43 protein-coding genes and 1 pseudogene are annotated in these 50608 nt (G+C 65.7%); 19 read left to right on the top strand and 25 right to left on the bottom strand.

Going from position 1 to position 50608, the window contains the following annotated elements; translation table 11 throughout:
- From OXF11_18325 to OXF11_18310, 4 genes are all read right to left on the bottom strand, one after another.
- A partial coding sequence (locus tag OXF11_18325; protein MCY4489055.1) for an aryl sulfotransferase occupies nucleotides 1-586 on the bottom strand: 586 nt, incomplete at its 3' end.
- A 34-nt stretch (nucleotides 587-620) separates the two neighbouring features.
- Nucleotides 621-2057, bottom strand: coding sequence for an amidase (locus tag OXF11_18320; protein MCY4489054.1), 1437 nt, complete (start codon nucleotides 2055-2057; stop codon nucleotides 621-623).
- Complete coding sequence (locus tag OXF11_18315) at nucleotides 2057-3013, bottom strand: hypothetical protein (protein MCY4489053.1); 957 nt, start codon at nucleotides 3011-3013, stop codon at nucleotides 2057-2059. The genes OXF11_18320 and OXF11_18315 overlap by 1 nt, the downstream gene beginning before the upstream one ends.
- Nucleotides 3014-3116: 103 nt before the next feature.
- A complete protein-coding gene (locus OXF11_18310; GenBank protein ID MCY4489052.1) occupies nucleotides 3117-5261 on the bottom strand; it encodes an acetate--CoA ligase family protein in 2145 nt (714 codons plus the stop codon).
- A gap of 400 nt (nucleotides 5262-5661) precedes the next feature.
- Here OXF11_18310 and OXF11_18305 point away from each other — a divergent pair, with 400 nt between their 5' ends.
- Nucleotides 5662-6645 (top strand): capsular biosynthesis protein, encoded by a 984-nt coding sequence (locus OXF11_18305; protein ID MCY4489051.1) that lies wholly within the window; start codon nucleotides 5662-5664, stop codon nucleotides 6643-6645.
- 93 nt (nucleotides 6646-6738) lie between these two features.
- Here the strand turns inward: OXF11_18305 and OXF11_18300 are convergent, their stop codons facing one another.
- From OXF11_18300 to OXF11_18280, 5 genes are all read right to left on the bottom strand, one after another.
- Complete coding sequence (locus OXF11_18300; GenBank protein ID MCY4489050.1) at nucleotides 6739-7638, bottom strand: glycosyltransferase family A protein; 900 nt, start codon at nucleotides 7636-7638, stop codon at nucleotides 6739-6741.
- Nucleotides 7638-8915, bottom strand: a complete 1278-nt coding sequence (locus tag OXF11_18295) for a glycosyltransferase (GenBank protein MCY4489049.1) — start codon at nucleotides 8913-8915, stop codon at nucleotides 7638-7640. The genes OXF11_18300 and OXF11_18295 overlap by 1 nt, the downstream gene beginning before the upstream one ends.
- Nucleotides 8916-9046: 131 nt before the next feature.
- A complete protein-coding gene (locus tag OXF11_18290) occupies nucleotides 9047-9331 on the bottom strand; it encodes a hypothetical protein (GenBank protein ID MCY4489048.1) in 285 nt (94 codons plus the stop codon).
- 396 nt (nucleotides 9332-9727) lie between these two features.
- The gene (frc, locus tag OXF11_18285; protein ID MCY4489047.1) at nucleotides 9728-10984 is read right to left on the bottom strand and encodes a formyl-CoA transferase; all 1257 of its coding nucleotides are present in this window, start codon (nucleotides 10982-10984) and stop codon (nucleotides 9728-9730) included.
- A 27-nt stretch (nucleotides 10985-11011) separates the two neighbouring features.
- The gene (locus tag OXF11_18280; GenBank protein ID MCY4489046.1) at nucleotides 11012-12763 is read right to left on the bottom strand and encodes a thiamine pyrophosphate-binding protein; all 1752 of its coding nucleotides are present in this window, start codon (nucleotides 12761-12763) and stop codon (nucleotides 11012-11014) included.
- Nucleotides 12764-13014: 251 nt separating this feature from the next.
- Here OXF11_18280 and OXF11_18275 point away from each other — a divergent pair, with 251 nt between their 5' ends.
- Both OXF11_18275 and OXF11_18270 read left to right on the top strand, forming a co-directional pair.
- Nucleotides 13015-13809, top strand: coding sequence for a PhzF family phenazine biosynthesis protein (locus OXF11_18275; GenBank protein ID MCY4489045.1), 795 nt, complete (start codon nucleotides 13015-13017; stop codon nucleotides 13807-13809).
- 282 nt (nucleotides 13810-14091) lie between these two features.
- Nucleotides 14092-15339, top strand: coding sequence for a hypothetical protein (locus OXF11_18270; GenBank protein MCY4489044.1), 1248 nt, complete (start codon nucleotides 14092-14094; stop codon nucleotides 15337-15339).
- Between the two features lie 156 nt (nucleotides 15340-15495).
- On the opposite strand, the gene OXF11_18265 is transcribed toward OXF11_18270, so the two are convergent.
- The 13 genes from OXF11_18265 to ndhC form a co-directional block, all read right to left on the bottom strand.
- The gene (locus OXF11_18265; protein MCY4489043.1) at nucleotides 15496-16938 is read right to left on the bottom strand and encodes an NADH-quinone oxidoreductase subunit N; all 1443 of its coding nucleotides are present in this window, start codon (nucleotides 16936-16938) and stop codon (nucleotides 15496-15498) included.
- A complete protein-coding gene (locus OXF11_18260) occupies nucleotides 16935-18503 on the bottom strand; it encodes an NADH-quinone oxidoreductase subunit M (protein ID MCY4489042.1) in 1569 nt (522 codons plus the stop codon). Before OXF11_18260 ends, OXF11_18265 begins: the two co-directional genes overlap by 4 nt.
- Nucleotides 18500-20407 carry an NADH-quinone oxidoreductase subunit L gene (gene nuoL, locus OXF11_18255; GenBank protein ID MCY4489041.1) on the bottom strand — a complete coding sequence of 636 codons (1908 nt, stop codon included), beginning with the start codon at nucleotides 20405-20407 and terminating at the stop codon, nucleotides 18500-18502. The genes OXF11_18260 and nuoL overlap by 4 nt, the downstream gene beginning before the upstream one ends.
- 1 nt (nucleotide 20408) lies before the next feature.
- Nucleotides 20409-20717, bottom strand: coding sequence for an NADH-quinone oxidoreductase subunit NuoK (nuoK, locus tag OXF11_18250; GenBank protein MCY4489040.1), 309 nt, complete (start codon nucleotides 20715-20717; stop codon nucleotides 20409-20411).
- On the bottom strand, nucleotides 20717-21232 hold the full coding sequence (gene nuoJ, locus OXF11_18245; protein ID MCY4489039.1) for an NADH-quinone oxidoreductase subunit J: 516 nt from the start codon (nucleotides 21230-21232) through the stop codon (nucleotides 20717-20719). The genes nuoK and nuoJ overlap by 1 nt, the downstream gene beginning before the upstream one ends.
- A gap of 46 nt (nucleotides 21233-21278) precedes the next feature.
- The gene (gene nuoI / locus OXF11_18240; GenBank protein MCY4489038.1) at nucleotides 21279-21794 is read right to left on the bottom strand and encodes an NADH-quinone oxidoreductase subunit NuoI; all 516 of its coding nucleotides are present in this window, start codon (nucleotides 21792-21794) and stop codon (nucleotides 21279-21281) included.
- 45 nt (nucleotides 21795-21839) lie between these two features.
- Nucleotides 21840-22796, bottom strand: a complete 957-nt coding sequence (gene nuoH, locus OXF11_18235) for an NADH-quinone oxidoreductase subunit NuoH (protein ID MCY4489037.1) — start codon at nucleotides 22794-22796, stop codon at nucleotides 21840-21842.
- A 1-nt stretch (nucleotide 22797) separates the two neighbouring features.
- Complete coding sequence (nuoG, locus tag OXF11_18230; protein MCY4489036.1) at nucleotides 22798-25497, bottom strand: NADH-quinone oxidoreductase subunit NuoG; 2700 nt, start codon at nucleotides 25495-25497, stop codon at nucleotides 22798-22800.
- A gap of 5 nt (nucleotides 25498-25502) precedes the next feature.
- Nucleotides 25503-26771, bottom strand: a complete 1269-nt coding sequence (gene nuoF / locus OXF11_18225; GenBank protein ID MCY4489035.1) for an NADH-quinone oxidoreductase subunit NuoF — start codon at nucleotides 26769-26771, stop codon at nucleotides 25503-25505.
- A 32-nt stretch (nucleotides 26772-26803) separates the two neighbouring features.
- Entirely contained in the window at nucleotides 26804-27283 is a 480-nt protein-coding gene (gene nuoE / locus OXF11_18220) for an NADH-quinone oxidoreductase subunit NuoE (GenBank protein ID MCY4489034.1), read from the bottom strand.
- 40 nt (nucleotides 27284-27323) lie between these two features.
- On the bottom strand, nucleotides 27324-29072 hold the full coding sequence (gene nuoC, locus OXF11_18215; protein MCY4489033.1) for an NADH-quinone oxidoreductase subunit C/D: 1749 nt from the start codon (nucleotides 29070-29072) through the stop codon (nucleotides 27324-27326).
- Nucleotides 29073-29183: 111 nt separating this feature from the next.
- Nucleotides 29184-29813 carry an NADH-quinone oxidoreductase subunit B gene (locus OXF11_18210; GenBank protein ID MCY4489032.1) on the bottom strand — a complete coding sequence of 210 codons (630 nt, stop codon included), beginning with the start codon at nucleotides 29811-29813 and terminating at the stop codon, nucleotides 29184-29186.
- Complete coding sequence (gene ndhC / locus OXF11_18205) at nucleotides 29813-30220, bottom strand: NADH-quinone oxidoreductase subunit A (GenBank protein ID MCY4489031.1); 408 nt, start codon at nucleotides 30218-30220, stop codon at nucleotides 29813-29815. Before ndhC ends, OXF11_18210 begins: the two co-directional genes overlap by 1 nt.
- 233 nt (nucleotides 30221-30453) lie before the next feature.
- Between ndhC and OXF11_18200 the strand changes: the two genes are divergently transcribed.
- The 9 genes and pseudogenes from OXF11_18200 (at nucleotide 30454) to OXF11_18160 (ending at nucleotide 38559) form a co-directional block, all read left to right on the top strand.
- The gene (locus tag OXF11_18200; GenBank protein MCY4489030.1) at nucleotides 30454-31842 is read left to right on the top strand and encodes an ATP-binding protein; all 1389 of its coding nucleotides are present in this window, start codon (nucleotides 30454-30456) and stop codon (nucleotides 31840-31842) included.
- A gap of 120 nt (nucleotides 31843-31962) precedes the next feature.
- The gene (locus tag OXF11_18195) at nucleotides 31963-32211 is read left to right on the top strand and encodes a CDGSH iron-sulfur domain-containing protein (GenBank protein MCY4489029.1); all 249 of its coding nucleotides are present in this window, start codon (nucleotides 31963-31965) and stop codon (nucleotides 32209-32211) included.
- 30 nt (nucleotides 32212-32241) lie between these two features.
- A complete protein-coding gene (locus tag OXF11_18190) occupies nucleotides 32242-32628 on the top strand; it encodes a cupin domain-containing protein (protein MCY4489028.1) in 387 nt (128 codons plus the stop codon).
- A 124-nt stretch (nucleotides 32629-32752) separates the two neighbouring features.
- Nucleotides 32753-32923: pseudogene (locus OXF11_18185) on the top strand (glutathione S-transferase N-terminal domain-containing protein).
- 21 nt (nucleotides 32924-32944) lie between these two features.
- On the top strand, nucleotides 32945-33271 hold the full coding sequence (locus OXF11_18180) for a glutathione S-transferase family protein (protein MCY4489027.1): 327 nt from the start codon (nucleotides 32945-32947) through the stop codon (nucleotides 33269-33271).
- Between the two features lie 19 nt (nucleotides 33272-33290).
- A complete protein-coding gene (larE, locus tag OXF11_18175) occupies nucleotides 33291-34205 on the top strand; it encodes an ATP-dependent sacrificial sulfur transferase LarE (GenBank protein ID MCY4489026.1) in 915 nt (304 codons plus the stop codon).
- Between the two features lie 662 nt (nucleotides 34206-34867).
- Nucleotides 34868-36241, top strand: a complete 1374-nt coding sequence (locus OXF11_18170; GenBank protein ID MCY4489025.1) for an ImmA/IrrE family metallo-endopeptidase — start codon at nucleotides 34868-34870, stop codon at nucleotides 36239-36241.
- Between the two features lie 192 nt (nucleotides 36242-36433).
- Nucleotides 36434-37471 carry a hypothetical protein gene (locus tag OXF11_18165; protein MCY4489024.1) on the top strand — a complete coding sequence of 346 codons (1038 nt, stop codon included), beginning with the start codon at nucleotides 36434-36436 and terminating at the stop codon, nucleotides 37469-37471.
- A 50-nt stretch (nucleotides 37472-37521) separates the two neighbouring features.
- Entirely contained in the window at nucleotides 37522-38559 is a 1038-nt protein-coding gene (locus OXF11_18160) for a tripartite tricarboxylate transporter substrate-binding protein (GenBank protein ID MCY4489023.1), read from the top strand.
- Nucleotides 38560-38580: 21 nt separating this feature from the next.
- On the opposite strand, the gene OXF11_18155 is transcribed toward OXF11_18160, so the two are convergent.
- Nucleotides 38581-39036 carry a VOC family protein gene (locus tag OXF11_18155; GenBank protein MCY4489022.1) on the bottom strand — a complete coding sequence of 152 codons (456 nt, stop codon included), beginning with the start codon at nucleotides 39034-39036 and terminating at the stop codon, nucleotides 38581-38583.
- Between the two features lie 101 nt (nucleotides 39037-39137).
- Complete coding sequence (locus OXF11_18150) at nucleotides 39138-40193, bottom strand: cupin domain-containing protein (protein MCY4489021.1); 1056 nt, start codon at nucleotides 40191-40193, stop codon at nucleotides 39138-39140.
- A gap of 121 nt (nucleotides 40194-40314) precedes the next feature.
- Between OXF11_18150 and OXF11_18145 the strand changes: the two genes are divergently transcribed.
- Nucleotides 40315-42369: a S9 family peptidase gene (locus OXF11_18145; GenBank protein ID MCY4489020.1), complete on the top strand. Its 2055-nt coding sequence runs from the start codon at nucleotides 40315-40317 to the stop codon at nucleotides 42367-42369.
- A gap of 64 nt (nucleotides 42370-42433) precedes the next feature.
- On the opposite strand, the gene OXF11_18140 is transcribed toward OXF11_18145, so the two are convergent.
- Entirely contained in the window at nucleotides 42434-43381 is a 948-nt protein-coding gene (locus tag OXF11_18140; GenBank protein ID MCY4489019.1) for a cupin domain-containing protein, read from the bottom strand.
- Between the two features lie 180 nt (nucleotides 43382-43561).
- Between OXF11_18140 and OXF11_18135 the strand changes: the two genes are divergently transcribed.
- From OXF11_18135 to OXF11_18110, 6 genes are all read left to right on the top strand, one after another.
- On the top strand, nucleotides 43562-44509 hold the full coding sequence (locus OXF11_18135) for a LytTR family DNA-binding domain-containing protein (protein ID MCY4489018.1): 948 nt from the start codon (nucleotides 43562-43564) through the stop codon (nucleotides 44507-44509).
- 315 nt (nucleotides 44510-44824) lie between these two features.
- Nucleotides 44825-45814: an LLM class flavin-dependent oxidoreductase gene (locus OXF11_18130; GenBank protein ID MCY4489017.1), complete on the top strand. Its 990-nt coding sequence runs from the start codon at nucleotides 44825-44827 to the stop codon at nucleotides 45812-45814.
- A gap of 33 nt (nucleotides 45815-45847) precedes the next feature.
- Nucleotides 45848-46762: an alpha/beta hydrolase gene (locus tag OXF11_18125; protein MCY4489016.1), complete on the top strand. Its 915-nt coding sequence runs from the start codon at nucleotides 45848-45850 to the stop codon at nucleotides 46760-46762.
- A gap of 140 nt (nucleotides 46763-46902) precedes the next feature.
- Nucleotides 46903-47925, top strand: a complete 1023-nt coding sequence (locus OXF11_18120; protein MCY4489015.1) for a TIGR03619 family F420-dependent LLM class oxidoreductase — start codon at nucleotides 46903-46905, stop codon at nucleotides 47923-47925.
- Complete coding sequence (locus OXF11_18115; GenBank protein MCY4489014.1) at nucleotides 47918-48418, top strand: (2Fe-2S)-binding protein; 501 nt, start codon at nucleotides 47918-47920, stop codon at nucleotides 48416-48418. The genes OXF11_18120 and OXF11_18115 overlap by 8 nt, the downstream gene beginning before the upstream one ends.
- Nucleotides 48415-50608 (top strand): xanthine dehydrogenase family protein molybdopterin-binding subunit (locus OXF11_18110; GenBank protein ID MCY4489013.1); only part of this gene is annotated, 2194 nt, incomplete at its 3' end. The genes OXF11_18115 and OXF11_18110, both read left to right, overlap by 4 nt.

Here is a 50608-nt window from a genome sequence, read left to right as displayed (position 1 = left end):
TCACGCCGCCGTCGTCCAGCGGGAAGCAGGCGTTGGCGTGGGCGAACTCGTCCCTGCCGCAGGAGTGGCACATCTCCCACCGGTCCAGGTCCAGGTCACGCCAGGCGTGCCACTCCCACACCGTGTCGCCCGCGGGAGAGACCTCCCTGACATAGTCGCCGTAGGTGAGGCCTTCGTGCTCGCTGCCGGGCCGGCCGCCCTTGATGCGGGGCTGCACGTCGGCCGGCACCGGCTCCCAGCCGATGTAGATGGTGTTGCCGTTCGGGAGACGCCGGAAGTCGTGGTGCTGGCCCGGGTCATTGTACTCCCACACCACTTCTCCGTCCCAGGTGTACTCCCGCAGGAGGCCGCCCTTGCCGCGCCGAAGCGGCGGCCCGTCCTCCGTGCGGCCGGCCCAGAGCAGGTTGCCGTTGGGCAGAAGATACGCGTAGTTGCCCGGGCACAGAGGAAACGACCACTCGTGGAGCACCTCACCGCGCATGCCGATGATGTACGCCTTGGTTGACGATTGCGGCACGATGAGCGTGTAGCCCGGCGTCGCTTTCACATTGTCGTAGACCAGCACTCCCAAGTCACGGTGTCTCATTGGACCTCCTGTCCTTTATGAACCGAATCGCAACTCAAGAAATCTGCGGCGGCCTTCGGGTGTGCCATCCCGCCGCCTGCTCATAGGCGTGCGCCACCCGCAACAGCGCCGGCTCTTCGAAATGGGGTGCGGCGATCTGCAGACCGATGGGGAGACCCTGGGCGGAGAAGCCGCCGGGCACGCTGACGGCCGGCGCGCCGGTGACATTGAAAGGGATCGTGCAAAGGGTCCCCCGGGTGCCGCGGGCGTCCGACAACGGGATCCGCCCGCGCGCCGTTTCAACGTACCCTTGCTCGCACTCCTCGATGGTCTCGGCCGGCATGCTCACCGCCGGGCTCACGATGACGTCCACCTGCTCGAAGGCCCGGTCGAAGGCCTCGCCGATGAGCCGCCGGACACGTTGTGCGGTGACGTACGCGTGGGCGGGGAGCGTCAGCGCGAGGACCTGCCGGCGCATCAGCCCCGGACTGTAGTCCTGCGGGCGGGTGCGCAGAAAAGGCTCGGCCGGCGACAGGTTCTCCACCCGGGCGGTGACGAGCTGCACCATGGGGATGTGCTCCACGTACGGAATCGACAACTCCTGCACCGTCATGCCCAGGGACTCCAGCAGTTTCACTGCCTCCGCCGTGGCCTCCTTGACCTCGTCCACCGCCAGGTCGTCGAAGTAGTCGCGGACGATCCCGACTCTCAGACCCGCCACCCCCTCGCCGAGGAGCGCGTCGAAGTCCGGCACCTGGACGTCGCTCGAAAGCGGATCCCTGGGGTCGGCGCCGGCAATGGCCTGCAGCATCAGCGCGCTGTCCCGCACCGTGCGGGTGAGCACGCCGAAGTGGTCCGTGGAATAGCCGCCGGTGCCGGCCACGCCGCCGACCCGGCTCACGCGGCCGTAGGTGGCCTTGAGCCCCACCACGCCGCACAGGGACGCCGGGTTGCGCACGGAGCCGGCGTTGTCGGTGCCGATGGAGGCCAGCGCCAGCCCCGCGGCCACGGACGCGGCCGAGCCGCCGCTGGAACCGCCGGAGACACGGTTCCGGTCCCACGGATTGCGGGTGGTGCCGTAGTAGGGATTGATGGTGGTGCAGCCGGCTGCCCACTCGTGCAGGTTGGTCTTGCCCAGGATCACCGCGCCGGCCTGCTTGAGGCGCGCCACCACCGTGGCGTCCTCGTCGGGGACCCAGTCGGAAAGATGTTTGGAGCCCGCGGTGGTGCGGACCCCAGCGGTGGCGAGGCTGTCCTTGATGGAGACCGGAATGCCGTGCAACGGACCGCGGTAGCGGCCGGCTGCCAAGTCCGCTTCGGCCTGGGCGGCATCCGCCAGCGCCCGCTCCCGCATCACGGTGACGAAGGTGTTCAGCTCGGGGTCCAGGCGGTCGATGCGTTCCAGGTACGCCCGGGTCAGCTCCACCGGCGAGACCTCCCGCGCCTCCATGCGGCGCGCGGCTTCGGCGAGGGTGAGTTCCTCCAGGTCCATCACAGGTAGCCGTGCTCCTTGCAGAACTGCTCCGCTCCGGGGTGGAGCGGCACGTCCAGGGGCGTGGCCTCGGTGTCCTTCCACAACTGGTCGATGCCGGTCAGCGTCTCCCAGTAGATCTCGTTCTGCCGCTCCTTCAGCGCCGCGCACACCTTGTAGACGTCCTCGTCCGGCAGCGAGGCGCGGGTGTAGAGGGGCCAGCCGCCGTAGTCGATGCAGGTGTGGTCCGCCTTGAGATGGGGGTAGCATCCCGCCGGCATGGTCACGGTGCGCCAGCCCAGCGCGTTGAGCTGTTCCATGGCGAAGTCGTCTGGCGTCACCGGCTCCATGCCGCGCGACAATGCGTCGTCGAACCACAGGACCAGGCCTTCGTCGAAGACCGCGTCGATGGTCTCGTCCTTGAGCGCGGCCATGCGCCGCTCGTCTCCGGGCCCGCCGTTGAGTTGAAGGCTGCCGCCCCAGGATTCCAGGTCCGCGAGCGTGAAACCGTAGATCTCCAGGGTCTGGTCCAGCAGCACCCGGGTGGAGTGGGTGGCGTCCTCGCGGATGGAGAGACGCAACGGATACTTCTGCTCCTTGATCTGCGACAGCGAGGTCAACCCGGTGCGGGGGTGGATCATGAACACGAACCGGTCCCAGGACGGGTAGCAGGCCACGACCCTGAGGGGCAGCGGCTCCGTGAAGAGCCCGACGCCCCGGTAGGCCTGGGTCAGGAAGGCCGAGGGATTGACCATGGACATCTCCAGGTCCCCCCGGGCCACCCCGTGGGCGATGATGGGCGAGCCCGTGGACATGCGCAGCCACGGACGGAAGTTGTCCGCCGACCCGCTCCCCACCGAGATGCACATGTCCCGGTTGCCGTAATACGGCGTGTTCGGGTCACCCGCCACATGCAGCCCGATTTGCCACAGCATCAGGGTACGCTGAAAATTCGCCCCGCGAGGCAGTCGTTCCATGGTCGATCACTCCTTGTTCGGTTCGGCCGGTGCCGTCTTGTACGCCTGCGCAAACGCAACCCGACCAAAGTTGTGGTTGATGCCCGAGCGCCACGGCCCCGGCCTATCCCAGCAGCCCGGCCCCCCTTGCCCACCGATACTTGGCGCCCAGGACGGCCACCGGGAGCTCGGTGGTGTAGGGACAGGCCACGATGCCGCGTTCGTAGAGGTACTCCGAGGCCTCCTCCACCTGCACGTCGCCCACCAGCGACACCACCACCGGCTTGTCGATGCCCTTGTCGCGGCCTTCCTGCACCACCCGGGCGCACAACTCGGCGAAGACCATGGGCGGGGTGATGATGGTGTGCCAGTAGCCCAGGATGAGGGCGTGGATGCGGTCGTCCTCCAGGCCGTAGCGGATGGTGCGCTCGTAGGTCGTGGGGGGCTCGCCGCCGGTGATGTCCACGGGGTTGCCCGAGGCGCCGAAAGGCGGGATGAACTGCTTGAAGCCCTCGTCCAGGTCCTGCGGAAACCGCATGAGCGAGAGTCCGTTGGCCACCACCGCGTCGGACAGGAGCACACCGGAGCCGCCGGCGCCGGTGATGATGACGATTTCCTCACCCTTGGGGGTGGGCAGCACCGACAGGCCCCGGGCGAACTGGAGCATGTCGTTCAGGGAGTAGGCGCGCACCACGCCGCAGGCCTTCAACAGATCGTCGTAAACCTTGTCGTCGCCGGCCAGGGCGCCCGTGTGGGAGGCCGCGGCCCTGGCGCCAAGCTGCGTGCGGCCCGCCTTGAGCATCACCACGGGTTTTTTCTTCGACACACGGCTGGCGACCTCGTAGAAGCTGCGGCCGTCCTTCAGGTCCTCGGCGTGCATGGCCACCACCTGGGTGTTGTCGTCCTGCTCGAAGTACGTGAGCAGGTCGTCCTCGTCCAGGTCCGACTTGTTGCCCAGGCCGACGATGGCCGAGACTCCCAGCCGGGTGGAGCGGCTGAAGCCGATGATGGACATGCCCACGCCGCCGCTCTGGGACGACAGCGCCACGGGTCCCTTGACGTCGTAGGGGGTGCAGAACGTAGCGCAGAGGTTGGCCGGGGTATAGTAGAACCCGTAGATGTTGGGGCCCATGACGCGCACGTTGTACTTGCGCGCCTCCGCCAAAAGCTCCTCCTGCAACTCCTTCTCGCCCACCTCGGCGAAGCCCGACGGGATCATCACCGCCCCCGGGATACCCTTCTCCCCCACCTCCGTCATGGCCGCCGCGCAGAACTTGGCGGGCACCGCGAAAATCGCCACGTCCACGTCCTCGGGGATGTCCTTGACGCTCTTGTAGCACTGCTTGCCGAGGATCTCGTCGGCCCGGGGATTGATGGGGTAGAGGGCGCCGGCGTAGCCGCCGTTGATGATGTTCTTCATCACCGAGTTGCCGATCTTCCCCTCCCCGTCCGAGGCACCGATGACCGCCACCGCCTTCGGATTCATGATACGTCGCATGGCCGACACGATCTCGTCCCGGGAGGGCCGGTAGGGCTCGGGCCGCGGCGCAAAATCCACGGTCATGACGCTGTCCACCGCAGTGGCGCCGTCGGCGTCCGCCAACACCGGATTGAGGTCCACTTCGCGGATCTCCGGAAAGTCGTTCACCAGCTCCGAGACGCCGACGATGACGTCCGCCAGCGCTTCCCGGTGTACCGCCGCACCGCCCCGGACGCCCCGAAGGACCTCCGCCGCGGCCACGCCGTCGAGCATGGCGAGGGCGTCGTCACGGCTCGCCGGCGCCAACCGGAAGGTCACGTCCCGCAGCACCTCCACCAGCACGCCACCCAGCCCGAAGGCCACCACCTTGCCGAAGCTCGGGTCGGTGACCGCGCCGACGATGACCTCCACGCCCCCGGCCGACACCTGCTGCTGGATCTGCACCCCGCCCAGCACCGCGTCGGCCTTGTAGGCCCGGGCGTTCTTGATGAGCGTCCTGTACGCCTGCTCCGCCTGTTCCCGGTCCGTCACCCCCACGCGCACGCCGCCGGCCTCGGTCTTGTGCAGGATGTCCTCCGAGACGATCTTCATCACCACCGGGAAGCCGATGTCCTCGGCCAGGTCCACGGCCTCCGCCGCCGACTGGGCCACGCCTTCGCGCGGCAGCGGCACCCCGTAGGCGCGCAGGACCGCGCTGCATTCCAGAGGCGAAAGCGCGGTCCGGCCCTCGGACTTCACGCGCTCCATGACGGCGCGCACTTCCTCTTGCCGGTTCGATCCTGCCTGCATGGCCTGAGGCCTCCTTGTCTCGGTTGGGATCCTACCGCGTTGACGCCCCACGGTCCCGCGTCGGCCGACCGGAGCACAGGCCGAGACGGCGTCCCGTCCGGCGTGAATCCTGCCTATCCGTTCCATCGGCCGAGGTCAAGTTCGCATGGGGCACCCGTGACGTGACGGATGGCGGGCTCGACAAGGCCCGCGAACGGTTGACACGGCGAGTTCTCCCCCGCATAAGTTGCCACGAGGAGGGTCGCCGTTGCGTCGAGTTCTGCTCCTCTACAATTCACCGCGTGTCAAGAAGTACTTCTCCCTCCTGAGTTCGAGTATCGTGTCTCCAGAGGTTATCTGTCGCGGGGTTTCCTTTCGTTTGTCGGCTTCCCCGCCGCCGGCCCGGAGCGTCGAGGAGATCATGGACTACGGCATGCGCCGCAAGGAGGCGCGCGCGCACTACGGATCCGCGCGACTGGCGCTTTTCCGCGGTGCGTACCGCGCGGCGGCCGTACTCCACTACAACCACGCAATGCAGGCCATCGAACGGCTGCGCCCTGACGCGGTCGGGGTCTGGGGGGGCAACGCCGTGGACGCGAGAGCGGGGGCGGTCGCCGCGCGCAACGCCAGGCTCCCGTGTTTTCGATTCGAGAACGGATTTCTCCCCAACACGACGCAAATGGATGCGCGCGGGGTGAACGCCGAGTCCTCGGTACCGCGTGATGAGGAGTTTTACCAAAAACGGGCAGCGGCCGCGGACCCCGAAGTCCCCTATGCGCCGTCCGTGAGGACGCCTCTGCGAGCCAAGCGGGGCCTGGCGCCGGCGCCCCTTCCGGAGCGTTACCTGTTCGTCCCGTTCCAGGTGCGCCTCGATAGCCAGGTCATCCTTCACTCCCCCTGGATCCGGGACATGCACCAGTTGTTCGACACCATGGTCCGGTGCGCTCGACGCGTACCAGGCACTCCGGCACTGGTGTTCAAGGAGCATCCGAGCTGCCCGTTGCGCTATCCCGAATTGCATGAGAAAGCGTTACGACTCGACAGCGTCCGCTTCGCCAACGGGAATCCCACCGAGGAGCTGATCCGCAACGCGGCGGGCGTCGTCACCATCAACTCGACCGTGGGGGCCGAAAGCCTGCTGCTGGCGAAGCCGGTGCTAGCCCTCGGCAATGCGGTCTACGAGGTGCCGGAGGTCGCGTCCTCGGCGCGTTCCGAGGACGACGTGGTGCGATGGATCGAGGACATATGGGCCGGGCGCCCTCCGGCGGCTCCGCTCCGAAACAGCTACCTCCGATTTCTGAACGACGAATACCTGGTCCCCGACCGGCACCAGGACGCCGGGCCGCGGCACATCGACGCCGTAAGGGAGCGCTTGACCGCGCCCGAGCGGTTTACATGGGGATAGCTGTTGTTTTGGGTGATCCCTAAAATCGGACAACTTGCTACGGTGTATTCCACCGAGCATGCTGAAGAAGTAGGGACCGTTCACCGAACCGGGTCAGCGACGAGATGCTGAACGCTCCCAGCATCTCCGCAAGAGCGTTCGAAGCCTTCCCGTGACCGAGCCCTGCCGGTACCGGCCCTTTACGGCATGGCGAATCTGACAGACGCCCGAAATATCAAGGGGCGTGCCGTCGGTGCCCAGGAGCCACCGGAACGCCCGGTCCTCGTAGGCCTTACGCCAACGCGGCGCAGGCTGTTGATAGAAACCGATTGAGGCACAGTAACCAAGAGCCCGTGCTACGTCTCCATGTGTAATCTGGAAGGACCCCTTCGCCTTGTTATGGATCCCATTGTGCGGGTGAAAAGCGCTGACCGGGACTTCTCTCACGGCGGGGGATGCGCGCCCTTGCACCAGTATCTCGTGGTCCTCGGGCAGCAAAGACGTACCCAGGATTGTCCTGGGATGCACCAAGGGGTCATCTCTTCCCTGCAACACCTCCGCTAGCGTGCTGAGACAGTCTTCATAGAAGAGAATGTCGGCGTCGGTGAACCAGATCCAATCGGCCTTTGTCGCCCGGGCGGCAAGGTTTCGGCCGATGCTGCGGCGGAAGAGCTCCTGTGGGGGCAGCGGCCGCCAGGACCATGAGACGCCGGGGACGTCGATACCGTCGAAATAGCGCAGCACCCGCAAGACTGATTCATCCTGGGGGGCGTGATACACGGTCATGGTCACATCGAGTTCGTCACAGCGGTGTGTGACGAGGGAACTAAGCTGATAGGTAAGAAAATGGCCATACCGCCAACAATGCGTAACGATCTCGAGAGACAATCTTCCTTTGCGCTTGGCTTTCACCACGCTGGCCGGGTCCGTGTCGCGAAACCACGAAGCGGGAAGCGCTCCGCTAGCGGCCAGATGATACACCAACGTGGAGGCGCTATGGATGAACTCTGACACTAACCGCCTTCTCCCGCCCGACCCGCATCCGCGCAATCCCACAGCGTCGACCGGTTCACACTACCGGATGCAACCGCCTGGATGAGTCGTTCGTAGGCAGTGACCGCGGTGTTCACGGAAAAGTCCTCTGCCCTGCGCCGCAAGACCCCCTTGTCGGGTGGCTTTTCGAGGACGCGCTCCATGGCCATGGCCAACCCGGCCTCATCTCCCACCGCCACCAAAGGACCGAGCTTGCCGTCCAGAAGTATCTCCGCAGGACCAAACGGACAATTCGTGCTAACGCTCGGACACCCGCACGCTAACGCCTCAACCAGCACCATCGACAGCCCTTCGTAGATGGACGAAACGACAAACAGGGAAGCATTGGCCATATATACAAACGGGTCGTCCACCCAACCGGGGAGTGAGACGCGATCGTCAAGTCCCAACCTGCGAACGAGCGCTTGGAGCTTCTTCCGTTGCTTTCCCTCACCCAAAATAATCAGACGGCACGGGCGGCGCGCCGCAAGTCGAGCGAATGCCTTGATAAGGGTCGGATAATCCTTGACTCTCTGAAGCCGTCCAGCCGCAAGCACTGTCGGCACACCATCGTCTTGCAGCCACGGATGGCTCGGAGACATCGCCACTCCGCCAACTAGCGCTTCGGTAACCACCGGATTGTTGATCGCAGTGACATCCTTGGAAGACACTCCAACAAGACGGCTGACTGCGTCGCAGACACCCTGCGACACACCAACAAAATGCGCTGCTTGGTCGGCCATATACCGCAACCTGCACCGGTCTCTTGGTCGCCGATGTTCATAATTGCTGTGAATGATCGGGATGATCGGTGGATGAATCTTGAGGAACCGACCCGCCATAAGAGTGGCGATCTTTGCAAGAGGGAGGCTCGGCAATACACATTCGGGACGTTCGCGGGCAATGTAGGACGCGATGGCACGGGTGAAGTTCAGCAGTCTCAGGTCGGGACGACAACGCAGCAGATTCCATTCGAAAGCGCGCCCCACATCCAGCCAGTTGGCTCTTCCGTATGCTCTTGGTAGCTGCCGCAGCCGAGCACCCATCGACGAAGTGTCCTTCTTCGGAAACCGGCCGCGGAGTTTGTCCACGAAGAATAGCCGGGCGTCCGCGGGAACGTCCTCCGAGTAGTGGAGCACTGGGCGACGGAGCACGATATCCACATGGTGACCGCGGTCGATGAAACCCTGAGCCAGATTGAGCACCACCCGTTCAGCGCCTCCGCCCTTGAGAGTGGGAATGACCAAGGCGATATGCATAGGCGTCACTAAGACTAGCTCCCGGATCCCTAGCTTTGGAACAGTCCCGTCGGCAGGCATATGGTCACCTCGGTCACCTCATGCCTACCGACATACAGACATCTCACAACGTTTGCCTGTAATGGCACGCTTCACGCGCGCTTGGCTAGCGGCAGGGCGGCATCGTGCCCGTCTGCGCGCACTTGTTTCCTGAAGGCAAGATACTTGCTCACGCCCCGCGCAACCCCCGTGACGGCACGCCGCCACGGGCCAATCGTGTAGTTCGCCGCGGGCTCGTAGCGGCTCGACACCGAACGACTCGTGCCGATGAACGTCCCCTCGTATCCGCCGTGATGCACTACCGGCGGGTCAACGTAGAATACGTTGAGGCCGTTGGTCCAATGGCGCAATATGGCATGATCCGATGACAGAACCATCTTCGGCGTGGTCTCCAGAAAATACCTCGCAGCCCTCTGTGTGATGACAAGTCCCTCGGCCCCACTATCGGAATAGCGTACTCTCCCAGCGGTATGATGACCTGTCAGCCGGACACAAGGATAGTAGCGCCGTCGCGGATGCCGTCTGTGCAACGCGACGACATCAAACCCGAACTTCTCTTCCTCAAGGGCCTTCAGCACACCGGGCAGTGAAGACTCAACCCGGCTCCATCGCCGCCCAACATGGCACACGCCGGAGGTATTTCCAATAGAGCGTACCCGCAGGGTGCACGACAAGACAGTGGTGGGAAGGCTAGAGGGGTAAAGCGTGGCAGAACTGTCGTGGACGCCTCAATTCCATGCCCCGTGACGGAGCGTTTTCTTAGCGCACCCCCATCAACCATCCGTCGGCGGCACGCGCGTGAACGCGCCGGCGCTCCGAAGCGCGACGATCTCGTCGGCGCCGTAGCCCAGGACCTCGCTCAGCACCTCGTCGTTGTGCTCCCCCAGGAGCGGTGAGCGCTTCACGTCCACGGGCGAATCCGAGAGCTTGATGGGACAGCCGACGTTGTGCCAAAGGCCGCGCTCGGGGTGGTCCACTTCGACCATCATCTCCCGGAGCTGGACGTGCTCGTCGTGGGCCAGGTCCTTGGTGCTCATGATCGGGCCGCAGGGAACGTCGAGATCGTTCAGGATGTCCATCAGCTCCCACTTGGTGTAGTCGCGCGCGAACTCCGCCAGCAGGCGCCACATCTCGGCCTGGTTGGCGCGGCGCACGTCGATGTCGGCGAAGCGCGGGTCGTTGGCCAGGGCTTCACCGCCGATGCGCGTGGCCAGGGCGGTCCACACGTGCTCCTGCACCACCACGTAGAGGTAGTCGTTGGCGCCGCCGGGCTTGCACGGGACAGCGTTGCCGAGCTGGCCGCCGCCCGAGTCGTTGCCGGCCCGGGGCGTGAAGTCCTCGAACTGCTGCACGGAATACTCGGCCAGGGGGCCGTGCTCGATGCGCTGGTGGTCGCGGAACTTGACCCGGCACAGGTTCATGACGCAATCCATCATGGCGCACTCGACGTACTGGCCGCGGCCGGTGCGCTCGCGCTGGAGCAGGGCCGCGAGGATACCGGCCAGCAGGTGCACGCCGGTGCCGGAATCGCCGATCTGCGCGCCCGTCACCACTGGCGGACCGTCGAACATGCCGCTGGTGCTCATGGCCCCGCCCATGGCCTGGGCCACGTTCTCGTAGGCCTTGAACGCGGCGTAGGGGCCCTCGCTGCCGAACCCCTTGATGGAGCCCATGATCATCCGCGGATTCAGCGCGTGCACCTTCTCCCAGCCGAACCCGAGGCGCTCCAGCACGCCCGGGCCGAAGTTCTCCAGCAGCACGTCGCACGCCTTCACCAGCCGGGTGAAGACCTCCTTGCCCTGGGGGTTCTTCAGGTTCACCGTGATGGAGCGCTTGTTGCAGTTCAGCATGGTGAAGTACAGGCTGTCGGCGTCGGGAACGTCCCGGAGCTGCTTGCGCGTGGCGTCGCCCGCGGGCGACTCGAGCTTGATGACGTCGGCGCCGAGAAAGGCCATGAGCTGGCTGGAGGTGGGGCCTGCCTGGACGTGGGTCATGTCCAGGATGCGAATGCCGGAGAGTGCCTTGTCCATGGAGTTCCTTGCCTGCTTTGTCCCTGACTATTTGTACATGGTCTGACGCTTGGTGCCGGGAGCCCATTCACCCGCGTTCACCCAGATGTTGACGACCGCCGACTTGCCGATGGCGCGCACCGACTCCCGCGCCCGCTGCAGCGCCGGCGCGATCTCGCGGCAGTCGGTGACCTCCTCACCGTATCCCCCCAGCATCTCCGCGAACTTCGAGAAGGGCACGTCTCCCAGCAGGTTGCCGACGTTGCCGCGCTCCTCGCCGTACTTGGAAAGCTGGCCGTAGCGGATCTGGTTCATGGCGGAGTTGTTGCCGATGACCGCGATGTACGGGGCGCCGAAGCGGTTGGCGGTCTCCATGTCGAAGGCGGTCATGCCGAAGGAGCCGTCGCCGTAGTAGCACAGCACTTCCTTGTCCGGGTTCACCAGCTTCGACGCCAGCGCGAAGCCCGTGCCCACGCCCAGCGCGCCCAGGGCGCCGGGGTCCATCCAATTGCCCGGCGCGCGCGGCTCCACGGCCTGGGCGCTGATGGTCACCACGTCGCCGCCGTCGCCGATGTAGATGGTGTCCTCGGTGAGGAACTCGTTGAGCTCCCACGCCACGCGGTAGGGATGGATGGGGTTGGCTTCCGACTGGAAGAGCGGCATGAGCTTGGCCACCCGCTCGCCCTCCAGGCCGCGGAGATGCTCCAGCCAGCGCGCGCGGCCCTCGGCGCCGTTGTCCGGCCGCTCGCCCACCACCGCGTGTACCGCCTTGAGGATCGCGCCCGGATCGCCCACGAGCCCGAGGGAGACGTCCCGGTTCTTGGCCACCGTCCGGTAGTCCATGTCGATGTGGACCACGGTGGCATCCGCGCGCAGCCGCCGGCCGTAACCCATGCGGAAGTCGAAGGGCGTGCCCACGATGACGATGACGTCCGCCTCGTTGAAGGCGTCGCCGCGGGTACGGTTGAAGTAGTGCGGGTCGCCGGGCGGCAGCAGGCCGCGGGCGGCGCCGTTCATGTAACAGGGCACGTTGAGCGCCTTGAACAACGAAGTGGCCGCCTCGTGGCCCCGGCAGGTCCATACCTGGGTGCCCAGCAGCACCGCCGGCCTCTCGGAATTCACCAGCAACTCCGCCAGCTTCTCCACATCCGCGGGATCGCCGATGGACTGGGTGGACGCACGCGAGCGCCCGGCCTCCGGCACCACCGCCTTGTCCGCGGGTACCTCGCGGTCGAGCACGTCCCGGGGGATCTCCAGGTAGCTCGGCCCCGGCGCCCCGGCGAAGCACTCGCGCGCGGCCATGGCCACCATGTCGGCGATGCGCTCGGTGGAACGCACGCTCGCCGAGAACTTGGTGATGGGCGCGGCGACGTCCACGTGCGGCAGGTCCTGCAGCGACCCCATCTTGTGCTGGGTGAGCGCCCCCTGTCCGCCGATATGGAGCACCGGACTCTCCGACCGGAACGCCGTGGCGATGCCCGTGAGCGCGTTGGTGAAGCCCGGCCCCGCCGTCGTCACCACGCAGCCGAGCCGCCCGGTCTGCCGTGCGTACCCGTCGGCGGCGTGGGCCGCCACCTGCTCATGGCGCACGTCCACCACGCGAATGCCCTGGTCGATGCAACCGTCGTAGATGTCGATGATATGCCCCCCGCACAGGGTGAAGATCGTGTCCACCCCCTCGTTCCTGAGGGCCGCGGCCACCAGATGACCGCCGGAGACGACGTTCTCGTCCCGGCTCTTGCGAGCCAGCGTGTCTTCGGCCGTGTTGGATGTTCGGTTGCCGGTCGAAACCCTTGCCATGTTTGCGTTTCCTTCGCGGGGCGCTTGCCGGTATTTCGCCCCATAGCCGCCACGCCGGCGAAATGAAGTTAGTTAATCCCTGTCGGTTACGTCTGTCAATCAGGCTTGCCCGAGGGTTTGTGGTAAGATATCCACTGGCGCAGGGGAGGGCTCGGCGCATGGACCTTGAGATGAGATCACCACCAGTACGGATTGCAACCAAACAGTAAGCAACGCCGGGACGCGGGTCGGCATTCCCTGAATAGTCGCAGATGACCCTGACCATCACTCAAGTCGACGCTTTCACCAGCGAGCCATTCGGCGGCAACCCCGCGGCCGTGTGCCTCCTACCCGCTCCAGCCCGTGCCGAGTGGATGCAGCGGGTGGCGCGGGAGATGAACGTCTCGGAAACCGCTTTCCTGGTTCGCCGCGGAGCGGGCGCATTTGACCTCCGTTGGTTCACGCCCGCGGTCGAGGTCGATCTTTGCGGTCACGCCACACTCGCCAGCGCCCATGTGCTTTGGGAGGAAGGACACCTGCCACCGGATGTTCCAGCCGTCTTCCACACCCGCTCCGGTCGGTTGTCAGCAGAACTGGCCGACGGGTGGATCGAGATGGACTTCCCGGCCGAACCGCCCGACCCTGCACCTGTTCCAGACGAACTTGCCGCCGCCCTCGGAGCCAAACTCGCGTACGTCGGCCGGAACCGCTTTGACTATCTCGTCGAGATTGACACGCAACTGACCGTCGAACGGCTCGCCCCGGACTTCACGCGTCTCGCCGCGATCGACACGCGCGGAATCATCGTCACGGCACAGACGAATACGGGAGTTATTGATTTCGTCTCGCGCTTCTTCGCCCCCAGAACCGGCATCGACGAGGACCCGGTCACCGGGTCGGCCCACTGTTGCCTGGGGCCTTACTGGCAATCCCGCCTCGGCCGCGACACGTTCACCGCGCGGCAGGTGTCGGAGCGCGGCGGCCTTGTCAAGGTCGCCGTTCGGGGCACGCGCGTGATGCTGTCGGGTCACGCCGTCACGGTTCTGCGCGGCAAACTGCTGGCCTGACGGCCTCGGCTAGCCGACGGGTTGCCGGACTCCCGTAAACGTGCCATTCTTTCTTCGAAAAACTATTTGCCGAATCGAAAAAAGGGGTATCCCGTGCTGCGTTTCGTTCCTGCGTTTGGTCTCGCTCTGTTTCTAGTGGGGTGTGGCGGTGGAGCCCTTACGACGACAGCTTCGCTGCCGCCAGAACGGCCGATTAACACCAGTCCCGTCGATCCTCAAGACACGACCGAGCGTCCGCCGTTACCGTCATTGCCCACATTGCGACCGCAGGATGTCGCGTCGATGCCAATCAACTACTACGGCTATGACGGAGCCACGCTGCTCGTGGGAAAGGATATTGCGCCCAAGTATCCATTGAAAAAGGTTGCCGGTCGACCGGGACTATTCTACGGACTGTCGCGCGACCTCGCTGAACTGACCCATATCATCGACTACTTCACGGCAGTTTCTGACGACAAGCTGTACACGTTTGCCGCACCCCCGACGGTGCATATCGGTCAAGATTTGGGGCATCGTCAAAATGTTCTCCGCGCGGTGCAATTGCTCAACGAAGCGCTTCCGCCGGCTTGGCATATTCGAATCGGGGAGGACGTCCCACCATTGAGCGAAGAGGTGCCGGACGGCTTGATCTACATCGATTTCGGTGTACCCAGTGAATTGGAAAGGTGGCTATCCGAGGGGGCAGCGGGCGTTGCCGTCTCAACTTACACCGGGGATGGCTCTAGTCGGTCATCACATATTTTTGTCGCCCCGGACAATACCAGTTGGCAAAACGAGAGCGATGATACCCGACTCGATATGATCGTCGTGCACGAGCTTCTTCATAGTCTCGGATTCGACGGTCATATCGACCGGCTAGATTCACGCCTGTATTGGACTATTCTGGGTCCATGGGAGCCGACAAAGATACTATATCCGATTGACCGACAAGCGCTCTTTGCAGCCTATGTCAAACTGAAAGCGGGTGACACGAAGGAAGCCATGCGCCAAAAGTTCCAGCTTTGGCTCCCCTTTTCCGATCACTTTGTGTTCCAAACCGAAACTTCCGAGTTCGGTGTTGCCCGCCAGAGCATTTTCGAGGGTGACGAACCGTCCCTTCTCCAGGGCTGGGCCTCCGGCGAAGCACCGTATGTGAACCTGGCAGATAGCCCGCTACAAGGTGAAGTTACATGGAGCGGCGATCTTGTCGGTTTCCGGCCTGGCGATACCGAGAATGAAAGAGGGGAGTCGAATGCAACCGTAATGGGCAAGGCGCAGGTCCGTGTCAACTTGAGCACGCTTCAGGGAGATGCGCTCTTCCATCAACTAGAGGTATGGAAGTACATCGTACGAGCCGGTTCCGACATCCGCCCCTGGGGTGACGGCGACCTCGAATACGACATTGAGGTCCGCGGCAATACCTTCCGTCAATCCGCGACCAGCACTGATGACGGCGTGCTCACCGGCATCTTCACGGGCAAAGACCACGAAGGGGCAGCGGGCACACTTGAACGCGACGACCTTACAGCCGCCTTCGGCGCGGTGAGGTAGCCGCGTCACTGCAACCGACCGACTCCCACATATGAACCTCATCCGTCTTGCGCTTGCGACGGTGGTGCCTTACACCTCCTGAAGGGCCGCCCGTACACCGTTCGCCCATAGAAGTTGAACCACTTCGGCATCGCCGTCGGCGAAGCCTTTCGCCCCTCAGGCCAAGGTGCCCACGGCCGCCTGGATGGCGCTCAGCAGCGGTGCGGGGTAGATGCCGAACCAGATGAGCAGCACCGTGAGGCCGGCAAGCACGAGTCCTTCCGGGAACGAGAACCGGCGGGTCGCGGACAGGGGCGAGGACGGGTCCTCGGGAGCGGGCAGGTACATGGTGATGATGATGCGCAGATAGTAGTAGAGGCCGATGACGCTGCTCACCACCAGCAGCAGGACCAGGGTCCAGAGGTCGGAGACCACGCCGGCGGTGAGCACGTAGAACTTGCCCACGAACCCGGCCGTCAGGGGAATCCCCGCCAAGGAGAACAGCATCAGCGACAGCGCACCGCTGACCCACGGGCGACGCCAGAACAGGCCGCGGTAGTCGCTGACCTCGTCGGCTTCCTTGCGCTCGTCCGAGAGCGCGGTGATGATGCCGAAAATGCCCAGGGAGGTGATGAAGTAGGCCACCAGGTAGAAGGTCACCGCGTGCGACCCCTCGCGGGAGGCGGCGATCACCGCCACCAGCAAGTAGCCGAGATGGGCGATGGATGAATAGGCCAGCAGGCGCTTGAGGTTGTCCTGCAAGAGCGCCAGCAGGTTGCCGAGGAACATGGAGAGAACCGCGATGACCGCCAGCACCGAGGCCACCGAGTCGTAGTCCAGGAGGCCGCCGTACTGCCCGTAGCGCAGCAGCAGCGCCACCATGGCTCCCTTGGAGACCGTGGTGAGGTAAGCCGTCACCGGCGTCGGGGCGCCTTGGTAGACGTCCGGCGCCCACATGTGGAAGGGCACCACCGCGAGCTTGAAGCCGGCGCCGATGATTACCATGGCGAAGCCGCCCAGGAGCAGCACCGAGGGCTCCCGGGTCTTGGCCGCCAGCACCGAGGTCATGGCGGTGAAGTCCATGGTGCCGAGGTCCGCGTAAATCAGCGCCATGCCGAAGAGCAGGAAGGCCGCCGACGCCGCCGCCAGGATCAGGTACTTGATGCCCGCCTCCAGCGCCGTGCGCGTCGTGCGCATATAGGCCACGAGCCCGTACAGGGAAACGCTCAGGATCTCCAGCCCGAGAAAAAACGAGATGAAGTGGTTGCTGGCGGTCAACACGGCGCAGCCGAAGGTGGCCAGCGTGAGCAGGAGATAGAACTCCTCGCGGTGTCCCGGCGCGCGCTCGAGGTAGCTGTACGACAGCACCACCACCACCATGGTCGCCGCCGTCAGAAGGCCGATGTAGAAGAGCGCGTAGCCGTCGATGATCAGCAGCGGCGCCAGCGGTGGCTCGGCGCTGGTGGCCGTGCCCGCCAGCAGCGCCAGCGGCAGCGCCATGCCCGCCAGCGAGATGAGCGCGGCGAGCCAGTGGCTCCGGTGGAACGAGATCACCAGCATGAGCACCAGTGGCGTCAGGCCCAGGAGGACGATGGGAGTCAATGCGCTGAAGGGGTTCACGGCCGCTCACCTCCAACCGACGGTGTGGACGCGACGGCCGCGGACGCCGCGTTCTCCGTGCCTTCGGGGCGCGCGGCCGTGGCGCGGGCCTCGGCGGCGAACTTGCGCATCTCGGCGAGCCCATGCCCGGAGGTCGTCAACACCGGCTGCGGGTAGAGCCCGAGCCACAGCGTCGCGCCGATGAGCGACGCCATGATCCCCATCTCCCGGCCGTTGGTATCGTCGACCTGCCAGTCCCCGGTGTTGGCGCCGTAGTAGACCTTCTGCATCATCCACAGCGAATAGATCGTGGCGGCCACGAGGCCCACCGACGCCAGCACCGTCAGCGGCACGTTCACCTGGAACGCTCCCAGCAGCACCAGGAACTCGCCCACGAAGCTCGCCAGCCCGGGCAGCCCCAGGGACGCCATGGCGAAGAACAGGCCCACGCCGCCCATGCGCGGCATCACCGTCCACAGGCCGCCGAACCGCCCCAGCTCGCGCGTGTGTGTGCGGTGCTGCAGGTCCCCCACCATGATGAACAGCGCGGCGGCGCTGAAACCGTGGGACAGCATGATGATGACCGCGCCCTGAAGCGCCAACTCGTTGCCGGCGAAAATGCCCAGCAGCACGAAGCCCATGTGGCTGATGCTGGTGTACGCCACCATGCGTTTCAGGTCGGTCTGGGCCAGGGCCAGGAGCGCGCCGTAGAGGATGCCCACCACCGCCAGGATCATGGCCGCCACGGTGAAGTCCGCCACTGCCTGGGGGAACATCGGCACCACGAAACGGAGCATGCCGTAGGCGCCGATCTTGAGCACCAGGCCCGCCAGCGCCACGCTGCCCGCGGTGGGGGCCTGGGTGTGGGCGTCGGGCAGCCAGGTGTGGAACGGCACCACCGGGAGCTTCACGGCGAAGGCGATGAAGAAGCCCAGCATCAGCCAGAACGCCTTGGTCTCCGACATGACCGTGCCCACCAGGTCCAGGTAGTCGAAGGTCAGGACGCCGGTGGACTGCCAGTGCACCACCACGAGCCCCAGGATGGCCAACAGCATCAGCAGGCCGCTGCCCTGGGTGATGATGAAGAACTTGGTGGTGGCGTAGACGCGGTTCTCGTAGCCCCAGATGCCGATGAGGAAGTACAGCGGCAGCAGCGAGATTTCCCAGAAGGCGAAGAAGAGGAACAGGTCGAAGGCGATGAAAACGCCCGACAGGGCCGTCAGGATCAACAACAGGTTGAAGTGGAAGAACCCCACCGAGCGGGTGATGGCGGTCCAGGAGGTCAGCACCGCCAGGACCGTGAGGAAGCTCGCGAGCAGCAGCATCAGCAGGCTGATGCCGTCCACGGCCAGGTGGAAGCTGATGCCCAACTGCGGGATCCAGGGCTGCTTGGAAGCCATCAGCCACCCGCCCGGCGCGGGCGCGACGCGGGTGAGGAAGACGCCCCAGGTCACCAGCAGCAACAACAGGTGGAGCAGCGCCGTCCCCAGCGCGATCCAGCGCGCCCACAGGTCGCTCCACCGCCCCGCGATCCACGCCGCGAGGCCGCCCCCGAAGGGCAGAAGCAGGATCCAGGCAAGGCTCATAGGATGATCACCAGTCCCACGGTCAGTACCGCGCCCACCGCGATGCCGGTGGCGTACCACCGCACCGCGCCCGTCTGCGTCATGCTCGCGACGAAGTGGAGCGTCTCGGTGACGAAAGCGGCGGCGCGATAGAAGACGTCGATGAAGTCGTCCTTGTTGACCCTTGCGCACCACAGCCAGGGCTTGACGAAGAGCGCGTCATAGAGGGCGTCGAAGCCCCAGCCGCTGAACCACAGCCGCTCCAGGCCGCGCGCCCACGGCTGCTCCGCGATGCGCTCCATGGGCCCGGGCGACGCCATCACCAGGGTCCACACGAGCCAGATGCCGCCCAGCGACGCGGCCGCCGCCAGCAGCTCGAAAAGAAGCTCGGTGCCGTAGCTCGCGTGCACGCCGTGGTACTCCGGCAGCGCCGTGTTCAGGAAACCGGAGAACAGGGTGAGCGAGCCCATGGTATGCGGCAGCTCGATCACGCCAGCCGCCACCGAGAGCACCGCCAGGACCCCCAGCGGGATGCGCACGCACGGCCCCGGCTCACGGATGGGCATGAGATGCCGCACCCACTCGGTGGCCTCGCGGTAGAAGGTCAGGAACACCATGCGGAAAGAGTAGATCGAAGTCAGAAGCGCCCCGGCCAGTGCTCCGGCCCACAGCCAGACGCCGCCGATCTCGGAGTTGTACGCGTTCCAGATGATCAGGTCCTTGCTGTAGAAGCCCGCGGTGACCACCGGCACGGCTGCCAGCGCTGCCGAGCCGATGAGGAAGCACCAGAAGGTGAACGGCATCTGCCGGCGCAGGCCGCCCATGCGGTACATGTCCTGCTCGTGGTGCAGCGACATGATCACCGCGCCCGCCCCCAGGAACAAGAGCGCCTTGAAGAAGGCATGGATCATGAAATGGAACAGCGCCGCCGACCACGCGCCCACCCCCAGGGCCAGGAACATGTAGCCGATCTGGCTGATGGTGGAGTAGGCGAGCACCCGCTTGATGTCGGACTGCACCAGCGCGGCGAAGCCCGCCATCAGCAGCGTCAGCGTGCCGATGACCGCCACCAGCGTCAGCACCGCCGGCGCCAGGGTGAAGAGCACGTGGGTGCGGGCGATGAGGTAGACGCCCGCGGTCACCATGGTGGCCGCGTGGATCAGGGCGCTCACCGGCGTGGGCCCGGCCATGGCGTCCGGCAGCCAGGTCTGGAGCGGAAGCTGCGCCGACTTGCCCACGGCCCCGCCCAGCAGCAGCAGCGCCACGGCCGTGGCCATGCCCGAGCCGGGTTGGAACTGCTGGCCCGCCCGCTCCAGCAGCACCTGTATGTCCAGGGTGCCCAGCTCGGCGAAGAGCAGGAACAGCGCCATGAGCATGGCCGTGTCCCCCACCCGGGTGACGATGAAGGCCTTGTTGGCGGCCTGGCTGTTGGCCTCGTCCTTGTAGAAGAAGCCGATCAGCAGGTAGCTGCACAGGCCCACGCCCTCCCAGCCGAGGAGCAGCAGCATGAGGTTGTCGGCCAGGAGCAGCGTCAGCATGGCGCACACGAACAGGTTCATGTACGCGAAGAAGCGGCTGTAGCCCTCCTCCCCCATCATGTACTCGACGGAGTAGAGGTGGATCAGGAAGCCCACGAAGGTCACGACGAAGATCATCGTGAGCGACAGGGCGTCGAGATGGAACGCGAACGCGGGACGGAAGCCGGCTACGTCCACCCATATCCACAGGGTCTGGACGAAGCTGCCCCCGGCGGGCGGCGCCGCCATGAAGCTCAGCCCCACCAACAGCGTCACCACCGCCGACAGGCCCACGGAACCCGCGCCCACGTAGGCCACCTCGGTGCGCGACAGGCGCGACCCCACCAGCGTGAGGGCGAGGAAGCCGGCGAGGGGAAAGGCGGGTATCAGCCACAGCAGCTCGAGCATGTCAGCCTCTCAGGTCGCTCACCGTGTCCACGTCCAGGGTGTTGAAGCGATAATAGAGCTGCACCACCAGCGCCAGGCCCACGGCCACCTCGGCCGCGGCCATGGCCAGAATGAAGAAGAACATGACCTGTCCGTCGGCCTGGCCCCAGTGCGCCCCCGCCACCACGAAGGCCAGGGCGGCGGCGTTGAGCATGATCTCAAGGGACAGGAGCACGAAGATGATGTTGCGGCGCACCAGGACGCCCGTGAGCCCCAGCCCGAACAGCACCGCCGCCAGCACGAGTCCGTGCTCCATGGGGACCGCGGCCATCAGGACTCATCCTCCTCGTCGTCGGAAGACACGCGGCGGGCCAGGTGGAACGCGCCCACCAGCCCGGCCAGCAGGAGCATGGCGGCCAGCTCCACGCCCAGCACGTAGCGGCCGTAGAGGGCGGCGCCCACGCGCTTGACGCCCACGCCCGCGGGAGCGCCCGCCGCGGCGGGCTCGGTGGCGACCACCACCAGGAACTCGGCGAACAGGACGGCGGTGAGAATCGCCGGACCGATCCATGCCTTGGGCTGCAGCCAGCGGCGCTCGCGGGCGGTGGCCTCGGCGCCGAGATTGAGCATCATGATGACGAACACGAACAGCACCACGATGGCGCCGGCGTAAACGATCACCTCCAGAGCCGCCACGAAGGGCGCCCCCAGGGTGAAGAAGATCAGCGCCAGCGACAGCAGCGACACGATCATGTACAGCAATGCGTGCACCGCGTTGGAACGGGTGATGACCATGGCCGTCGAGAAGACGGCGACGGCGGCCGCGACATAGTAGATAAGCGTCATGGCACTACGGATACTGCGTTGACAGCCTGGTTCCCCGCGCTGCCGGTCACGGCAGCAGGCTCTTCACGTCCACGGGCTTGTCCTCGTTCTCGGAGGCGCCCTTCTCCTTGCCGCTGACGGCCAGGCCGGCGACCCGGTAGAAGTTGTAGCCGGGATACTTGCCCGGGCCGTTGATCAGCAGATCCTCCTTTTCGTACACGAGACTCTGCCGGTTGAAGTCGCACAACTCGAAGTCCGGCGTCAGTTGAATCGCATAGGTCGGACACGCCTCCTCGCACAGGCCGCAGAAGATGCAGCGCGAGAAGTTGATGCGGAAGAACTCCGGATAGCGCCGGCCGTCCGGCCGCTCCCCCGCCTGGAGCGCGATGCAGTCCACCGGACAGACGGCGGAACAGAGGTAGCAGCCCACGCAGCGCTCGTCCCCGTCCGGATCCCGCGAAAGGATGATCCGCCCGCGGTAACGCGGCGGCAGGTACGGCTTCTCCTCGGGGTACTGGACCGTGATGGGGCGCCGGAACAGGTGCAGCAGCACCGTCCAGATGGTCCGCAGCATGCTTAGCATCGATGGTTCCTCACGGCGTTCGGACACGACGACATCAACAGACCCTCAAGCCTTCCACAGCAGCAGCGCCCCGGCCGTCACCACCACGTTGAGCAGCGACAGCGGCAGCAGCACCTTCCAGCCGAAGGCCATCAACTGATCGAAGCGCGGCCGCGGCAGCGACGCCCGCAACAGGATGAATATCAGGATGAAGAACAGCAGCTTCAGCGCGAACCACACGATGCCCGGCAGCACCGGCCCCATCCACCCGCCGCAGAACAGCGTCACGATCATCGCCGAGATCACCGTCACGCCGACGTACTCGCCGACGAAGAACATGCCGAACTTCATCCCCGAGTACTCGGAGTGGAATCCCGCCACCAACTCGGCCTCGGCCTCGGGCAGGTCGAAAGGGAGACGATGGGTCTCGGCCAGCCCGGCGATGAAGAAGATGACGAAGCCCAGGAACTGGGGCACGATGAACCAGATATCCTGCTGCGCCGCGACGATGTCGCGCAGGCTGAAGGACCCCGCCATGAGCACGACGCCCATGAGCGAGAGCCCCATGAACACCTCGTAGCTCACCATCTGGGCCGAGGCCCGGAGCCCCCCCAGGAGCGCATACTTGTTGTTCGACGCCCACCCCGCCAGCACCACGCTGTAGACGCCCATGGACGACATGGCGAGGAAGAACAGCAGCCCGATGTTGAGGTCGGTGACGCCGATGGTCTCGGTGATGGGTATGACCGCCACGGACATCAGCCCGGTGATGACGATGACCGCCGGGGCCAGAATGAACACGGCGCGGTCGGCGAAGGGCGGGACCCAGTCCTCCTTGGTGAAGATCTTGATCATGTCCGCCAGCACGATGCCGAGCCCCAGCGGACCCACCCGGTTGGGACCGTGGCGGTCCTGCAGCAGCGCCAGGAAGCGCCGCTCCAGCCAGATGAGCAGCGCGGCCAGGATCAGGGGCGCGTTGAGCACCCCGAGGATCACCGCGATCTGTAGCAGCACGTCCGTCACGTCACACCCTGCGGCACCGGCTCCAGGCCGGGACGTCCACGCCGCGGACGTTGCCGATTCCCACGGGCACGCCCACCAGGCCGGCGGTCATGCTGGGCATGAGGCGGGCCGGCAACTGGAACATCCCGCCGTCCAGCTCGATCTCCACGAACTCCCCCTCCTGAACCCCCAGCGTCCGCGCGTCTTCCGAGTTGAGCGCCGCGTACGCCCCGGGGCTCCGTTGCGCCACCGCCGGCGCGGCCGCGCTCTGCTCGTCCGAACCGAAGATGTGGTGCAGCGGCACCACCAGGAACTCGCCCGCGCGACGCTTGAACGCGGGCGGGATCTCGTCGGTGTAAGCCGCGGCGCCGTTGGCCACCGGCTCGATCAGCCGTGTGCCGGGATCGCCGCCGGTGAGCGCCCCGCCCACCTCCGCCTGGAACTTGTTGAGCGACTGGACCGAGTTCCATCCCGGCGCCCAGAAACGCGTGATCAGCGGCGACGGCGGCTGCTGCGGATAACCCTCCATGGTGAACGCCAAGGGCGAATCCGGGTCCGCCGGCGGCTTGGGCTCGTGCACGTTCACGTTGGCCGAAACGGCCGTGCGGCCGCTGGCGCGCGGCGACAGGCGCGGCACCTTTTCCCCGTTCACCCGGAACGACGCGCCCGCCACGTGTTTCGGCAGTCCCTCGAACACCGCCACCGCGCGCCCGAGCGCCGCCAGGAGATCGTCGGGCGAGCGCAGCCCCGTCAACTCGGTGCGTCCGGCCGCCTGGGCCATCTCCCCCAGCCAGCCCCACGCCGGCTTCACCTCGCCCTCGGGCACGAACACCTGGTAGAACCGCTGCGCGCGGCCTTCGTTGTTCACCACGGTGCCCTCGGTCTCGGCGAAGGTACCCGACGGAAACGCCACCTCGGCGCCGGCCATCGTGTCCGTGGCGGAGTGGTCGATGGCGACGACGTGGGCGGACTCCAGCATGGCATCCACCGAGGCGCGCCCCACCCGGCGGTAGAGGTCGTTCTCCAGCACCACCACCGTGTCGACAAGACCGTCGGCCACCCGCTGGAAAGCCTCGGCGGTGCCCATGGCATTGAGCAGCCCCAAGCCGAAGCTGTTGCATTCGGCGGCCGTGAAACACAGGTTGGCGGTCCCGGCCCCGCCGAGCGCCCGCGCCACCTGCGCCGCCGCGTCGACCACCGCCTCGCTGCCGCAGCCGGACCCGGACACGATCACCGGCCGCTCCGCCGCCCGCAGCGTCTTGGCAACCGCCTGGACCGCCGCGCGCTCTTCCCGCGACAACCCTTTCACCGCCGGAGCGCTCGCGTCCAGCGCGCGCGCCACGGCAAACCCCAGCCGCGCCACGTCATCGGGCGCTCCCCTGAAGCACTGGGTGGCCACTTCGTCGAGCCGGGTGCCCGCCGGCGTGGCGACGTACAGCGGTCCCTTCTGTTGCTGTATGACCCCGCGCAGGGCGGCGTCGTCCCAGCGCGGAATACGCAACTGCATGGCCTGCTTGCGCGGCGCCTGCTTCACCGCCTGGCGAATCGCCAGCGCCAGCAGCGGCGCCGTCTGCGTGACGTCCTCCCCCAGCACGAAGACCGCGTCGGCCGACTCCACCTCGGACAGCGACGGGGTGCGGACACCGGCGCCCCGGAGCACGAGCAGCATGCGCGCCACCAGGTGCTCCTCGCCGGGGGCCATCCCGCTGAAGAAGTTGCGCGAGCCCACGAGTGTCCGCAAAGCGAAGTTCGCCTCCATCGACGCCCGCGGCGAGCCGATGCCGATGACGCGGGACTGCCGTCCCATCAGGAGCGCCGTGCGCTTCAGCGCGTCCGCGCCGCTGACCGGGCGGCTCTCGCCGTCCTGGCGCAGGCGCGGCTGGCGCAGGCGCCGGTCGCCGTTCACGAAATCGTAGCCGAAGCGGCCGCGGTCGCACAGGAAGTAGCCGTTCACCTGGGCGTTGTAGCGGTTGAGGATGCGCCGGAGCCCTCCGTAGCGCTCGCCCGCGATGGTGTTGCATCCGAGGCTGCAATGGGCGCACACCGACGGCGCGGTCTGCAGGTCCCACTTGCGGGTGTAGTGCTGCTTCAGGGTCTTGTCGGTAAAGACGCCCGTGGGGCAGATCTCCACCAGGTTGCCGCTGAACTCGTTCTCCAGGACACCGTCCTCGTGGCGCCCGAAGTAGACGTGGTTGTGGGAGGCGAAGGCGTCCAGATCCTTGCCGCCGGCGTAGTCCCGGTAGTAGCGCACGCAGCGGTAGCAGGTGATGCAGCGGTTCATCTCATGGTTGATGAACGGCCCCAGTTGCTGGTTGGTGAAGGTGCGCTTGCCGAAGCGGTAGCCGCGGTAGTTGTGCCCGGTCATCACCGTCATGTCCTGGAGGTGGCACTCGCCGCCCTCGTCGCACACCGGGCAGTCGTGCGGGTGGTTGCTCATCAGGAGCTCGACGATGCCGGCGCGGAACTGCGCCGCGTCCTTGTCCCGGATGGAGATGCGCGCGCCGTCCATGGCGGGAGTCATGCACGCCATGACGATGCGGCCGCGCTGGTCGTTCTCGTCGCGGAACTGCTTGACCGCGCACTGGCGGCAGGCGCCCACGGACCCCAGGGCCGGGTGCCAGCAGAAGTACGGCAGGTCGAGTCCCTTGGAGAGGCATTCCTCCAGCAGGTTCTTGGCGGGGTCGACCTCGTAGGGCCGGTCGTCGACGTAGATGGTGGCCATGATGGTTACGCTGCGTCGCTCTTCGGCAAGAGCTTTTCGAAGTCCTCCCGAAAATACTTGAGGGCGCTCTGCAACGGCTCCATGGCGCCGGGGGCCAGCGCGCAGAAGGTGTTGCCCGGCCCCATCATGCGGATCTGCATCTCCAGCCGCTCCAGGTCGCCGGGGCGCCCGCGCCCTTCGAGGAGTCCCTGGAGAATGCGCGCGGTCCAGGGCAGGCCGTCGCGGCACGGCGTGCACCAGCCGCAGGACTCCTGGGCGAAGAAGCGCTCGAGGTTGAGCACCATGCCCACCACCGAGGTCTGGTCGTCGAGGACGACCATCAGGCCGGTGCCCAGCCGGCTGCCCGCCGCCTGCACCGAACCGTAGTCCATCTTCACGTCCAGGTGCTCCTCCACCAGGAAATCGGTGGAGGCGCCCCCCGGCAGGAGGCCGCGGAACTTGTAGCCCTCGCGCATGCCGCGGGCGCGCCGCTCGAGGATCTCGCGGATGGTGGTGCCCAGGGGCAGCTCCCATACCCCCGGCCGCCGCACCTTGCCGCTGACGCCGTAGAGCTTGGTGCCGCCGTCCTCGCTGCGGCTCAGGCCCAGGTACCACTGGGCGCCGTTGCGCAGGATCGGCGCCACGTTGCACAGGGTCTCGACGTTCTGCACGATGGTGGGCTTGCCGAACAGGCCGCTCACCTGGGGGAACGGCGGCTTGGCCCGGGGATTGGCGCGCTTGCCCTCCAGCGCGTTCAGGAGCCCGGTCTCCTCGCCGCACATGTAGCGCCCGGCGCTCGTGTGCAGATGCAGCTCGAAGTTGTAGCCCGAGCCCAGGATGTTCCGGCCGAGGTAGCCCTTGTCGTAGGCCTCGGCCAGCGCGCGGGTGATGCGCTCCGCCGCGAGCTTGTAGGCCCAGCGCAGGAAGATGTAGCCCTGCGTGGCCTGGATGGTGTAGGCGGACAGGATCATCCCCTCGATGAGCAGGTGCGGGTTCCCTTCCAGGATCAGACGGTCCTTGAAGGTCCCCGGCTCCATCTCGTCGGCGTTGGCCACCAGGTACTTGGGCGTGGGCGCATTGTCGCCCATGGGCACGAAGCTCCACTTCTGGCCCGTGGGGAAGCCCGCGCCGCCGCGTCCCCGGAGCCTGGAGTCCGTCACCTCCTTGAGGACGTCCGCCGGGGCCATCTCCTTGAGCACCTTGCGCAGCGCCTCGTAGCCGCCCACCTGCTCGTAGGCCGCCAGGTCGAGCACGGTGCCGTCCGGCCGCAGGTCCCCGGTCAGGGGCTTGTCCATGGATGATCCGTTCGCCATATCGTCCAGTCCGGTCAGGCGCCCGACGGCTGCCGGTAGCGGGCGAGTATCTCGTTCACCTTGTCGTTGTCCAGGTTGCGGTAAAGCTCGTTCCCCACCATCATCGCCGGCCCCCGGTCGCAGGTGCCGAGGCAGGCCATGGGCAGCAGGGTGAACTTGCCGTCCGCGGTGGTCTCGCCCAACTCCACGCCGAGGTGTTCCTTGAGATGGGCACGAATACCCTCGTAACCCAGGATCCAGCAACTCACGCTGTCGCACAGGAGGATGACGTTCTCCCCCACCGGCTTGCGGAAGATCAGGTTGTAGAAGGTGGCGACGCTGTCGAGCGCCTCCGGGCTCATGTCCAGGAGCGCGGCGATTTCCTTCAGGTGCTCGTCCGACACCCAGCGGTGGTGCTCCTGGACGATCTTCAGCGCCTCCACGCACGCGGCCTGCGGGTGGTCGTAGTGGGCCGCCTCGGCCCGGATCTTCTTGCGCTCGTCTTCCGTCAGCATGTCGCGCTCGTCACTCTTCGATCTCGCTCCGCGCCCTTCTTCATCGGTCTATGTCCGCCAGCACGAAGTCGATGCTGCCCAGAATCGCCAGGAGATCCGGCACCATGACGCCGCGGCTCATGAGCGGGATCATCTGCATGTGGGCGAAGGACGGGGTGCGGATACGCACCCGGTAAGGGATGGTGCCGCCGTCGCTCACCAGACGGTAGCCGTTGTTGCCCTTGGTGGCCTCGATGCCCACGAAGGATTCCCCGACCGGAATCACCGGCCCCCAGCTCACGCTGAGGAAGTGGTTGATGAGCGTCTCGATGTCGTGCATCGTGCGCTCCTTGCGCGGCGGCGTGGCCAGCGGATGGTCCGACTTGTAGTGCCCGGAGGGCATGTTCTTGAGACACTGGTCGATGATGCGCAGGCTCTGGCGTATCTCCTCGACGCGCACCAGCGCGCGGTCGTAGCAGTCGCCCTTCTGGGCGATGGGAACGTCGAAGTCGAACTGGTCGTAGCCCGAGTAGGGCCGCTTCTTGCGGAAGTCCCACTCGTAGCCGCAGGCGCGGAGACCGGGGCCGGTGACGCCCCAGTCGATGGCCTCTTCGGCGGTGTAGGCGCCGATGCCCTGGGTGCGCGCCTTGAAGATGCGGTTCTGCATCACGATCTTGTCGTATTCCGCGAGCCGGTCCGGCATGTAGTCGACGAAGTCCCGCACCATGGCCTGCCAGCCCTTGGGCAGATCGTGGGCCACGCCGCCGATGCGGAACCAGCTCGGATGCATGCGTCCGCCGCACACGGCCTGGACGATGTCGAAGATGCGCTCGCGGTCGTTGAACGTGTAGAAGACCGCGGAAAGGGAGCCCACGTCCTGAGCGAAGGTGCCGTACCACACCAGATGGCTGGCGATGCGGAACAACTCGCACATCATCACGCGGATGACCTGGGCGCGGTCGGGGACGTCCATGCCGGCCAACTGCTCCACCGACAGGACGTACGCGAGGTTGTTCATGACCCCGCCGAGGTAATCGATGCGGTCGGTGTAGGGGATGAACGAGTGCCACGACTGGCGTTCGCCCATCTTCTCGGCGCCCCGGTGGTGGAAACCGATCTCGGGCAGGCAATCGACGATCTCCTCGCCGTCGAGCTGCAGGATGATGCGGATGACACCGTGGGTGCCGGGATGCTGCGGGCCGACGTTCAGGAACATGAAGTCCGCGCCATCGCGGGTGCGCTTCATGCCCCAGTCCTCCGGGCGGAAGCGCAGCGCCTCCTGCTCGCGTTCCTGGCGCTCGTCGGGAAGCTGGAACGGTCCCATCTCCGTGGCCCGGGCGGGATGCTCCTTGCGCAGCGGGTGGCCCTCCCAGGTGAGCGGCATGAGGATGCGGCGCAGCGCCGGATGCCCGTCGAAGCGCACGCCGAACATGTCCCACACCTCGCGCTCGTACCAGTTGGCCGAGGGCCACAGGCCGGTGGACGTGGGCAGCGCGGCGTCGCCGTCCGACAGCGGCACCTTGATGCACAGGTCCTCGTTCCGCTCGTAGGAGAGCAGATGGTAAAGGACGGTGAAATCGCTCTCGGGCTGGCCGTCGCGGTGCTGGCGGAAGCGTTCGTCGATGGCGGTGAGGTCGTACAGCGTGCCGAAGGGGCGTGGCACCTCGGTCTTGAGGAAGTTGAGGAAAGCCGGGAGCTTGTCCCGTGACGTCCACAGGGTGGGAAAGCCGGCGCGGGTCTTCTGCACCGTGAAGGAATCGGCGCCGAAACGGCCTTCGAGCTCGTTCACCACGGCGGGCGCGTCACTCATCGTCCGGACCCGCCCACCTTTCCCCGCTCACCGCGCGTCGCGCCGATTGGATCATTCGGTCATTCCTGCTCAAGAACGAAGCAACCGTGCTCATCGCTTTACTGGGAGTTGCTAGACCTCGTCCGGCGTACGCAGGCTCGTGGCTCGAACCCGGTCCGGCCGCTTGACGTCGCGCATGGCGGGCAACACCGCCTTCTCCACGCCCTGCGGGCCCACCATCCAGCTCAGGGGCCGGCGCTCGTTGCCCACGGCCTTCTGCAAAAGGGTCAACGCCTCCAGAAAGGCCCAGGGAGCGGGCGGGCAGCCCGGCACGTACACGTCCACGGGAAGGATCTTGTCCACTCCCTGGACCACGCTGTAGATGTCGTACATGCCGCCGGAGTTGGCGCAGGCGCCCATGGAGATCACCCAGCGGGGCTCCATCATCTGCTCGTACAGGCGCCGCACCACCGGCGCCATCTTGATGAAGGGGGTGCCGGCGATCACGATGACGTCGGCCTCCCGCGGCGTGCCGCGGATGACCTCGGCGCCGAAGCGGGCCACGTCGAACTTGCTGGTGAGGCTCGTGGCCATCTCCACGAAGCAGCAGGAAAGCCCGAAGTGGAACGGCCACATGGAGTTCTTGCGTCCCCACCGCACCAGATCCTCAAGGCGCGCCATCACCAGCAGCCGCTGTATGGCGTCGTCGAAGGCCCCCCTCTGCGGCTCGGCCGCCTGGGGTTTGGACAGCGACCATTGCATCAAATGCCGATCCTTTCCCGACCGGCCTTGGCCCGCCTCAGGCGGATAGGCTCCCAGTCGAGCGCGCCCATGCGGTATTCGTAGATCAGCCCCACCACCAGCACCGCCACGAATATCACCATGCCGGCGTAGCCGGCCCAGCCCACCTCCTCGTACGCCACGGCGTAGGCGAAGATGAACACCGCTTCCAGGTCGAAGATCACGAAGAGCATCGCGACGATGTAGAACTTCACCGAGAGACGCACGCGCGCCGACCCGGTGGAGAGGATGCCGGACTCGTAGGGCTCGCCGGTGGCGCGGTCCGAATGGCGCTCGCCCAGGACGAACGACAACCCGATCATGCTGCCCGCCACGACGAGAGCAATCAGAAAGTACAGACCCAGCGGCCAGAGCGTCTCGCTACCCATGGTTAAATGCCGCGCACCGTCCTGTCAGGAGAGTCATGCGGAGGCTGGAGGGGAGGGTAATATATGGGTTGAGGGGTGTCAACTAAGGGGTTGATCGTGTACTCCTCCGCTTGCGTCTCGTCCCAACGCAGCGAACGCACCTCGACTAGGTTCCCCCGACTTTTGTGGATCAATCAAAATCAATGCGCATTTATTATGTTGCAAAACATAATGTTACTACGCATAATAAATGAATGCAATTCCTCGATCGCCGCCACGAGATGGAGCGGCTGGACAGCGTCCTGTCCCGCCCCGGCGCTTTCGCCGTCATCTGGGGCCGCCGGAGAATCGGGAAATCGCGGCTGCTCATCGAATGGTCCCGGGCGCACGACGGTCTGTACACGGTGGCGGATCAGTCGTCCCCGCCGGTGCAACGGCGCTACCTGGCGGCGGCGGTGGCGGAACGATTCCCGGGCTTTGCCGACGTCGAGTACCCGGACTGGCGCTCGTTTCTGACACGGCTTTCCGTCGAGGCGGACCGCGCTGGATGGGAGGGGCCGTGGGTGCTCGACGAGCTGCCCTATCTGATCGAGGCGGACCCCGCGTTGCCCGGTGTTCTGCAGAACTGGCTGGATCGACTGGAGCGGCGGGTTCGCCTGGTGGTGTGCGGATCGAGCCAGCGCATGATGCACAGCGTGATACTGGACGCCGCCGCGCCGCTCTACGGCCGGGCGGTCGAAGCCTTCGCGGTCGGCCCCTTGCCGCCGGGACATCTCGCCGAGGCATTTCCCTGGGACAAGCACCGCGGGTTGGTGGGCGCCTACGCGCTGTGGGGTGGCGTACCCCGTTACTGGGAACTCGCCGAACCCTTCGGAAGCGACATCGAGGCGGCGGTGGATGCACTGGTTCTCGACCCGGCGGGTCCGCTTCATGGTGAACCCGATCGGCTGTTGCGGGAGGAACCCCCTCCCGCCACGGCGTTGCGGCCCTTGCTCGACGTGATCGGCAACGGGGCGCACCGGGTCAGCGAGATCGCCGACCGCCTCGGCAAGCCTGCCTCCAGCCTGTCGCGGCCGCTGGCATCGCTGATCGAGATGGGGTTTGTACGCCGCGACACGCCGTTCGGCAGCGACCCCAAGGCGGGCAGGCGCAGCCTGTACCGCATCGACGACCCGTTTCTGCACTTGTGGTTCCGGGTGGTCGCTCCGCACCGGGCCGCCCTCGCGGCCGCGCCCCGCGAGACACGGCTCACGTACTGGCATCGGCATCGGCCGGCCCTCGATGCCGTCGCCTGGGAGGAGCTGTGCCGCCGAGCCGTCCCCCTGCTGCACCGCTCCGATACGCCCTTGGGCCGGCTGGGTCCCTGGGAGCCCGCGCAACGGTACTGGCGCGGCAACGCGCCGGAACTGGACGTCGTCGCGCGTTCGGTGGACGGGAAGCGGCTGCTGGTGGGCGAGGTCAAGTGGACGGCGCGCCGTGTTGAAACGTCTCGCCCCGTCGCGGGTGTCCTTGTCGGACATCTCGGTGACACCGAGGACGCCGAGGTGGTACAGGCACGGTTCGTCCCGGAGAACACCGTCGCGGCAGCCGGTCCGAACATCCATGTCGTCGATGCGCGGACGGTCATGGGCCTCCTCGTGTAGGCTTCGTCTGGCTCTCCGCCCCAAACTGGAGTATATATTTCAAGCTTCAAGCGCCGACGGCGCTCACTGCGGGAGTGCCCGGCCGAGCCGGAGCGCCAGCGTACCAAGGGAGGAACTCGAATGAGTTTGGCGTACGATGATCTGATCGAGCCGGTGATCGTCCGGCAGGAATCCAAGAGCCGGTTCTACTGCATGTGCGGGCGCACCCAGAACTTCCCGTTCTGCGACGGCTCGCACAAGGTGACGTCCATCACGCCGCGGGAGATCGTCGTGGACAAGCCGCGGACCATGGCCATCTGCTCGTGCTGGCGCTCGAAGACCCGGCCCTACTGCGACGGCACCCACGGCAAGCTCGTGGCGAACAAGTAGCCATCCCGGAACGACAAGGAGGAAAGGCGCATGTACGAGGTCAAGAACCCCATCGAAGAGGCCAAGGCAAACCCGGAGATCCGCCATCTTTCGTTGTGGCGCACGGACCTGACCTACTATTGGACCATCAACTGTGAAGCGAACATGCAGGACGACATGCACTACCACGAGAACGACGACCATATCTTCATGGTCCTCGAGGGCCAGTGCACGGTGCGGACGCCGGAGGACGAGTTCGTCCTGAACCCGCACGACACGATCCTGCTGAGATCGGGCCAGCCGTACCAGCTCTGCAACACCGGCGGGGACCGTCTGCTGCTGTTCGGCGCGGGCAACTCGCAGGTGGACGGCAAGCCGCGCACACGCGTGCCGCGGCGACCCAGCCACGTGCCGGTGAAGGAGCCGATCGTCGCGTAGAATTGACCACAAGCGGGTTTCGAGCCCGCCCGAACGGCGGCCGGCGCGGGAGCGGGCCGCGGACTCGAAGGAGGACGACATGTTGCGACTACTGTCCTACGGTCCTTGACCGTACGCCCACAGGACAAGGCTTGTCCTGGCCGAGAAAGACATCCCTTACGACTTGATCGAATGCGACCTGCAGAACAAGTCGAAAGAACTGGTCACCCTCAACCCGTACGGCAAGGTGCCCGTGCTGGTGGACGAGGACGCGGTGATATACGAATCCGCGGTCATCAACGAGTACCTGGACGAGAAGTTCCCCGACGTGCCGCTGATGCCCAAGGAGCTGACGAAGCGCGCCGAGGTGCGCATCTGGATCGACTTCTGCAACACCCGGCTCCAGGCCGCGGCGGGCAATATCCGCCACGACCACGAGGTGGAGAAGAACAAGAAGCGGCTGCGGCAGCACCTGGAGACGCTGGAAGAGCGCATGACCGGCCGCGAATACATCGTCGACGACTACTCGCTGGCCGACATCACCTACATCCCGTTCTTCACCCGTGAGGACCACTACCGGACGTCCATCACCGAGGACCTGCCCAACGTGAAGCGCTGGCGCGACACGCTGCTGGAGCGGCCGAGGGTCAAGACGACCCCGTGAGGGGCTAGGTGCAGGGCATATGAAGGCTTCCCCCGCCCCTCCCCTCCTGGATTCCCGCTTCCGCGGGAATGACGGAGAGGAGCACCGGGACGACGAGGGCGGCACCGACGCACTGACGAGCAAAGTGACCCGACTTCGGGCGCTGCTGCGGGAAATGGGCCACGTGGTGGTCTGTTTCTCCGGCGGCGTCGACTCGGCCTATCTGCTGGCCGAGGCGGTGAACGTGCTCGGGGACGACGCCCTGGCGCTCACCGCGGTCTCCCCCAGCCTCGCGCCGGAGGAGGGGGCGGACGCCCGGAGCCTCGCCGAGAGCATCGGCGCCCGCCACCGGCTCGTCGACACGTACGAGCTGGACGATCCCCGCTACGCCGCCAACCCCGTCAACCGCTGCTATTTCTGCAAGACCGAGCTTTACGGCAAGGCCGTCGACGAGGCCGCGGCCCTGGACATCCCGCACGTGCTCGACGGCTTCAATCTGGACGACCGCGGCGACCACCGGCCGGGGCGGAAGGCGGCGCGCGAGCGCGGCGTGCGCTCGCCGCTGGACGAACTCGGCTTCACCAAGGCCGACATCCGCGAGGCCGCCCGGCGCATGGGGCTCCGGGTCTGGGACAAGCCAGCGCTGGCGTGCCTTTCCAGCCGCTTCCCCTACGGCACCGCCATCACCCCCGAGAAGCTCACCCAGGTGAACCGCTGCGAGCGCGTGCTCCGCGAACTCGATTTCCGCGTCTACCGGGTGCGCTACCACGACGCGCTGGCGCGCATCGAGGTGGCGCCCGACGAGTTCGACAAGCTGCTGCGGCCGGACCTGCGCGAGGAAATCCTTCGGCGCTTCAAGGAAGCCGGCTTCACGTACGTCAGCATCGACCTGCAGGGCTACCGCACCGGCTCCCTCAACGAGACGGTCCGCAGCGAGGCTACCAAGAACGTTTAGGCCTAAGGAGCGGGGTCGCGCACCCATGAGCGAACGGCTCTTGCCCGTGCCGGCCGCCAAGGCCCCTGCGACGGGGCATTCTCGCTCGCGCATTCGAATCACCGACCCATCCCCATAGAGCGCCGGACCCAAGCCTCGAACACGCGCAGCCCGGCGGCGGTGGGTACTGTTTCAAACTGCGGAGCCTCCGCATCCCGTGTCTTGTCGTACTTCCATTGACTAGTTCTCACCCGTGTATGAGCGCTATACTTGTCCACCTGGAGGATATTGGACGATGCGAGCCCCACGACGCAGGCGTCCGCGTAAACGGACGATGTATTGTCCGCCGGACACCAACCTGGACAGATTAGCCAACCAAGTGGTCTACGAAGGCAGTGCCGAACACAAAGACATTCCAAGCTTTGCCGGCCAACCTCGCTTGCGTGCCGACGCTTCTTGCTGCCCTCGGGAGATAACGGACCCGTAAGTGGTCTCCGGATGGCTTCGGTTGGCGATTCACCGCGGCGCTGTCGGCGCGCCTTGGGAGGGGGAATACCCGCGCTATGTGTGGTACATGCACGCCGACACGGTCTTTGAAGCCCGGCTGGTGAACCGTGAAAGGGGTTCCTACAAGGGATATCCGCTGGACAGTGGCGAATGGCCAAAGGGCATCGAGTCACTTTATGCCGCATCTTGAATTCGAAGTGGATTGGGTGGACCCAGAAGGGGTCAGGGGACCGGAGTTGTCCGCGACCTGGGCATCGCTGCAGATCAAAGCCGATGACTCCGTCGTGACGCGAGTACTGGATACCCGGGCAAGAACCATCCGCGATTTTGTCTATGTCCCGATCTATCCGCTAGCGGAATGGTTGGCTATCAACTGGTGGTTCCTGATGCACGAATTCGGAAGCCCGGCGAAGGATGGGAATCCCGACTTCCGTCGTCGACATTCGCTCGGGGCCAACCGGGAAGGATATTCATTCCCCAGCCTGGAAGCGGTTTCGTCCGGCTCTTGGACCCGCCTCACCTGGAAACGGGAGGGGAGTCGTTGGACCAAGGTAGCGTTCCTGGAACAGGGCGAGACGTGGGTAGACAGCGATGAGTTTCGCGAGTGTTGCACAGGCCTTATCGACAGGGTGATCCGACGGCTCGTATCCCTTGGTGTCGATGACACCTTGCTGCAGGAAGAATGGGCTTCAATTCAGACTGCGGATGAAGACGAGGCGCGATTCTGCCAAACAGCGGCCGGACTGGGCTGGGACCCCTATGCCCTGGACGACGACGAACGCAACCGGGTGGTGCTGTATACCGACAAACTGGGCGAGTTGCTGAGCGAGGCAGTGCCGGCCGCCAATACGGAAGACCCATCCGAAAATTGGGCCGCAATCGTGGATGCCGTATTCAAGGTAAAGAGATTCCGGAGCCTTTCTTTGGATCGCCTCAGGTCCTTCCGCCATGAAGCTTACAGCGGGGCAATCGCGGAAACAGAGTACCGGTATCTTGGTCCCTCAGTTCTGGGAATTTTCCATCGCGCACATCCATGGAACGTCGGCTACGAATACGCGCAGCGACTGCGCCAACACCTGAATCTGGATGGCCAACCGCTACCCACCATGCAGCGATTGGCGGAAGCCCTTGGCGAAGATGCCGGTTCCATAAAGAGAGTAGCCAGACCGCCCGTGGCCGCTGGCGGCTGGCCGTGGCTCGTAGACGGCATCGTCACCCGTAACGACGACGGTAACCCGGCCTTTGCCTTGCGAGCAGTTCGCGCCGACAGCCAACGGTTTCAATTTTGCCGCGCCCTTGGGGAAGTCTTGCTGTCGCCGGACTCCGACACGCTGCTCACGAGGACCTACTCGGAGCGGCAACAGCGCAACCGCGCCTTCGCAGCCGAGTTTCTGGCGCCCGCGTCCGGGTTGCGAGACAGAATTGCGCACCCTGTCGTCGATACCGACGACATCGGCGAACTGGCGGCGGCTTTCGGTGTTTCGCCGTACGTGATCGAACACCAGATCAAGAACCACCAAATTGCCCGCGTCTTCACGGCGGTGGACTAGGCGAATTGATCGCCGGACTCCGTCTCACGCTCAGTCTTGCAACTCGGCAAGACGGCGCGACAGCAAGGCGTTGCCCAGACGCCAATTTGAGTCTCCTGGACGAGTCGGCGGGGTTGACACTCCAGAAGCACGTTGTTACGGGTAGCCGGTTCTGATCGGGCGCAAGGCCGGGAACACCCAACGAGTTTGCCAATGTTTCGCATGATCATGTCGCTGGCCGTCGCACTGACGCTGTTCCTCGGCCATGCCACGGCGGGGGCGGAGGAGTTCTACAAGGGCAAGAACCTGCGCATGCTGGTGGGGTTCTCGCCGGGCGGCGGCTACGACACTTACACTCGCTTCGTCGCCCGCTACATCAGGCACTACATTCCCGGGAGTCCGACGCCGGTGGTGCAGAACCTGCCCGGCGCCGGAAGTCTGGTGACGGCCAATTTCATCTACAAGAAGGCCAAGCCCGACGGGCTGACCCTAGGGGTGTGGAGTCCGGGATTGGTGCTGGCCCACGCCATGGGCGACAAGAAGGTGAAGATCGTCCCCAGGCGGTTCGGGATCATCGGGGTACCGACGCGGGACGCCGTGGCGTGCGCGATCATGGGGCGCACGGGTCTCAAGACCCTGGACGACATCGTCAAGTCGGGGAGGGAGCTCAAGATGGGCGGCACGCGCGCCCCGGGGATCACCACCGACCCCTTCCTGTTCCTGAACCGGGAGCTGGGCACCAGGTTCAAGAGCATCACGGGCTACGGCGGCACCGCCAGGGTGCGGCTGGCCATGGACAAGGGCGAGGTGGACGGCGCGTGTTGGACGTGGGACTCCATGAGGGTCACGGCCCGCGGCATGCTCGACAACACCGGCGACAGGAAGCTGATTCCGTTCATCATCGCCCAGCGGCGCGACAACCCGGAGGTCAAGGACCTGCCACTGTTCCAGGAGGTGTTGACCGGCGAGAACCTGGAGGCGTTCAAGGTCTGGAACCTGCAGAACGGCATCACGCGCATCTTCACGCTGCCGCCGGGAACGCCCAAGGACCGGACCGCGATCCTGCAGAGGGCTTTCAAGTCCGTGACGGAGAATCCCGACTTCCTCGCGGATGCGAAGAAGGCCGACGTCTCCGTCGACTACGTGCCGCCTCGGGAGATCCGCAACGCCTTGATCGGATTCGACACCATGGCGCCCGACATCCGCGAGTACCTGCGGGTTCTGACGGGTTTCAAGAAGCCCAAGCCATAATTCTTCCAACCGGGCCGCAAGAACGTCGAACAAAGAAAGGAGAAAATCGCATGTTACGGAGAATCGTGTTGCTGACGGCGCTGCTGGCGCTGACCCTGGTGCAGACCCCGGCGGGCGCCGAGGAATTCTACAAGGGCAAGACCCTGCGCATGCTCGTGGGCTTCTCGCCGGGAGGCGGTTACGACACCTATACCCGCTACATTGCCCGCTACATCGGCAAGTACATTCCAGGAAACCCGACGCCCGTGGTTCAGAACATGCCGGGGGCGGGGAGCCTGATCACCGCCACGTACGTTTTCAAGCGCGCCAAACCCGATGGGCGGACCCTGGGGGTGTGGAGCCCGGCGCTGATCTTCGCCCACGCCATGGGCGACAAGAAAGTGAAGATCGACCCCGCCAAGTACGAATACATCGGCACACCGACGTCGGACTCCGTGACCTGCGGCCTCATGGCCGGCTCGGGGCTCAAGTCGCTGGACGATGTCGTCAAATCGGGCAGGACGGTCGCCATGGGCGGCACGCGCGCGCCCGGCAACACCACGGATCCGTTCCTGTTCCTCAACAAGCAACTGGGAACGAAGTTCAAGAGCATCCCCGGGTACGGCGGCACGGCCAAGATACGGCTCGCCATGGAATCGGGCGAGGGGGACGGCGCGTGCTGGACCTGGGAGTCCATGAGGGTCACGGCGCGCGGAATGCTTGATGCCTCCGGGGACAAGAAATTCGTCCCCTTCGTCATCACCAAGCGTCACGCCGATCCCGAGGTGAAAGACATCCCGCTGTTCTCGGATGTTCTCACCGGTCAGAATCTCGCGGCTTTCAACGCCTGGAACGCCCAGAACCAGATCACGCGCGTATACACGCTGCCGCCCGGGACCCCGGGGGACCGCGTGGCCACGCTGCGGAAGGCTTACAAGGCCGTGATGGAGGATCCAGGTTTTCTGGCGGAAGCGAAGAAGTCCCGCTTGAACATCGCCTACGTATCCCCGCGGGACATCGCGGACAAGTTGAAATCCATCAACAACATGCCGCCGGACATCAAGGAGTACCTGCAGGTTCTCACGGGCTTCAAGAAGCCGCAGTCCTGAGCCAGCACGGGATGGCGCCGGCTACTCCGGCGTCATCCCCTTCTTCGAAAGCTCCTCGACGGCGGCGGACGTCTTCTTCAGGCCGCCCAGGCCCATCCCGTTGAGCACGTTGGGGGCCTTGGAGAACTGGACGTCGTCGTAGGGCACCACCTCGATGCGGTTGCCCCAGGGGTCGCGGAAGTTGAGGCGCTGGTCCAGGGGCTCGACGCCGAGGCGTTCGAGGGCGGCGCGCACCGGTGCCCGGTCGTCCACCACGAAGCCGAAGTGCCGCTTCCCGTCCATCTCCTGGGTCTTGCCCAGGCTCAACTGGATGAACTGGTCGCCGAGGTCGATGAAGGCGTTGTGGTCGCCCCGGCCGCGCAGGCTGAAGTCGAAGATGGCGCCGTAGAACGCCAGCGCCTCGTCCAGGTCCCCCACCTCCAGCACCACGTGGTTGATGCCCATGGCCCGGGCCTTCCGGGAAGTGCTCTCGCTCATGGCTGCTCCTTTCGGTCGCGGCGGGCGGGGGGGCCCGCCGGACTCATCTGCTCATCGGCAGGGGGTTGGCGCGGTGGCGCTCCCCGCGCCGCGCGCCCTCGTCACATCTGTGCGGTGACGCCGTTGCGCGCGCATTCGTCCTCGTACATCCGACGCAGCGCCTGGTCCTCGTCCTCGAACTCGATCTGCTCGACGCCGCGCTCCTCGCCCTGCACCGCGGTGGAAGCGTGCAGCGCCACGAACCGGCACGGCTCGGGGCCGGTGTTGTAGTGCTGATGCCAGCTCCCCGCCGGCGGCGACATCACGGTGCCCTCCTGCCAGTCGAAGCGCTCGGGCTTCGCGCCCTCCTGCCACATGAGCGAATAGCCGGTGGAGTCGAGCATGTAGATGTGCGCGCCGGGGCCGTGCCGGTGCGCCTTCTTGTAGGTCCCCACCGGGAACTGGGAGACGTGGGCGAGCATGGTGCTGCCGGCCATGTGGATGTACATGTTGCGGTTGCCCTTGCCGCGCTTCTCCCGCGGCACCAGCTTGATGTCGCGGATATTGCTGATGAAGTTGTTCTCCAGGATGCCGCCGTAATAGTCGGTGTTGTACTTCCCGTCGCGGCTGAAGAAGTCCTCCTGGGCCGGATCGAAGCGGTCCCTGAAGACGTGGTCGGTGTTGAAGATGAAACCCGGGTCCCGGTAGAGCTCGAACACCACCGGGGCGCTGGTGAGGGCGAAATAGCGCGCCGGTTCCTGGCCGCTGGCGTTGAAGTGCTGGTGCCAGGCGTTGAGGGGGATGGCGAAGAGGCTCCCGGTTTCCCACTCGAAGGTGCGCTTGCGCGCGTCGTCGTACCACACCGTGGTGGCGCCGCGTCCCTGGGTGATGAGCACAATCTCCTCGAACAGGTGCCGCTGGGGCTCGAGGCTCGTCCCCGCGGCGATCTCGCACACGTAGCCGTCGGCCACGCGCTGGTCGGAGAACGACAGGTAGGCGCCCTTGCCGCCGCGGCGCGGCCACTCGCCCAGCTCCATGCGGCGCACGTCCCGGACGTGGGAGCCGCTCACCACCGGCAACCCCTCGGATTCGATCCAGCGGTCATACGCCCCGAACCGGTCGCTCATGAACTGCACGTAGGGATGGACTTCGAACTCCTTGACGGCCCTGGTCGCCATGACGCCCTCCTCTGCTTGGTGTCCTTTCCGGATGCGCACAGGCCAACACTAGAGCCTTTGGCCACGGAATGCGAGCGCGCGCCGCGTTCGTGGGCGCGCCGAATTCTGCTAAGGTGGACCGATGGAACGCACTCTGAATCCACCGGCCGCCAAGATCATTCCCGAAAGACTCGAGCACCACGGTCACGTGCGCACCGACGACTATTACTGGCTGCGCGAACGGGACAACCCCGACACCGTGGCCTATCTGGAAGCGGAAAACGCCCACACCAAGGAGTCCATGGCCCACGTCCAGGAGCTGGAGGACTCCCTGTTCGAGGAGATCAAGGGGCGCATCAAGCAGACGGACATGTCCGTGCCCTACCGCAGGGACGACTACTACTATTACACCCGATTCGAGGAGGGTCAGGAGTATCCGCTTTACGCGCGCAAGCGCGAGTCCCTGGAGAACCCCGAGGAGCTGATGCTCGACGTCAACGCGCTGGCCGAAGGCCACGAGTTCTTCTCGGTGGCGCGCATAGCGGTGAGCTTCGGACAGGACCTGCTGGCGTACGCGGAGGACACGCAGGGGCGGCGCATCTACACCGTCCGTTTCAAGGACCTCGCCACCGGAGAGACGCTGCCCGACGTCATCCCGGAGGTGACGAGCAACATCACCTGGGCCAACGACAACCGCACGCTCTTCTACGCCAAGCAGGACCCGGAGACCCTGCGCTCCTGCCGCATCTACCGCCACGTGCTCGGGACCGATCCCGCCGAGGACGTGCTCGTCTACGAGGAAACCGACGACACCTTCTCGGCCCACGTGTTCAAGACGAAGTCCAAGCGATACTTGATGATCGTCTCTTCCCAGACCCTGAGCAGCGAGTACCGCTACCTCGACGCCGGCGACCCCACCGGCGCGTTCACGGTCTTCGTGCCGCGGGAACGGGGCCACGAACACGCGGTCGACCACTTCGAGGACCGCTTCTTCATCCACACCAACCACGAAGCGCAGAATTTCCGCCTCATGTCGACGCCGGTGGACCGCACCGGCAAGGAGCATTGGAAGGAGGTCATCCCGCACCGGCCCGAGGTGCTGCTGGAGGGCTTCGAGGTGTTCCGCGACCACCTGGTGCTGGAGGAACGGCACGACGGCCTGATGCGCCTCCGCGTCATCCCGTGGGACGGTTCGGAGGAGCACTACCTGGAGTTCGGCGAGCCCGCCTACGCCGCCGGCACCAGCGTGAACCCGGAGTTCGACACCACGGTGCTGCGCTACGGCTACACCTCCATGACCACCCCCAGCTCCATTTACGACTACGACATGGTGACGCGCGCGAGGACCCTGCTCAAGCAGGAAGAGGTGCTCGGCGGCTTCGACAGCGGCGACTACCGCACCGAGCGGCTCCACGCCACGGCCGCGGACGGCGCCCGGGTGCCCATCTCGCTGGTGTACCGCAAGGGGATGGAACGCGACGGCCGCAGTCCGCTGCTGCTCTACGGCTACGGCTCCTACGGCCACAGCCTCGACGCCGCCTTCGGCTCCGCGCGCCTGAGCCTGCTCGACCGGGGCTTCGTCTTCGCCATCGCCCACATCCGCGGCGGCGAGGAGATGGGGCGGGCGTGGTACGAGGACGGCAGGCTGCTCAGGAAGAAGAACACGTTCACGGACTTCATCGCGTGCGCCGAGCACCTGATCGAGCAGCGCTATACTTCACGGGAACGGCTCTTCGCCATGGGCGGAAGCGCCGGCGGGCTCCTGATGGGGGCGGTGGTGAACCTGCGCTCGGACCTGTTCAAGGGCATGGTGGCGCAGGTGCCGTTCGTGGACGTGGTCACCACCATGCTGGACCCGGACATCCCCCTCACCACCGGCGAGTACGACGAGTGGGGCAACCCCGACGACAAGGAGTTCTACGACTACATCCTGTCCTACTCGCCCTACGACAACGTCGCCGCCAGGGACTACCCGCACATGCTGGTGACCACCGGCCTGCACGATTCCCAGGTGCAGTACTGGGAGCCGGCCAAATGGGTCGCCAGGCTGCGCGCCGTCAAGACCGATCGGAACCGGCTGCTGCTGAAGACCAATATGGAAGCGGGACACGGCGGCGCATCGGGGCGTTTCAGACGTTACCGCGAAATCGCCCTGGAATACGCGTTTCTGCTGGATCTGGCCGGAATCGACGAATAGGACGAATAGCCGCCCGCGATGTCCGCGCGGAACGGACCGTGCCGCGGGCGGCTTGCCAGCCGGGCTACTTGTCCTCGTCGCCCTCATCCATCGACATGGCCTTGAGGTGCTTGTCGATGGTGGTGTAGCCCTTCCACTGATCCACGATCCAGTAGCGGATGCCGAACTCGAAGCGCAGCTCGCGGGTCTCGCCGTCGCTGGGATTGAAGTGCTGGTGGTGCATCATGCCGGGAGGCACGTGGACCGCGTCCCCCTGCTCCCAGGTGTACTTCTTCCCGCCGATCTCCGAGTAGCCCGCCCCCATGAGCGCGTAGAGGTACGCCTCGGGGTGCGCGTGGCTGTGGCTCTTGGAGCGCGGCAACTCCACGAAGATGGAACTGATGGCGGCCGCGGTGGCCTTGAAGCCGTTGCGGCTGCCGCTGCGCCCCATGAGGAAGTAGGTGGCGCCGTGCTTGGACTCGCCCGAAAGCTCGTGCTGGTCCTGGTGCATGGAGATGCGCCGGCCGTCTTCCGGCCAGTCCTGGGACTCTTCCGGCCCGATGGCCGCCATCGCCGCCGGGTCGTTGGCGCCGCAGTCCTCGAACTGCTCCAGGCGTCCCATGTAGACCGAGGCCTCCAGGTGCCATGCCAGCCCCGAGATGTACCCCACCGGGACGTCGCCGTTGTTGAACAACTGGTGCTCGGAACGGTAGGGCACGTGGAGCACGGTACCCGGCCCGAAGTCGTAGCGCTTCCCGTCGAGCACCATGAAGCCGGTGCCGCTCTCGACGTAAATCGCCTCCTCGCCGTGGCTGTGACGCCCGGTGTGCCACCCCACGGGAATCTCCGCCCGCATCATCATGCTGCCGCCGGTGGGGAAGCCCTTCTCGGGCGCGATCATCAACGCGGCCTTGGCGTCCTGCCGCGTCTTGACCCACTCGAGCTCCTTGTGGCGCGCGACTCGCGGCGCGTTCTCCACGAATTCCTCGTTCCGTCCGGTGGTGTTCAGCCATTCACTGTAAAAGTCGCTCATCGTTTCCCTCCCTGAGCCGCGCGGCACTGCCAGCGCGTCCGTTTAGCTGTTGCTTCTTTAGACGAATTCCGGTCCTGCGACAAGGAGACCGGAACATCCCGGAGGGAGAACCCATTTGACATTTATCGATCGGTCAAATAGTGTCCATGAAGAGGTATTCAACCACGGGATTGGTGAAAAATGGGCAGTTCGTACTCTTCGTCGGTTTCGGATGATGAGGTGGACGGCAGCAAGGAACATCCGTGGGAGGCTGCGTATCGTGAAGCGCTGAGTCCCTACATCTTCAAGAGGGTCCTGATCTTGATGGCCCTGTACCTGGGCGCATACACTCTCATATGCCCGTTGGGTGCGGATGGCCTCACATGGACCCAACGCGCGGCCTATCTCGGTCTGTGCTCGGCCTTGGTCGCGCCTTTGTGCTATGCGGAGTACGTCGTTACGCTCTACCTCACGCGGTACTGGAGCCCGCCGGGCATCACGCTGGCGGCTTTCGCGGCCACTTTCATTGCCACGCCCACGGCCACGGTCATCGCATACGGCGTCGACACGCTGCTCTTCCCTCCCCTCTTGGTCCCCGCCGACTGGCCCACCGTGTACCTGTTCCTGACGATCTCCGTCCTGATATGCGGGACCGTCACCCACTATCTGGTCAGCCAACGTTCCAGGGACGAAGCGGCCGGCGAAACCTGGACGGAAACGCTTCCCGATACGGCTCCGCCCGACACCCCGGACGAACGAGCGGCGTCCCGCGTCGCGGCCGGCCACAACGCCGAGGAGTCCCGGTCCGGCTTCCTGCGCCGCCTGCCGGCGGAGGCGGGACAGGACGTCATCTACCTCAAGATGCGCGACCACTACGTGGAGATCGTCACCGCCACCGGCAATTGCGCCCTGCTGATGCGTTTCGTCGACGCCATCCACGAGCTGTCGCCCCAAGGCATCCGGGTACACCGCTCCTACTGGGTCGCGCTTCGGCACGTGGAGGGTTGGACCAAACGCAACCACCGTGTGTTCCTGCGCCTCACGGGCGGGCACCTGGTTCCCGTCAGCCGTACCTACCTCGCCCAGACGCGCGCCGCCGTCGAGCGTGAGCAGTCCCCGCAGGCGACGAGCGCAAAAGAATCGCGGTGATCCCGTGCCTTGCCGGCCCGGCCAAGCCGCCGGCGCTCCTGGGGCTCGCTTGACAGTTTTCGCGAGCGGAGTCTATATAAGATTCTCGGCTCGGAACATCGTGCAGGACGTCACTGCCGCGATGCGGTCCAGCAATGCTCCTCCCCGGCCGCATTGTTCATGGTCCTTCGCAGCGACAGCATCCGCAAGTTGATGAAATGAAATGGCGCTTGAAGGCGTCGTTTCGCACACTTGTTTCCGGTGAGCCGGTTCACGGACGCCGAGGGTATTTCTCTTCAAGTCAATTTCCACAGGAAACCGCAAGGAGGTTTGAGCATGGCGACGAAACTGAAGTTCGGACTGTTGCTGCCCCATTTCGGGGATCAGGGATCGGTCGAGAAGTGCATCGAGGGATCCAAGCTGGCCGAGTCCTTGGGTTTTGACTCCGTCTGGGTGCGGGACCACCTGGTGTTCGAGCCCCACGGCATGGAAGGCACGGACAACACCCACATCGAGTGCGTCGCCATCCTGTCGGCGATCTCGTCGGTGTGCAAGAAGCTGATCCTGGGATCGGGTACGATGATCTCCCACAGACACCCGATCCACTTGGCCCAGTGCATGGCGGCCCTGAGCGTGTTGTCCGAGGGCAAGGTCATCATGGGCATCGGCGCCGGGACGTTCCAGCACGAGTTCGCCGCGGCGGGACTCAAGAACACGCGGGACGACCGCTTCAACATGGCCAAGATCAACTCCCACCTCGTGCGGCGCCTCTGGGCCGGGGAAAAGGTGAACTACCAGGACGAGTACTACTCCTTCGAGGACGTCGAGTTGAAGCCCACGCCGCTGGCGCCCATCCCCATCTGGTACGGCGGCGGCACCCCGGCCTCGTGCCGGCGGGCGGTGGACTACTGCGACGGCTGGATGCCCGGACGCATCCCGCTGGCGACCTTCCACAAGTGCATCAAGTACCTGCACGACCTGTGCGACAAGGCCGGCAAGCCCATGGTCACCACCGGCGCCATCCCCATCACCAGCATCGCCAAGGACAAGGACACCGCGGTGAGCAAGGTCAACGCGCCGGGGCTCATCAACGAGGGCAACAAGAAGCCCACATGGGTGAAGCCCAAGTCCGGCACCTTCTCCAAGCTGGAGGACATCGAGGGGCTCTTGTTGGCGGGCACGCCGGAGGACATCGTCCGCGACACGCAGCGCTACGAAGAGGGCGGCCTCAACCACATCGTCTACGACCTCCGGTTCCGCTACGAAGACTGGTACGAGCAGATCGAGCTGCTGGGCAAGGAAGTCCTGCCGGCGGTGCGCGCCTAGGCGGAACGGCCGGGCGCTCCTTGGGAGGACCACATGCGAACAGAGGACGTCTACTTCTACAGCGAAGGATACAAGGTCCACGGGACCGTCTACCTGCCCGACGATGACCAGGGGAAACCCTGGCCGGGCATCGTCCAGGGCCCGGGCTTTCTGGGACTCAAGGACGCCAAGCACTACATCCTGATGTTCGAGCGGTTGTGCGAGTCGGGCTACGCGTGCCTGTGCTTCGACTACCGCGGCTGGGGGCAGAGCGAAGGCCCGCAGAAGGGCTGGGTCATGCCCACCTGGCAGGCCGAGGACATCCGCAACGCCATCACGTACATGGAGACCCGCGACGACGTGGACTCCGACCGCATCGCCACCTACGGCTCCGGCGGCACCGGCGGCGGCAACGCCGTGCTGGTGGGCGCCACCGACAGCCGGGTCAAGTGCGTGGTCTGCTACCTGGGCGTGTGCAGCGGCCGCGACTGGCTCCATTCCATGCGCCGGGAATACGAGTGGATCGACTACCTCAAGCGCATCGAGGAGGATCGCCGGGTCCGGGTGCTGAACGGCACCGGCGAGCTGGTGGCGGCGCGCGAGGAGATCATGGTCCAGACCCCGGAGCGCATGACCACCAACATCAAGAAAGAGGTGGCGTCCAAGATCCCCAACCAGATGCCGCTGCAGTGCGCCGACGCCATCCTGGACTACTGCCCGGAGGACGTGGTCCACAAGATCTCGCCGCGGGGCGTGCTGTTCGTCGCGGTGGAGAATGACGCCACCACCCCGGAAGAGCACTCCATCCGCATGTACGAGAAGGCGGGCGAGCCCAAGAAGCTCGTCATGCTGCGGAAGACCACCCACTACGGGGTCTACAACGACTACTTCGACCGGATCGCCGGCGAGGTGGTGGACTGGTACAACCGTCATCTCAAGTACGACCGCGTCGGCATCACGGAACCGTAGGGACCGGGATGGCGGCGCGGGCCCGGGTTCGGGCGTCCGAAATGATGGAGGGCGGACCCAACATCATCCCGGACGCCCGAACCCCGGCCTAGGTCGAAGGACGCGTACCGAAGAAAACCAGAGGGCGAGGAGTATTGATCATGGGGAAGTTCGAATTCGGTATCAGGGTGCCCAACTCGGGGCCGCTCTCCAGCAAGGAGAACATCGTCAAGGCGGCACAGAATTCCGAGGAGTTGGGCTTCGACACGATCTGGCTCCATGACCACGTGGTGTGGAGCTCGGAGATGCACCGGCACCATATCTCGTCCGGCGCCGCCGAGGCCCTGACCGACGCGCAGGAGGCCAACTTCTTCGAGTGCATGACCACGATGTCGTACCTGGCCGCCAAGACCAAGGACATCCAGATCGGCGTGGCGTGTCTCGTGATGCCGCTGCGCAACCCCATCTACGCGGCCAAGCAGTGCGCCACCCTGGACCACCTGTGCGACGGGCGCTTGTTGGTGGGCGTGGGCCTGGGCTCGAAGGCCACCCGCGACTCCAGCGAGTTCGACGTGTTCGAGGTGCCCATCAAGGGCAGGGGCAACCGCACCGACGAGTACATTGAGGCCATGAAGGCCATCTGGACCCAGCCCATGGCGTCCTACGAGGGCAAGTACCTCAAGTTCGACAACGCCGAAATCCACCCCAAGCCGGTGCAGCAGCCGCACCCGCCGGTGTGGGTGGGCGGCTGGATGGACCAGGCCGCGGTGCGCGCGGGCCGCTACGGCGAGGGCTGGATTCCCGGGTGGCTGTCGCCCACGGAGATGGCCCGGGGCTGCGAGATCCTCAACAAGGCCGCCGAGGACGCCGGGCGTGATCCCGCGGGCATCAAGATCGCCGTGGAAAAGCTGGCCTGCATCGCCCGCACCCGGGACGAGGCCATGACCCTGGCGCTGCCCACCATCCGCGAAAGCTCCCACACCTACGAGCGCGACGTCGACAACATCCAGTTCGCCCTGGACCGCCACATCATCGGTTCGGTGGACGACGTGCGCCGGCGCCTCGACGAGTTCATCGAGGCCGGCGTCCAGCACTTCGAGCTGAAGCTCATCTACCCGGACATGGACACCATGTACAAGGAGATGCTGCTCTGGTCGGAGGAGATCATTCCGCACTATGTCTAACGCGAAACCAGCCCTCGTGGAGTTGCGTTTCGAGCTCAACGGCAAGGACACGGCCGTGGAGTGCGAGCCGCAGCAGACCCTTTCGGAAGTGCTGCGCAACCGCCTGAACCTCACCGGCACCAAGATCTCGTGCGAGGTGCAGGTGTGCGGCGCGTGCACGGTGCTGGTGGACGGCCTGCCGGTCAGCGCCTGCACCTACTTGGCCTACGAGGCCCAGGGCCGCCGCGTCACCACCGTCGAAGGGCTGGAGAACGCCGACCGCTCGTTGCATCCGATCCAGCAGTGCTTCATCGACGAGTTCGCGTTCCAGTGCGGCTTCTGCACGCCGGGCATGATCCTGTCGGCCAAGGCCCTGCTCGACGACAACCCCGATCCCACCGACGACGAGATCATTCACCACATGGACGGCAACCTCTGCCGCTGCACCGGATACGTGCCCATCGTGAAGGCCATCCGCAAGGCGGCGACGGTGATGAAGGAGGCGCGCGGATGAGCGACGACAAGAACCGCGACTTCGAGGTGGTCAACCACTCGGTGCCGCGCCGCGACGGGCGCGCCAAGGTGTCCGGGCGGGCGCTGTACGTGAGCGACGTCAAGCTCGCGGGCATGGCCTACGCCAAGGTGCTGCGGAGCCCCTACGCCCACGCCCGCATCGTCTCCATGGACACGTCCGAGGCGGAGGCCCGGCCCGGCGTCTACTGCGTGCTGCGGGGCGACGACCTGGAAGGGCTGAACCCGTACTTCGGCCACGCCGTCAAGGACCATCCGCTGGTGGCCATCGACAAGGTGCGCTACGCGGGCGAGCCCGTGGCCGCGGTCATCGCGGAGGACGAGCTCACCGCCTACGAGGCGCTGGAGTTCATCCACGTGGAGTACGAGGAGCTGCCGGCGGTGATGGAGCCGCGGGAGTCGCTGGACCCCGCCGCGCCGCTCTTGCACCAGCGCGAGTTCGAGGCCGGCGCCCTGCGCGGCTTCGAGGGCGAGGTCACCGCGGGCCGGGGCACCAACCTGTGCCAGGAGCACCACATCAAGTGGGGCGACGTGGACGAGGCCTTCTCCAACGCCGCGACGGTGGTGGAAGGCGAGTATTACTTCCCCATGGCCTACGCCTACGCCATGGAGCCCTACGTGGCCATCGCCGAGGTGGGCGACGACAACGTCACCATCTACTCCTCGGCCCAGCACCCCTTCATGGTGCGCCACGACCTCAAGACCATCTTCGACATGCCGGTCAGCCAGATCCGCCTGATCGTGCCGTTCGTGGGCGGCGGCTACGGCAGCAAGTCCTACACCAAGATCGAGCCGCTGGTGTCGGCGTGCGCATGGAAGGCGCGGCGGCCGGTGAAGCTGCAGCTCAGCGTGGAAGAGGCGATGCTCACCACCCGCGGCGACGACGCCCTCACCTGGATGCGCACCGCGGCGGACGCCGACGGCAAGATCATCGCGCGCCAAGCCAAGATCTTGATGAACACCGGCGCCTACGCGGAGAACAGCCCCCTGGTGTGCGAGAAGTCGTCCAACCGCTGCGTCGGCCCCTACGCCATACCCAACGTCCAGATCGACAACACCATGGTCTACACCAACACGGTGCCGGCCAGTTCCTTCCGCGGCTTCGGCTGCGCCCAGGTGACCATGGCCGGCGAGTCCCAGATCGACGAGCTGGCGGCCAAGGTCGGCATGGACCCCTACGAGTTCCGCATGCACAACGCGGCGCGGCCCAAGCAGGAGTTCTTCCCCGGCATGCGCCCGTTCGACGGTTCGCTGACCCAGGACCTGAAGATCGTCGCCGACAACATCGGCTGGAACGAGCCCCTGCCGAGCGGCCACGGCCGCAGCATCGGCTGCTCCGCCAGCGACGCCGGCGCCTATCCCCTCACCTCCACGGCCGTGCGCGTGCACGCCGACGGCTCGGCGTCGCTGATGATCGGCAGCACCGAGCTGGGCCAGGGCAGCCATACCGTGCTGCCGCAGATTGCCGCCGAGGAGCTGGGCATACCCTTCGACCTGGTCCGGGTGGTGTCCTCCGACACCGCCATCACCCCCTACGACCGTTCCACCGGCGCCAGCCGCACCACCACCCTCATGGGCCGGGCGGTGCAGGAGGCCAGCCAGGAGGCCAAGGAGCAGATGGTGCGCATGGCCGCGGACGTGCTCGGAGTGCAGGAGTCGGAGATCGAGTCCGTCCGCGGCGGCATCACGTGCGGCGAGGTACGGCTCAACTGGTCCGAGGTGCTGACCCGCTACTACAAGCTCCCGGACGGCGAGGTCATCGGCCGCGCCTACATCCGCAAGGACAAAGACTTCGCGCAGCTTCCGGTGTTCTGGGAAGCCGCCGCCACCGGCATCGAAGTTTCGGTGGACGAGGAGACCGGCAAGATCACCATGGAGAAGCTGGGAACCTGCGGCGACGTGGGGCTGGCCATCAACCCGGCCCTGGCCGAGGGCCAGGACATCGGCGCCGCCACCACCGGCATGGGCATCGGCATGTTCGAGGAGCTGGAGTTCGACCGTAACCAGCTCCTGAACGGCAACATCCTGGAGTACCGCCTGCCGCGCTTCTCCGACATGCCGCCGACGGTGAAGCTGGAGTTGGTGCAGAACCGCGACGGGGTGGGACCCTACGGCGCCAAGGGCGGCGGCGAAGCCTCCCTCAACTCGCTGCCCGCCAACATCGCCAACGCGG

Source organism: Deltaproteobacteria bacterium, assembly GCA_026712905.1.
Classification (GTDB): domain Bacteria; phylum Desulfobacterota; class Binatia; order UBA9968; family JAJDTQ01; genus JAJDTQ01.
The sequence above is the reverse complement of the archived record's forward strand: the minus strand, read 5'-3'. Positions and strand labels throughout refer to the sequence as shown.

Bases quoted from the DNA above. Each gene is read 5' to 3' on its own strand.
- nuoF (MCY4489035.1), bottom strand. From the start codon at position 26,771: ATGGACAAGCCCCTGACCGGGGACCTGCGGCCGGACGGCACCGTGCTC.
- OXF11_18190 (MCY4489028.1), top strand. From the start codon at position 32,242: ATGTACGAGGTCAAGAACCCCATCGAAGAGGCCAAGGCAAACCCGGAG.
- nuoK (MCY4489040.1), bottom strand. From the start codon at position 20,717: ATGGCCGCGGTCCCCATGGAGCACGGACTCGTGCTGGCGGCGGTGCTG.
- nuoC (MCY4489033.1), bottom strand. From the start codon at position 29,072: ATGAGTGACGCGCCCGCCGTGGTGAACGAGCTCGAAGGCCGTTTCGGC.
- OXF11_18275 (MCY4489045.1), top strand. From the start codon at position 13,015: ATGACCCTGACCATCACTCAAGTCGACGCTTTCACCAGCGAGCCATTC.
- OXF11_18135 (MCY4489018.1), top strand. From the start codon at position 43,562: ATGGGCAGTTCGTACTCTTCGTCGGTTTCGGATGATGAGGTGGACGGC.
- OXF11_18290 (MCY4489048.1), bottom strand. From the start codon at position 9,331: ATGGTTCTGTCATCGGATCATGCCATATTGCGCCATTGGACCAACGGC.
- OXF11_18165 (MCY4489024.1), top strand. From the start codon at position 36,434: ATGTTTCGCATGATCATGTCGCTGGCCGTCGCACTGACGCTGTTCCTC.
- OXF11_18170 (MCY4489025.1), top strand. From the start codon at position 34,868: ATGCCGCATCTTGAATTCGAAGTGGATTGGGTGGACCCAGAAGGGGTC.
- OXF11_18270 (MCY4489044.1), top strand. From the start codon at position 14,092: ATGCCAATCAACTACTACGGCTATGACGGAGCCACGCTGCTCGTGGGA.
- nuoJ (MCY4489039.1), bottom strand. From the start codon at position 21,232: ATGACGCTTATCTACTATGTCGCGGCCGCCGTCGCCGTCTTCTCGACG.
- OXF11_18260 (MCY4489042.1), bottom strand. From the start codon at position 18,503: ATGAGCCTTGCCTGGATCCTGCTTCTGCCCTTCGGGGGCGGCCTCGCG.
- OXF11_18180 (MCY4489027.1), top strand. From the start codon at position 32,945: ATGCCCAAGGAGCTGACGAAGCGCGCCGAGGTGCGCATCTGGATCGAC.
- OXF11_18280 (MCY4489046.1), bottom strand. From the start codon at position 12,763: ATGGCAAGGGTTTCGACCGGCAACCGAACATCCAACACGGCCGAAGAC.
- ndhC (MCY4489031.1), bottom strand. From the start codon at position 30,220: ATGGGTAGCGAGACGCTCTGGCCGCTGGGTCTGTACTTTCTGATTGCT.
- OXF11_18320 (MCY4489054.1), bottom strand. From the start codon at position 2,057: ATGGACCTGGAGGAACTCACCCTCGCCGAAGCCGCGCGCCGCATGGAG.
- frc (MCY4489047.1), bottom strand. From the start codon at position 10,984: ATGGACAAGGCACTCTCCGGCATTCGCATCCTGGACATGACCCACGTC.
- OXF11_18155 (MCY4489022.1), bottom strand. From the start codon at position 39,036: ATGAGCGAGAGCACTTCCCGGAAGGCCCGGGCCATGGGCATCAACCAC.
- nuoL (MCY4489041.1), bottom strand. From the start codon at position 20,407: ATGCTCGAGCTGCTGTGGCTGATACCCGCCTTTCCCCTCGCCGGCTTC.
- OXF11_18310 (MCY4489052.1), bottom strand. From the start codon at position 5,261: ATGCAGGCAGGATCGAACCGGCAAGAGGAAGTGCGCGCCGTCATGGAG.
- OXF11_18160 (MCY4489023.1), top strand. From the start codon at position 37,522: ATGTTACGGAGAATCGTGTTGCTGACGGCGCTGCTGGCGCTGACCCTG.
- nuoE (MCY4489034.1), bottom strand. From the start codon at position 27,283: ATGCTGACGGAAGACGAGCGCAAGAAGATCCGGGCCGAGGCGGCCCAC.
- OXF11_18200 (MCY4489030.1), top strand. From the start codon at position 30,454: ATGCAATTCCTCGATCGCCGCCACGAGATGGAGCGGCTGGACAGCGTC.
- OXF11_18120 (MCY4489015.1), top strand. From the start codon at position 46,903: ATGGGGAAGTTCGAATTCGGTATCAGGGTGCCCAACTCGGGGCCGCTC.
- OXF11_18210 (MCY4489032.1), bottom strand. From the start codon at position 29,813: ATGCAATGGTCGCTGTCCAAACCCCAGGCGGCCGAGCCGCAGAGGGGG.
- OXF11_18305 (MCY4489051.1), top strand. From the start codon at position 5,662: ATGGACTACGGCATGCGCCGCAAGGAGGCGCGCGCGCACTACGGATCC.
- OXF11_18115 (MCY4489014.1), top strand. From the start codon at position 47,918: ATGTCTAACGCGAAACCAGCCCTCGTGGAGTTGCGTTTCGAGCTCAAC.
- nuoG (MCY4489036.1), bottom strand. From the start codon at position 25,497: ATGGCCACCATCTACGTCGACGACCGGCCCTACGAGGTCGACCCCGCC.
- OXF11_18195 (MCY4489029.1), top strand. From the start codon at position 31,963: ATGAGTTTGGCGTACGATGATCTGATCGAGCCGGTGATCGTCCGGCAG.
- OXF11_18150 (MCY4489021.1), bottom strand. From the start codon at position 40,193: ATGGCGACCAGGGCCGTCAAGGAGTTCGAAGTCCATCCCTACGTGCAG.
- OXF11_18125 (MCY4489016.1), top strand. From the start codon at position 45,848: ATGCGAACAGAGGACGTCTACTTCTACAGCGAAGGATACAAGGTCCAC.
- OXF11_18295 (MCY4489049.1), bottom strand. From the start codon at position 8,915: ATGCATATCGCCTTGGTCATTCCCACTCTCAAGGGCGGAGGCGCTGAA.
- OXF11_18140 (MCY4489019.1), bottom strand. From the start codon at position 43,381: ATGAGCGACTTTTACAGTGAATGGCTGAACACCACCGGACGGAACGAG.
- nuoI (MCY4489038.1), bottom strand. From the start codon at position 21,794: ATGCTAAGCATGCTGCGGACCATCTGGACGGTGCTGCTGCACCTGTTC.
- OXF11_18315 (MCY4489053.1), bottom strand. From the start codon at position 3,013: ATGGAACGACTGCCTCGCGGGGCGAATTTTCAGCGTACCCTGATGCTG.
- larE (MCY4489026.1), top strand. From the start codon at position 33,291: ATGAAGGCTTCCCCCGCCCCTCCCCTCCTGGATTCCCGCTTCCGCGGG.
- OXF11_18145 (MCY4489020.1), top strand. From the start codon at position 40,315: ATGGAACGCACTCTGAATCCACCGGCCGCCAAGATCATTCCCGAAAGA.
- OXF11_18130 (MCY4489017.1), top strand. From the start codon at position 44,825: ATGGCGACGAAACTGAAGTTCGGACTGTTGCTGCCCCATTTCGGGGAT.